This window comes from Nostoc sp. CCY0012 (assembly GCF_963920855.1).
Classification (GTDB): domain Bacteria; phylum Cyanobacteriota; class Cyanobacteriia; order Cyanobacteriales; family Nostocaceae; genus Cyanocohniella.
On sequence record NZ_CAWUDM010000047.1, the window covers coordinates 1 to 49,207 of the forward strand.

Sequence of the window (49,207 nt, forward strand, 5' to 3'; positions counted from 1 at the left end):
CGTGTTACTGTTTTTTCAACTTGAGACTCCAAAAAGTTTTCTGCACCACTAAGGCCAGTACCACTAAAATTGCTGAAACCAGAGAAATACACCAAGTTTTACAGCTGGCACTATTATTTGCCATCCGCGCTATAACCCCTTGCAAAATATTCAGATAACTCTGCACAGAGTTAGAATCAGGGGTTAGCTTGTGTGGTTGTGACTGCGGATTAGAGTTACTCACGGAAACTTTTCGCTACTGTTGCGGTATTTTTACACCCATTGTATATCGTTGACGCAATTCCCAAAAATCCCTAAGAGATGGAATGAAACAACCCTACCCTATTAGCCCTTATCCCCCTACCGTGTACACACAAATCATTTGATCCCCCTAAATCCCCCTTAAAAAGGGGGACTTTAAGAAATTTTCAAATCCCCCTTAAAAAGATGTGAATTTGATGAACCTCTCGCCAACAGTATCCTCTCCGAGGCGGGGCTACAGTGTACACACATCTCTGTGCTGCGTACTTCTCAAGGGGGACTTTGATTCTTTTCCCCCTTTTTCAAGGGGGGTTAGGGGGGATCGAAACGCTGCTAGGCAACTTGATAAGACTTGTGTGTACACCATAGGGGGCCACGAGTTTCCCAATCCCCAAATTTGCTACTTACAGATCACTAATTAAGGGAAGTAAACTAGAAAAAATCTAACGGCTCCTTTGGGTGCAAAACCGCTCTATGACTTTAAAAATAGATCGTGGATTGTTTAAATATGATTTCATAGATCATCACGCAATTCTGTGTGTTCCTGTTGACGCACAGGTGAAAGATGTACGTAAACGTTATCTGCAAATCGCCCGCCGCTTACACCCTGATAGCACGGCTATTACTTCAGCAGAAGAAAAACAGCTAGCTAACGAACTTTTATCAAAGTTGGTTAACCCAGCTTATGAAAAACTTTCAGCAGAACGTAGTCGCACAGAATACATCATAATTTTGTCCCAAATAGGTAAACGCTTGGTACAAGAATCTACTGCGGTGGAATGGAGTAGCGATGTGGCTAAACAGCTAGCTACTGCACCGGATATTGATCATTTCTATAAAAGTGCGATCGCTAAAATTGCAGCGACTCAATACGAATCGTTGCAGCAATCAATTTCTGTGATTGCTCAAATCAGCGAGTTGAATTTAGTTTACTTAATGCGGAGTGCTGGCAAAGTGTCCACTACGCCACCGTCATCGGCTAAACCTCCAAGTAGTTCAGGTACAGCAAGGACAAATACAGCACCACCTCCCCCACCTCCCCCAAAAGAAGATTCAGCAGTTGAACAGTATGTCCGCCGCGCTCAAAGTTTAATTGACAAAAACCAACTGGCTCAAGCCAAGGTTGAGTTACAGGATGCTTTGAAGCTAGAACCTAAGAATAGTCGTTGTCATAGTTTGATTGCTTTGGTGTATTTGAAGCAAAATTTACTGAAGCTGGCCAAAGTTCATTTTGATAATGCTCTAAAATTAGACCCCAAAGATGAAACAGCGTTGACATGGAAACCTAAAATAGAAAAGGCTTTGGGTCAACAATCCAGTGGCTCGAAAGTTACTTCACCTCCTCATGATGGAACTAAACAACCAGATAAGTCTGGAGGTGGGGGTTTGTTTGGTGGTTTGTTTGGTGGGAAGAAAAAATAATGGTGTATCAACCAGCAGCGGGAGCTAGGGATTTATTACCTTTAGACGTGGCTCAAAAACGCTGGATTGAAGACAGGTTACAGCAAGTGTTTCACCGTTGGGGATATCACAGGATTATCACCTCAACGTTGGAACGCATGGATACACTCATGGCGGGGGAAGCAATTCAACGCCAGATGGTAATTCAATTGCAAAATGGTGAAGATGAAGAGTTAGGCTTACGTCCAGAATTGACAGCTTCTATTGCTCGTGCAGTGGCTACGCGCATGGCAGATGTCAGTTATCCGCAACGGCTTTACTACAATGCTAATGTCTTCCGCCGCACCTGGGAAAACAGGCACAATCGCCAGCAAGAATTTTATCAAGCCGGGGTTGAGTTGTTAGGTGTAGGCGGATTGCTTTCTAATGCAGAAGTGCTACTGTTGGCGGCTAATTGTTTAGCAGCACTCGGTTTGCAAAATTGGCATTTAGTTTTAGGGGAAGCGGGAATCACGCGATCGCTCCTTGATGCCTTTCCGGTAAATCTCCAAGCTAAAGTTCGTAGTGCCATCGCCCATCTCGACCGCATTGCCATAGATACTTTACCCTTGAGTGATGAACTGTGCGATCGCGCCAGAATCATGATGGATTTGCGCGGTTCTAGTGCAGATGTCTTGCAAAAAGTTAGCAGCCTCGGTTTAGATGCAGAGCAACAAGAGGTAGTAAATAACCTGAAATCTCTGGTAGAGTTATTAGAATCAGAAGGGGATATCCCGTTAATTCTTGACCTCAGCTTAATCCAAACCATCGACTACTACACTGGTATCGTCTTTGAAGTCGTCAGCAATGCTAACTCGCAAGCACGGGTTTTAGGGCGTGGTGGTCGCTATGACAAGCTGCTGGGACTATATCATCCCCAAGGAGAAGATATCCCTGGAATTGGCTTTGTACTTAATATCGAAGATTTATACCAAGTTCTTTTATCTACTCAGCAATTGCCACAAGCAACCCCAGCTAGCAACTGGTTAGTAGTTGCAGAAGCACCACATGCTGAAGCTGCTGCCTTTGCCTACGCACAAAAACTGCGGGATTCAACAGACTTGGTAAGAGTAGAAATGGATTTAGGTGGCAGAGATGCAAAAGCCATTAGAAAATATGCAAGCGATCGCGGCATTGCCCAAATCGCTTGGATGAAATCTGATGGTTCACCCACAATTGAATCATTGGGTTAAGTAGGGACTGGGGACTGGGAATTAGGGAATAGGGATATAGACAATAGGTAAAATAGGTAAAATTTTGGTTATAGCCAGAAGTATATCCCCCCTGCTCCCTGCTCCCTGCTCCCCTGCCTCTTCTCCCTGCTAGGCTAGATATAGCTGATCCGAAAGATAGGGAATCGAGAAAATGCCACACACTATTGTTACTGATGTTTGTGAAGGTGTAGCTGACTGCGTAGATGCTTGTCCTGTAGCTTGCATTCATGAAGGCCCTGGTAAAAATGTCAAGGGAACCGATTGGTATTGGATTGACTTTGCTACTTGCATCGATTGTGGTATATGTATCCAAGTTTGTCCTGTAGCAGATGCGATCGTTCCAGAAGAACGACCTGATTTGCAAAAAACACCATAAAATTTGCTAGTCAACAGTCTCGAAGTTATTTTTAACTTGACTGTTGACCTCATAATTATTATTTAATGACTAATTACTAATGAATAATGACTATTTACTAGAAGTTGAAAATGTCCACGCTGGATATATTAAAGATGTAGATATTCTCCAAGGGGTAAATTTTTATGTAGCACCAGGGGAATTAGTCACAGTCATTGGCCCTAACGGTGCTGGTAAATCTACCTTAGCAAAAACTATTTTTGGGCTGTTGACTCCCCACACAGGCACAATTACTTTTAAAGGTGAAAATATTGCCGGGCTAAAGTCAAATCAAATTGTCAGAAAGGGAATGTGCTATGTACCGCAAATTTCTAATGTTTTCCCTTCTTTAAGTGTAGAAGAAAATCTAGAAATGGGGGCTTTTGTGCGTAATGTTGCCCTCAAACCCTTAAAAGATAGGATATTTACGATGTTTCCCCGATTAAGCGATCGCCGTCGTCAACGTGCTGGTACTCTATCAGGTGGGGAACGCCAAATGTTGGCAATGGGTAAGGCTTTGATGTTGGAACCTAGTTTACTGCTATTAGATGAACCTTCTGCGGCTTTATCTCCTATCTTAGTCACCCAAGTATTCGAGCAAATTAAACAAATTAACCAAACAGGTACAGCCATTGTCTTAGTAGAACAAAACGCTCGTAAAGCTTTAGAAATGGCTGATCGTGGTTATGTACTTGAGTCGGGACGAGATGCAATCTCTGGCCCTGGTCAAGAATTATTGCATGATCCGAAAGTGGGTGAATTATATTTAGGTGCTGGTAAAGCGCATTAAACTCTATTCCATTTCCCATCCACAGCAGAGTAAGCTAAGTTATGCAGTGTGCTTACCCAAAGGGAGATTGGGGGTATGAAAACTCTTGAAGAAATCAAGCAATGGCTTGTACAGCACAAGTCAGTGTTGCAGGAACATTATAAAGTCAGAGAGCTAGGTATTTTCGGCTCTTACATTCGGCAAGAGCAGACAGAAACCAGTGATGTAGATTTGCTGGTGGAATTTTCTGAGACACCAAGCTTGTTAAAGTTTGTTAATTTAGAGAACTATCTCAGTGACAATCTGGGAGTTAAGGTCGATTTAGTACATAAGGGCGGTTTAAAGCCTCGCATTGGAGAGCGAATTTTGGCAGAGGTGGTTTACCTTTGACCAAGCGACAACTAGAAGACTACTTACAAGATATTTTGGATGCCATTGCTGCCATAGAGCAATTTACAGCAGTTATTAAGTTTGAAGTTTTTTCTCAAAACTTAGAAAAAGTTTTCGCAGTTTCCAGGGCAATTGAAATTATAGGCGAAGCTGTGAAACGAATACCTGAGTCGGTGAGAAGTCAATATCCTGATATTCCTTGGAGAGATATTGCCGGAATGCGAGATAAACTGATTCACGATTATTTTAATACAGACGTAGAAATTCTCTGGAAGGCAGTTCAGGAGGATATTCCCAAGTTGAAAGTAATGATTTCAGATGTTTTGAGTGACATACAGTCAACATAGATTAAGCACAAAAGGGTTTGATTATCCCCTTTGTGCTATTTGCAGTATCCTGGGGCCAGATGATAGACACCTAGGTTTTTAATATTCTGGAACTGATGGATCTATTTCCTTACTCCAAGCATTAATTCCGCCTTTAACATTAGTCCCCTCAATACCTGCTTCTTTGAGGATACCCAAAGCTTTGGCAGAGCGTCCGCCCAGCTTACAATGGGCAATTAAGCGGTGACCATTGAGTATTTCTTTGACTTTGGCTACACCATCGCCATTTTCAATGTCTGGTAAGGGTATTAATACGGAACCAGGAATTTTGGCAATTTCGTATTCATGAGGATTACGGACATCCAACAGCACAAAATCCTTTGCACCGCTATCGAGTAATTCCTTTAATTCCTTGACGGTCATTTCTGACATTTCCATCTGCTGTTTTGCCTCCTCTGCCTTAGCTTGCGGAATCCCGCAGAATTGTTCGTAGTCTATCAGTTTTTCAATAACTGGGCGAATGGGATTAGGACGCAGCTTTAATTCCCGGAATTTCATTGCTAAGGCATCGTACAACAGTAATCGCCCACTTAAGGTATTACCTTGTCCCATGACAATTTTCACTGTTTCTGTCGCCTGGATCAATCCAATAATTCCTGGTAAAATTCCCAGTACGCCACCTTCTGCACAAGAAGGAACCATTCCTGGTGGTGGTGGTTCTGGGTACAAGTCACGATAGTTGGGCCCACCTTCGTAGTTAAAGACTGTGGCTTGTCCTTCAAAACGAAAAATGGAGCCGTAAACGTTAGGCTTATTTAGTAATACACAAGCATCGTTGACGAGATATCTGGTAGGGAAGTTATCAGTCCCATCCACGACGATATCGTAAGGCTTAATGATATCTAGGGCATTTTCCGAACTCAGGCGAGTTTCGTACAAATCAACCTGACAATAGGGATTAATTTCGTGAATGCGGTGTTTTGCTGATTCAATCTTGGGTTTACCTACCCAGGATGTACCGTGAATTACTTGGCGTTGGAGATTGGAAGTATCGACGACATCGAAGTCAACAATACCAATGCGGCCAATACCGGCGGCGGCTAAATATAAAAGTAATGGCGAACCGAGTCCACCAGTCCCGATACATAATACACTGGCCGATTTTAGGCGCTTTTGTCCTTCTAGTCCCACTTCTGGCAAAATCAGATGGCGGGAATAGCGTTCGTAATCGTCTTTAGTCAACTGGATTTCATCCAGATTGGGATTGAGCATAGCAGTTATGGTAGATCAGCGAAGAATATTGATCCTATCGAAAAACGATATCCGTAGTTGAATTAAATTATGTTTTCAATTGTCTCTGCTTGAAACTGGTGACTATCATCAAGACTCCAGCTTTGGAGTTGACTAGCTTTGCCGTTTTGAACGGAAACTATTATATACGAGTATTCTGGCCAAGCATAGAGGCGATCGCATTCTGAAGGTGTAGCGGAATTATCGGGGTGGGAGTGATAAATACCGATAATATTCAGTGAGCGATCGCGTGCTTGTTTTTGGGCTTGTAACATGATTTGGGGAGCAATTGCATATCGCCGTCTGGTACTATCTACTGTATGGTCACCTGGAAAATTAGCTGCTTGACTCTTCCAGGCGTTTTCTGTAGATATTACTTCTATGACAGTTTTACCCCCGCTAGCTAGATCACCAAGAATTAGTCCGCAGCATTCTTCGGGGTAGGTGCTTTCAGCATGGGTGCAGATAATTTGCAAGTGTTTGGGGAGGAGTCTGAGAACCACAGAATCTGGCTTAAAAATTGTGACTTTGCTTGTCAATATAAGATGCTAGCAATTCCTTCACTTCTACTACATCCCTAATCAGGCGATCGTAGTCAGCCGATTCCAGCATATGCAACTCATAGCAAAGCAGCAGGTAATATTCCACTTCAATGACTGCATCCCTGGCCATTTCCAAAAAATCTAGTTGGTCTTCGTAGTCATCGCGATCGCATCCCTGAGCTATTTTAATGGGAATGGCCGCACAAGCTAACCTAATTTGTTGTGTGAGTCCCAGTAATTCCTCTTCAGGAAAGTTTTTAGTAATTTCATAGACTGCAACTGTCAGTTCATGGGCTTTTTCCCACTCTGGGATTTCTCTAAAGTCTGTCATTTTAATATTGGTATCCTTGAAACTGAATCGGGTGACCAATGCCTACCTATATCATATGCCACTAATTCTGGTGCGGATATTTGAGCTAGCTTGTTCAAGTTGGTCGTGAGTTTATCTGAACACCAGTAATTTTAGTTCATTGGACATGGCAACTGTGCTAAAAATTTGAGCATTGCTGAAGTTACTGTATCTGATGACTCAATTAAAAAGCCATGACCACCACGGTCAATCACTACTAGTTCAGCTTTGGCAATACCTTGAGCGAGTTGCTGAGAAAACTTCACTGGGGTGAGAATGTCTTGTCTGCCAACTAAAATCAGGGTGGGACAGTGAATGTGTTGCAGCCGGTCTTTTGTATCACTGGCAAGGATAGCCCGACTATGATAATACAGTGTGTGCGGCGCTGGGGGAAATGGATAATTAACTGCCCACTCAATCAGTTGTTCCACCATAGCGGGAATAGCATAGAAGTCGTCGCTAAATATCCAGGGTAAGACAACTTTTTCATACAGTTGCAAATCTATACTCTGGGGTAGGTCGCCCCATGTCTCGATGACACTATTAAATCGTGCATCCCCCTTGGCTAAGGAAGATAGTAAAGTCAGGCTTTTGACTTTTTCGGGGTTGGCTATTACTAGTTCTTGAGCAATTTGACCACCCATTGAATGACCTACTGCGTTTACGCTGTCAATACCGATGTGATCCAGTAATGCAGCTACATCATTTGCCATCTGCTGAATACTATAAGGACTGTCGGGAGCAGAACTTCGCCCCATCCCGCGATTATCTAAACGAATTACTTGATATTGGGAAACGAGTGCAGGCATGATTAACGACCAATAGGAATGATCACATAAGAAGCCAGCAATTAATAGTAACGGCTCTCCTGTTCCTTTGATGTCGTAGAATAAATCAATTCCGTTAACCTGGACTTTGGGCATTTGTTTTCATATGAGTTAGCATTAATCGCCTTTTGAGGTCAAAACTTTGTGTTGGAAGGCTGAATAGTCAGGAGTAAAAGCCAATTTTTTGCTGCTTATTTGAGTTTAAAGTTTAAACTGTCCAATTCGCTGTAATCAAGTTTGGCACTTTGCTAAAGTCACTATTGTTGCGAGTCTTGCGCTCTTAATTCTTCAAATATAGCTACTGCTCCAGCATCGAATGGTAAGATTGGGGCTGCTGAAAACCCTCGAATGATTTCCATCAGCAGGGTATATCCTCGAACTGTATCACTAGGTGTTTGGGAGCGAGTGATAAAGGTATGAGCGCCAATTACTTGCTCATGAAAACTGATGATAGAAAAAGCAAAATCTGTAGGCTGATACTGAGAAATCCGAGCAGCTAATGTCAAAAACTCTGCTCCTGAGCGTCGTTGAAGAAAACTGATGTGGTCAGTGTCCAGTAGATATCTCACAGTTACTCACCATTTTCTTCTGTGAAGATATCAGCATGGCGCAGTGACCGTCCATATTCTAAAGCTTCCAAAAATGCTCGTTCATCAGAGATGGAGCCAATCACCTTCTCAAGCCAATTACTAGAGGTAGGCGCATCAATAACTCGGCGTTTAAGATCCGCAACTGTTTGTTCAAGAGTTGCTAAACGTTGTTCAACATTCGCTTCATCTAACATAATTTGCTCTCAAACTTTAATTTCAATGATAGGATAGTGCGTCTAAGTGATTAGTTAAGCCGTAATCCAAATCTTGATACATTAATAAATTCAAGAGATATAAATCAAATCTTTGTAAACCAATCCATATCAACGTCAATAGACTCAATCATTGTAATTTTGACACCAAGACCCAGTTCTTTCAAGCGTTGCACCAATTGCTCACCATCTATCAAATCAATTGGTGGCGCACCATCTCTTGTTGCTTCTTTGATTGCATCTCTAGTAAATGTACCTGTAGTGATAAGCAACCCTTTATCAGTGCGTCCTTGCATTGCTCCACGAAAATCTCGAATTTGTCCTGCTGTTACTGAACCCTGATAACGCTTGCATTGAAAGAGAACATGAAAGCTCAAAAACCCATTGATACGGGCAATACCAACCCCATCAATTCCACCATCGCCTGATTTGCCTGTAACCTGTACTTGAATAAAACCAGATTCACGTAATAGACGTTGTACTAAACGCTCAAAGGCAGAAGGTTCGAGCGATAGCAAAATTTTATGAAGCTGTTGATGCCATGCAAGTTCTTCTAGTGTTTCAATAGCAATAGTCTCAACTGTCTCATCTAAAGTATCTGAAGGAGTAGCTTTGTTTTTGTCAGCCTCTCGAACGGCTTTCACAATTTCCTTGGCATCCAAGTCATCAAGATTGATAGAAGTTGAAACTAAAGACCATATTCCACGTGATGAGTTTTGCAAAATTCCATACTTCTTCAAATAAGTACGAGTCCATGCAAGTCTGTACTCAACTTCAGTTTGTGATGTGCTTCCGTGAGAAATTTCCAGTATCTTGTCGGGCAAATTTAGAAGTTGCACTACTTTGTCATAAATTTCTTCAGTTGTACCAGAACCACCCAACATTTGCAGAGCTTGAATTGCGGGTAAGAGCATTAAATCAAATGTTGGAACTGTGGATGCGGTTCGCTTCATAATTGAAACTATTGAGTGTATTTATAAAAATATAGTTTTGTCAAATAATTGAATTTATTTTATTTAATTATGAATAACAATGCCTAAATTAGTGTGACATTTACTGCATGGAACCACCTCAGTAGTATCATTGATAAAAATATAGAAGGGCAGGCTTTGCGGCCTACCCTACAAGATTGATTTTATTTACTTGCAAAGTGTTGTATCAAGTGTGAATTGTATTTGCTGATTGGTTGAATAGCAATTCTCTTGATTTTTCTATATCTAATGTTTGGTCTTTGAAGGCTTCGGCTTTTTGGTAGGCGCGCATGGTGGCTGGACGCGCTTGAATTGTCTCAAACCAGCGCTTGAGATGGGGAAAGTCTTCTAGGTTTTGGCTTTGGCTTTCATAAGGTACTATCCACGGATAAGCAGCGATATCCGCGATGGAATAATCGCCTGCAACAAATTCTCTATCTGCTAGGCGTTTGTTGAGTACTGCATATAAGCGCCCTGTTTCTTTGACGTAGCGGTTAATGGCATAGTCAATTTTTTCGGGTGCATATTTGTTGAAGTGATGGTTTTGTCCTGCCATTGGCCCTAAACCTCCCATCTGCCAAAATAACCACTGGAGGACTTCTACTCGATCGCGCACATTTTGGGGAATTAATTTTCCGGTTTTTTCTGCTAAATACAGCAAGATGGCACCAGATTCAAATACGGAAATGGGCTGATCTCCGCTTGCCGGTTCATGGTCAACAATGGCTGGGATGCGATTGTTGGGAGAAATTTTGAGAAAGTCTGGCTGAAATTGTTCTCCAGCACCAATATTGACAGGAATAATAGTATATGGTAAGCCGACTTCTTCAAGAAATATGGTGATTTTATGACCGTTAGGAGTCGTCCAATAATAAAGCTCAATCATTGGTAATTTTCCTTTGTTTTGCGCTTTTTTGATGCAGGCGGATGTGCATTAAGCTTGATATGGTTGACCGATTTTGTCTACAGAGACTTTATGAGATAGTGGCAAGCGACCTGGATTTAAGCGTGGTTCGGCTGCATAACCTACAGGTACTAAAAGGGCGATCGCAATATCTGGATCGGCTGCACCAATTACTTGTTTAACTTGTTCTTCAATCCAACCATTCATAAAGCAGGTGGATAAACCTAAGCTTTCTGCGGCTAATACTAAATGAGTTGCAGCAATCACCGCATCTTTAATGGCATATTCCCGGCGTTTGTCTCCTAGCCCTTCTTGAAATTGGGGAATGGCATTTTTAAAGTAGTTTACCGTACCTTCATTCCAAGCTCCAGTGGCCATCGCCTGCTCGTAAATCGGTGTTAAGTCTTGTTCACCTGCATTGGGATCGGCGGCAAATACAAAGGTAACAGGCGCTTGAATAATTTGCTGTTGATTCCAAGCTGCTGCTGCTAGGGCAGCTTTTTGCGCTTCATCTTGAATGAGTATGATTTGCCAATCCTGGATGTTAAAACTACTAGGGGCCGCTATGGTCAAATCTACCAATTGCTTGAGTAATTCTGGGTCAATGGGGTCTGTTTTAAAAGTTTTGATAGAACGACGTTGAAGTATAGCTTGCGGTACATCTAAAGGGCGAACTTGGGTGGTAGGATTCACGCGATTCTCCTGATAATTTAGATTGAAAAACTACTTTCCATTATGGATGAGGGAGATGAGGGAGATGAGGGAGATGAAAAACAAAGATGTTGGTAATCACCGAAAATCTTTTCCCCCTCCACCCTGCTCCCCTGCTTGTTCACCCCCAACTCCCGACTCCCGACTCCCCATTCTTATACTTGTTGAATATGCTGACCTAAAGTTTTAGCCAAAGTGGTTTTTTGCACTGCACCCACGACTATATCAACCTGTCTCCCTTCCTTAAATACCATCAGTGTAGGAATGCTGCGAATGCCATAATGGCTGGCAACAGTGGGATTTTGATCTGTGTTTAATTTAACTACTTTTACCTGTCCTGCATATTCGCCTGCCAGTTCATCGACAACTGGAGTCACCATCCGGCAAGGGCCACACCACGGCGCCCAAAAGTCCACTAATACTGGGATTGTACTATCCAGTACTTCTTGTTTAAATGTGGCTTCTGTGACATTTGTAACGGATGACATATTTGCCCCCTTGTTTTTATTCTATTGTTCGGAAATATCGAACAAATAAAATATACGCCCTTTTACGAGATAATGCAAGTATGAGATTTTTGTATCACCCAGACCGAAAAGACATTTTTTTACCAGGAGTGCTGTATGCCTTGGGCGACCCAGTGCGGCTAGAAATTGTGAAGATTCTGGCAACCGAAGGGGAGCAGTGCTGTGCTGGGTTTGATTTTGCGATCGCTAAGTCAACGATGTCGAATCATTTTAAAATTTTACGCGAGTCAGGAGTGATCTTGACTCACAAAGAAGGTACACAACACATCAATAAATTGCGGCGTGAAGATTTAGAAATCTTATTTCCGGGGTTACTGGATGCGGTGTTGCGGTCGGCGCCACCATTGCTAGTGGATCATCGTTCCACAGTTAATAGTCGTTAGATACTTGAGAATTTTCGGGTTTTAGTTCTCTGCCATTGTTGATGTTGTTGTTTTCCTGCATTAATGGGAGTTTGATCGTAAAGGTAGAACCCTGTTCTTTCCCCAAGCTTTGGGCGGAAATTAGCCCACCGTGGAGTTCTACTAAATGGCGGACAATAGACAATCCTAACCCCAAGCCACCATGCGATCGCGTTGTCGTACTATCAGCCTGGCGAAAACGTTCAAACACTTTAGGTAAAAAATCTGAGGTAATACCTATGCCTGTATCAATAACTTGGATTTGGGCATAAGTAGTTTTAGAGAAACGCAGAGGGGCGGAGGTGGAAGATATCTGAACTTTTTCTTGAGGAAACAACTCTTGTGCTTCCCATGCTTCTGGTTCTATAGCTTGTAACCGGACTTCGACTTTGCCCCCTGCGGGAGTAAACTTAATAGCGTTAGTCAGTAAATTCCACACTACTTGCTGTAACCGGGCTGGATCACCACAAACCGCGCCGAGGGAAGTCTCCAGAGTAGTATTTAATTCGATTCCTTTGGTTTCTGCTAAGGGTCGCACAGCCTCCAAAGCCGCCTCAATGACAGAAATCAGATTGACAACGGATAAATGTAGTCTTAGCTGGCCACGAATAATCCGCGAAACATCTAAGATATCCTCAATCAGCTTCATTTGAGATGTGGCATTTCGTTCAATAGCATCTAGGGCCCGGGCTGTAGCTTTTTCGTCAAGTTTCTTGGAACGCAGGATTTTTGACCAGCCCAACATGGAAGTCAAGGGTGTGCGGAGTTCATGGGAAAGTACGGCTAAAAACTCGTCTTTCATGCGGTTGGTGGCTTCTGCTTCTTGTCTAGCCGTTTGTTCGCGAATTATTTGCGCGCGAACTTCTTCAGCCTGCTTACGTTCAGTAATATCTTCAAGAGTCCCTACATAACCGAGTAATTCACCTTGACTAGAAAGCATTGGTGACGATCGCACCTCAACCCAACGGATACTACCATCAGAATTTTGAAACCGAAAATCTGCCGAATATTCTTGACCTTGACAAATATAAGTAGACCAAGTAGAGATCGCTCGTTCTTTTTCTTGGGGATGTACACATTCTAGCCATCCTTGGTCACAATTATTTACCAAACTACAGTCACAAATTTCCTGATAACAAGGATTCGTATAAGTAAACCGCCCCTCAGTATCCGTTTCAAAAATGCCAATGGGTGAACAAGTACTCAGTGAACGAAACCGCTCTTCGCTTTGTTTGAGTTCAGTATTCATCGCGCTGAGTTGGAGTGCTTGTTCCCGGACTGCTTGTGTTTTTTTAAACAGTTCGACAAACACCGTCACCTTAGAAATCAATATATTGGTATTTAAGGGTTTTAGTAAATAATCAACGGCACCTGAAGCATAACCTTTAAACAGCATTTGGTCGCTAGTACTAAAGGCAGTCAGAAAAATAATTGGAATGTGACGCGATCGCCCCCTACTACGAATTAGGGTAGCAGTTTCAAAGCCATCAATACCTGGCATTTGTACATCCAGCAGAATTACCGCAAAGTCCTGATGCAATAGACACCTTAAAGCTTCTTCTCCAGAAGTGGCTTTCACTAGGTTTTCTCCTAGGTTTTCCAAAACTGCTTCTAGTGCCAGTAAATTTTCCAGCTTATCATCCACCAAGAGGATGTTTACTTTGGGTTCCGGCTGCATGAGTTTCTTTCACTAAATGCTTGATTACAATCGCTGACAACAGCAGATTGCTTGAATTATTATGACACGACTAGCCATTTATCTTGCCCAGCTACTAACACTCAGCATTGTTATGTAAGGGATTTGCTAATCCAAGCTACCCTTTCTCCCCCTGCTCCCCCTGCTCCCCTGGATGACAAAGACTAACCAGTAATTTGGCAATCTGCGTCAGAGGGACAATCCAATCTACTGATATGGCAGAAATTGCCGCTTCTGGCATAATGGCACTTTCAGCAGTACTTGGTTGTTGCACAATGGTAATTCCTCCCCGCGCTTTTACCTTTTTTAAACCTTGTGTGCCGTCATGATTGGCACCTGTTAAAATAACACCAATAGCTTGGTCAGCATAGATATCGGCTGCTGACTCAAATAGCACATCTATTGATGGTCTAGCGTAAGAAACAGGATCATCTGTAGAGAGAGCAAAATAACCTGGTTCAATGAGTACGTGATAGTCGGCTGGAGCTAGGTAGATTTTTCCTGGTAATATTTCATCTTTATCTTGGACTTCTTGAATCGGCAAACACGTATGTTCTTGCAATAATTCTTCCATCGTGCCGTCAGAGTTTTTATGCCGATGTTGGACAATGACAATTGGCACTAAGAAGTCTGCTGGTAAATTTGCCAGGACTGTTTTGAGTGCAGATAATCCCCCAAGGGAAGTGCCAATTACTACAACTTTAAAGGACACTAGTTAAGCCTCCGGTAAAGCTTTTCACCTTTGGCTATCTCATAATAATACTGCTCGTAAGGAGTAAATCTCAGCGATTCTTGCCGACCTAAACCTAAGATGCCAAAGTTGCAAAGACTGTTGTAAAACAGTTCGTGGACTTGTTTTTGCAGTATCTGATTAAAATATATTAAAACGTTTCGACAAAGAATGACATGAAATTCATTAAAAGAACTGTCAGTGGCTAAATTATGTTGAGCAAAGATGACATTTTCCCTCAGGGATGCTCGAAATATGGCATTATCATAAGCCGCGGTGTAGTATTCTGAAAAAGACCTTTTGCCACCTGCTTTCAGGTACAGTTGAGTATACTCTTGCATCATCCTCAAAGAAAAAATTCCACTTTTAGCATTTTGTAGTACCTTGCTGTTGGTGTCGGTAGCATATATTCGACAACGGTGGTAAAGTTTTTCTTCTTCTAACAAAATCGCCATTGAGTAGACTTCTTCTCCAGTTGAACATCCAGCGTGCCAGATGCGAATAAAAGGATAGGTGCGTAACAATGGAACTACTTGATTTCTAAAGGCGAGATAAAAACTGGGGTCACGAAACATTGATGTGACATTTACAGTCACACCCAACAAAAATCTCTCTAAACAGGTGCGATTGTGCAGTAATCGCTCTTGCAATGTCGAAATATTGCTTATACCTTCTACGTGCATAAAGCTTTTAATCCGACGTTTGAGGGAAGAAAGAGCATAATTACGAAAGTCGTAACCATAGTACTGATATACCCCCTCTAATAGCAACTTGATTTCGATGTCCTCCAAACTAGCTTTTGGCAGATTCATAATCATGAGGATAATCAAGTTAAAGTCAACACCACTAATTCAATCATTACAGATTTCAGCTAGGAAATTTCTGAATGTTTTTGCTGATGAATTTTGCTGTTGCCAAATATTTTGTGCCAATAAACACTATTAGCGATAACACAAAATATATTAAACAAATACGATCGCCTGGCTAATTTCCTCGTACTATCTATATAACCATACCCGCAGCAGTGAAAGTAATTGTTCGGTATCCACTGGCTTAGTAATGTAATCAGAAGCACCAGCATCAATACACTTTTCGCGATCGCCTGGCATGGCTTTGGCTGTTAAAGCAATAATTGGTAATGAGCGGAATTGCGGTTGCTTGCGGATGGCAATGGTTGTTTCATAACCATCCATTTCTGGCATCATGATATCCATTAACACAGCATGAATGTCGGGATGCGCTTGCAGCATTTCAATGCCATCTCTGCCATTTTCGGCAAATAGTACTTCCATGTGATAGCTTTCTAAAAAGCTGGTAATGGCAAAAATATTCCGCAAATCGTCATCTATAATCAGAGTTTTGCGGTTAGCTAGCACTGGATCTGTTTGTCGCAACTGTTCTAGCATCTGACGCTTGGGCTGGGGCAAGTTTGCCTGTACTCGATGTAAAAATAGAGCAGTTTCATCAAGTAAACGCTCAGGCGATCGCACATTCTTAATAATAATCGTCTCTGCCAATCGTCTGAGTTGGGTATCTTCTTGTCTGGTTAATTCTTTACCTGTGTAAACGATGATTGGCAGTTTCAATAAACTGGATTGTTGTTTGATTTGTTCAATTAGTTCTAAACCAGTCATATCCGGCAGACCTAAGTCTAGCACCATACAATCAAATCGCTGTGATTGCAGAATTTCTAGGGCTGCGGTTCCTGTATACACTGCCGTACTTTTGACATCGCCATTACCAATCAATTCAATAATACTTTGAGCTTGTACAGGATCATCTTCCACTACTAACAGAGTTTTGACTTTACGTTCAATAAAGCTTTTAATTTCAGTCAATGCTTGATTGAGCTTTTCTGGAGATATGGGCTTTTGCAGATGGGTAATTGCTCCTAGCTGTAATCTGCGTTGTTCTCGATCATCGACAGACAAGATGTGTACAGGGATGTGTCTGGTTTCCGGATCACGCTTGAGACGATCCAGCATTGTCCAACCGTCCATATCTGGCATATGAATATCCAGGGTAATGGCATCAGGTTTATATTGTTGGGCTAACGCCAGTCCTTCTTTACTCTGTAAAGCCACAATGACTTTAAAACCCTGTTCACGGGCTATTTCTAAGAAAATACGGGCAAATTTATCATCATCTTCGACAATGAGTAAAACGCGATCGCCTGGTTGAATTTGCTGGCGATCATCGGGAATTGACTCAATTGGAGTGGGAATTATTGTTGCTGCTGGATTTGCAACTGGGGAAAGAGGTGGGGAAGATATAACTTCTTTTTCCGTGATGGCTTTGGGAATTGCTGTTAGTTCATTAACTGTGTAAGTCTGGGGTAAATAAAGAGTAAAAATACTTCCCTGTCCTCCTTGACTAAATAACTCAATTCTGCCCCCCAATAGTTGCGCTAACTCACGGCTAATGGACAAGCCTAAACCAGTTCCCCCATACTTGCGGCTAGTGGTACCGTCTGCTTGCTGAAATGCTTCAAAAATAATCTTTTGTTTTTCTTCAGGAATACCAATTCCTGTGTCACTGACAGCAAATGCAATCATGGGACTACCATTTTTGCTAATCTCTTCAGTCACCCTAATTTGTAATTTGACGCTGCCTTTTTCAGTGAACTTAAAAGCATTAGCAAGCAGATTTTTCAATATTTGTTGCAAACGTTTAGAGTCGTTAGCAATGGCATTTGGTAATTTATCATCCAGTTCCACTGCAAAATTGAGTTCTTTATCTTGAGCAATTTGACGAAAAGTCCGATCTAATGATGCCTGCAAATCGACAAAGGTGACTTGCTCAATATCTACTGCTAGGGTTCCCGATTCAATTTTGGCTAAATCTAAGATGTCATTAATTAATTCTAATAAGTCTGTGCCGGCAGCATAAATTGTCTGGCTATACTCTACCTGCTTGTCTGTTAAATGACCTTCGGTATTATCTGCCAGTAATCTTGCTAAGATTAACAGGCTATTAAGTGGCGTTCGCAATTCATGGGACATATTCGCCAGAAATTCGGATTTATATTTGGAAGATAAAGCCAGTTGTTTGGCCTTTTCTTCCAAAGACTGTCTGGCTTGCTCAACCTCACGATTTTTACGCGCAACTTCCCGATTTTGCACCTCAAGTAATTCGGCTTTTTCTTCTAATTCTTCATTTAGTTGCTGCAATTCTTCATTAGACTGTTTCAATTCCTCTTGTTGCTGCTTCAAGAGAAATTGCGATTCTTCTAACTCTTGCGCCTGCTGTTCTAAGCGTTGATTGCTTTGCTTGAGTTCTTCTTGCTGGAGTTGTAGTTCTTCTGTTAAAGCTTGAGACTCGTTTAACAAATCTTGTGTTTGAGCGTTGGCCGCAATATTATTTAAAAATATCCCAATAATTTCACTTAATTGTTCTAAAAATTGCAATTGTAGATGACCAAATTGCTGCAAAGAAGCTAGTTCAATTACAGCCGTTACCTGATTTTCAAATAGTACAGGTAACACAATAATATTTAATGGTAATGCGGCACCCAAGCCGGAATTAATACGAATATAATCACTAGGTACATCAGTTAAGAGAATTTTTTGTTTTTCTAAAGCACATTGCCCTACCAATCCTTCACCTAAGCGGAATTGATTAGATAAATGTTTGCGCTCTTGATAAGCATAACTACTCAGCAACTTTAAAACAGGCTCTTGGTAAGCCTCATCCATTAAATATAAAACCCCTTGCTGGGCGCCAACCAATGGTGCCAAATTGGACAAAATCATCCGAGATACGCCTTCTATATCTCGCTGTCCTTGAAGCATCTGGGTAAATTCAGCTAAATTAGCATTAAACCAATTTTGCTCCTCATTTTTTTGTGTGATATTTTGCAGATTAGCGATCATCTGTTTGAAAGTACGCGACAATATACCAATTTCATCCAGGCGATCGCTCTTTGGTAAACTTACAGATAAATTCCCCGCAGCAATCTCTTCCGCTGCATCAGAAAATTGCTTCAGTGGCTGGGAAATATGCCTAGATAACCAGAATCCAATTAAAGCTATGACTAGAGCCACAAAGGGAATACTAAAAGTAATACTATTTACAGTCCTTTGAGCAGCCACCCCTGCTTGTTCAGAGCGCTGCTGTAGGCGCAAATTTTCCTCTGCTTCAATTTCCTGGATGATCTGCCGAATTGCATCCATCAGTTGCTTACCCTGATCTCCCTGGACAGCTTTTTGAGCCGCTTCCCATCCTTGAGTTTCTCGCAAATTGAGAACTGCTTGCATGACAGCGATTCGCTCATTAATCAGTGGCTGTAACCTATTTAGTCGGTTTTGTTGTCCAGGATTATCTGCTAGTAACCGTTTAAGTTCTTGAAACGTTTCATCTAGCACTTTGATGGCAGAATTATAAGGTTCTAGATAAAGCTCGTCTTCACTAATTAGATAACCCCGTTGTCCAGTTTCTGCCTGTATAACTTGAAGCTCCAATTCGTCCAACTGACTGAGTATTTTGTATGTATCTTTTTCTTGCTCCGACGTTTTAACGAGTTCATTGGTACTTTGAAAAGAGATTAGACCAATCGTTACTAAAATTGCCAAACTCATGGCAAAACCCGCCCCGATTTTAGTTCCAATCTTCAAACGATTTAACATTTATATTATTTTTCCGGCTATTACTAATAAATATTTTTTTTAATTAAAACTCAAATAAGGCGATATTTGAACGATAAAAATATCATCTTCTGTAAATACAAAACGCTGCTAAGTATTCATAATCCAGTTTTTCAAGCATGATGGCAGCTTTTCATTATATCAATAAATCTGACAAGCATTCTAACTCATTCCCCAATGTATTTAGAGGAATTTCCCCATCCCCCACCTTCCTCTCTTCTCAATTTCTACGGTGTACACACAAGTGCTATCGGCAAGGGTTTCAAACCTTTTAAACTCTTTAATAGGACTTACGGACTCACCGCGAAAATAAAGGCTTTGAGATTGCTAGAGCCTCCGGCACGCTACGCGGTAAGCGCAGCCATGCCCGTTAGGGCTTTACTCTACGGTCGCAATGACGTAATTACGTTATCTACGGTATACATTTTAGCCCTTCTGATGGATACAAAGCTAAACCTATAGGTCGATGAATATTTAGATATTAGAAGACATACTGGGACGAGTATGACTACAAAAATTACCTTTGTGGCAACACATTCGTAATGATGTATGTAAGGAGGAAAAATGGTATCTCGACAATATAAGCGGGCAATTGGTACATTTGCTAATCGAGAAAAAGCCGAAGCAGCCCTAAATGAACTGAGAAGCTCAGGTTTTGTGATGGATAACGTTTCCATCTTGGCTAAAGACACAGGTAGCTATGACCAAATTGCTGGAGCTAATGTCGCAGATCGCGGTGAAACTGAGGCTCAAGAAGGTGCTGGTATTGGTGCAACCACAGGTACTGTCTTTGGTGGTCTTGGTGGCTTACTTGTAGGTCTTGAAGCTTTAATTATTCCTGGGGTCGGGCCCTTTCTAGCTGGTGGTACTATAGCAACTACCTTAGCTGGTGCTGGGATTGGTGCCGCGGCCGGTGGTATTGTGGGAGCGCTGACGGGTTTGGGTATTCCCGAAGAAGAAGCCAGAGCTTATAGTGAACGGGTATCTAGAGGAGACTACTTGGTAATCTTAGATGGCCCTGCTAACGAAATTGAGAAAGCTGCGGCTATTTTAATCAGTCGGGGTATTCGTGAGTGGAGGGTACATGATATCTCTAATGAACGTGGTACTGCTACCGATGTAGCTCCTACTACTGCTCATCGTAATACAGAGACATACAAAGATACGACTACTACCGATCCTAATGTGAAAGTGGTTGATCAAAGAGATCGAATTAGATAGTAGATTTTAACTAGCGATCGCGCTTTTAGCAAAAAACCTTAGACCAGGTGTGTCCACGCTAGAATATAGCAACGTCTTAATATCTCGATTGGGGAAGCAATTAATATTTTCCCCACAGGGGCTAGATTTCCCGCAGATGTGAAAAAACGCCTCAACAATAAGATTCGACACTCCCACGGCTAAAAGCGCGTGGGATTCTTGTTTTATCCAGATAAAAGTTTAAGTAGTTCACTAGATACACAAAATCAATGAATCGAAAACATCTGCGACAGTCATCAAATTCAATTAAATCTTGGATTACTACAACTTTGGTGTTTTTAATTCTCACCTTGTTGTTGATAGTTACACCTGCACGCGCAGCAGCGCAAGCATCGGTGAGTATTGATGGTCTTCCGGTATTTCAAGTTGGTAGTTCTCAACAATTTACCGCCGAGGAACGGGCAGAATCAATTAATTTGCGGCTACGTCAAATTGTCTTATCTCAAGAACCAATCCAAGTTGAAATTGAGGAACGCAATCAATCCCCAACTATTGTGGTGAATGAGCAATATCTGTTGACTGTTACCCAAACAGATGTTTTAGATAATAACACTCCCGAAGAACAGGCAAAAATTTGGGTGGAAAGACTAGAAGAGGTGTTGTTACAAGCTCAAAAAGAGCGCAGTGCTGGGTTTATTCGCAACTCGTTACTCCTGAGTGCTGGCGTTTTAATCATAGCAATTGCCTTGCACCAATCCTTGGGATGGCTATGGAAACGCTTTCGACAGGCAGTTTTGCAGCGCTTCCCTATATCTTCTGAGGAGGAAGAAGTTGATTCTAGTTCCGCTACAGCTCTACATTTATTGTTTACTTTTACCCTACTAGCAGGGCGGATTTGGTTATGGGTAACTGTAGCTCTCTATATTACTAATTTATTCCCCACCACTAGAATCTGGAGCTATCAGATTACTGAGCAATTGATTCAAAGCTTGACATCTCCCATCCTGACTTTGGGACAAAGCGAATATTCAGTGATTTATTTGCTGGTGTTATTGGTTTTGCTACTGGGACTGATGATTGTAGCTGGTGCGGCCACCAATCTTTTAAGAACCAGAATTTTGCAATTGACTGGTATGGAGCGGGGCGCTCAAGAGGCGATCGCAATCATCACTAAATATACAATTATTATTATTGGTACTATTGTTTTACTACAAATCTGGGGACTAGATTTAAGTTCCCTGACAATTTTAGCTAGTGCTTTGGGTGTAGGGATTGGTTTTGGTTTTCAAGACATTGCCAAAAACTTTGGTAGTGGTTTGATTTTACTGTTTGAACGCCCCATTCAAGTCGGTGATTTTATCCAGGTGGGTGATATAGAAGGTTCAGTGGAACACATTGGTGGTCGTAGTACCATACTGCGAACGGTAGATCAAGTTTCCATTATTGTGCCAAATTCACGTTTCCTGGAAGATCAAGTGATTAATTGGAGCTATAAAAACCCAGTTTCTCGGCTAAGAATCCCTGTGACTGTGGCTTACGGTTCCGATATCAGTGCAGTCAAATCGGCGTTACAGGGAGCTGCTAAAGGACAAACGGGAGTTTTATCGGTTCCGCCACCAACGATATTCTTTACTGGTTTTGGTGAAAGTGCTTTGAATTTTGTCCTCCTGGTCTGGACTGCTCAACCAAGCCAACAATATTTGATTAAAAGTAATTTATATTTTCGCATTGAAGAACTTTTCCGACAATACAATATCAAAGTTCCTTTTCCTCAGAGAGATTTGCACGTCCGTTCGGGAAATTTACCTTTAGAGTTATCGCCGGAACTAGAAGCAACTTTACGACAAATATCTGATAATCTCCAGAATAATTATGGTGGTAACAATAACTCCAAGGGCAATTTTTGAACCCCGAATTCATAAATCATGAAAAATGTCAAGTTAATCAAGGTTTGGGACGCACTTCATACTAGCTACTGGTTTTTGCCAGGAATCTTGGCCATAAGTTCGATAATTCTAGCAGTGGTAACATTGACTCTTGACCACATCATTGATTTTAATGATTGGGATTGGTTGTACGCAGGTGGCCCCGAAGGATCAAGAGCAGTACTTTCGGCCATCGCCAGTTCAATGATTAGTGTTACGGCTACATCTTTTTCTATTACCATTGTGGCTATGCAACTAGCTTCTTCCACTTTTGGGCCCAGGCTGTTGCGTAATTTTATGAAAGATACAGGCAATCAAATTGTTCTGGGTGTATTTATTGGCACATTTATTTATTCCTTGCTGGTACTGCGTGCCATTTATAATGAAGACTTCGATTTGTTTGTGCCTCATCTTTCTGTCACCGTTGGTCTTGCTCTAGCGATTCTTAGTATTGGCGTACTTATTTACTTTATTCATCATGCATCAACAATTATTCAGGTATCACATGTACTGCAAAGTGTGAGTGACGATTTAGATAAAGCGATTGAGCGATTATTTCCTGAAAAAATTGGTGTTAATCCTCAAGTAAATCAACCATATAGAGAAGATGTTCCACCAGATTTTTCATTGCAGGCTTACCCCATTAAAAATAATAAAAATGGTTATTTGCAAGCAATTAATGATGAAAAATTGATGGAGATTGCCCGTCAATATGATCTTTTAGTACATGTTAAATTTCGACCGGGCAACTTTGTTGTTAAGGGTAGTGAATTAGTAATGGTTTGGCCTGGGGTACGAGTAAATAACAAGCTGAAGCAGCAACTACAACAGATATTTATTATAGGAAAAGAACGTACAGAACAGCAGGATATAGAGTTTCCTATACAACAGTTAGTGGAAATTGCTTTACGTGCTATTTCTCCGGGAATTAATGATCCTTTCACTGCTATTCGGTGTATTGACCGATTGAGTGCAGGACTATGTTATCTAGTACAAAGGCAGTTTCCCTCACCCTATCGCTACGATTATGATAACCAATTGAGGGTGATGGTTCCATCCTTAGATTTTGAGGGCATAGTCGATCAAGCCTTTAACCAAATTAGACAATATAGCAATTCTGACGCTGCTGTAACAATTCGTTTACTAGAAGCGATCGCCTTGGTTGCTACTCATACCAAAAATCCTCACCATCGGGAAGTGTTGCGGCGACATGCTGACATGATTGAACGTGGTAGCCATGAAGGTTTACCAGAATCACAAGACCGCAAGGATGTCTACAGAAAATACGATGATGTTATTCAATCCTTGGCAGCAAACTATGAAATGTAGAAAATGACTCAGCGATTTTATCTTTCTTAAGGTAGACAAAAAATAATCAAATAGATAGAAGAGAAGATTATTTTCCTTGTTTATAATAGGACAATGTTTATAACTACCTATAAAAATCAAAAATTTTTTTTGTTGCAGAACTGTCAAAATTTCCAACAAAAAAGACTTTCTCATGATTTAGGTAGTTTATATGTCTCTGGTTTATTTACTACATCTTCATAATTTGTTTAATGAGATGTAAATAAATTAACTATGAGCAAAATTGGTGTATCTAACTTGCAGATAAAAAGTAGGAAAAAAGAGGAGTGTTTTATGGTGAATAAACTGAATAAAAATCAATCTACAAGCTGGACAAATAAACTATGGAAATCTAAAGGTGCTGCTGTTCTCATTTTGGGAACACTGTTAGTTTCTGCTTGTGAGAATGTAGTACCTGAAGCAACTGCGCCTGAAGAACCAGGAAACGTGACCACTGAACAAGTATCAGACCGCACAGAAGAATTGATTGGACAAACCGTAACTGTCAGAAGTGAACCAGAGAATATGGTAAGTCCTACCACCTTTACCATTGGGGACGATAAATTGTTTGGTAGTGATAACGTCCTCGTTGTCAACGCTACAGGCGAACCTTTGACTATTCCTGAAGGTCAAAATATAGAAATTCAAGCCACAGGGACAGTTCGCAGATTTAACCTGGCAGAAATTAATCAAGAGTACAAATTAAATTTGCAGCCAAACGTATACAGTGAATACGAAAATCAACCTACTATCATTGCTCAGTCGTTGGCATTAGCACCTAAACCCGGTGATATCACTTCCGACCCTACCTTCTACTATGGCAAAACTTTAGCAGTGGCAGGTGAAGTGGCAGATGTGAAAAACCAAGCTTCATTTGCTTTAGATGATGACCAATTATTAGGGGGAGAAAATTTACTTGTACTGCATACGCAAGCACAGCCACAAACGAGTGTAAATGATGGAGAAGATGTTGTTGTCACTGGTGTACTACGTCCGTTTGTCGTCGCTGAACTAGAACGAGATTACGACTTGACCTGGGATTTAACTTTGCAGAGACAGTTAGAAGCTGAGTACAGCAATAAACCTGTGTTAGTTGCCACAGGCGTTTATCCATCGGCAGTTGACCAATAAAAAACAGTCGCCAATTTCCTCCAATTCCCATAATTAGGTTATGAATTTTTGGAAACAAGCATTATTAAACCTACGCTTAATCAAATTGCGACGGTTTCTTGGTTCATTTTTCTATTCTTTGCAACGTGACTTTTTAGAGCGCCAGTTTCAAAGTTCCGGGGAAGTGTTTGGGGAAATTGGCAATATTCTTGACACTGAAGCTACCTCAACAGGTGGAAAGTTTTACTTTCAGAATGTGCAGCTAGAAATTTGTTTTCTGACGGCAGATTTAGTTCGCATTGATTGGCAACCTGGGGTACTTCCTATTCCCTATGCGATCGCTCGTTGTGATTGGTCAGAAGTTGACGTACAATTTCAAGCAGTAGGCGATGATCGCTGGATGATTTCCAGTACAGCAATCAAGATAATTGTCAGTCTCAACGGTAGTTTAGAATTTCAAAACGCCCAAGGGGAAATTATCAGAGAAGAATTACCTCCCCAACAAAAAACCTCTGGTTGGTTACATCAAGCAAAATTACGAAATGAAGAACATATCTATGGGTTAGGCGAACGCGCAGGCCCTCTCAACCTCCGCACATCATCCCAAACCAGCAGTTACGTGATGTGGAACTACGACGCTGGCGGTAGATACGGCCCAGGAACAGACCCACTTTATCTTTGCATTCCCCTCTACTTGGGTTTACATAACTCTGGTAGTTATTTAATTTTTTACGAAAATACCTATCACGCTACATTTAGCCTTAATGGTTGCGCGGCGGCTGACTTTGCTGGAGGTGCGTTGCGTTATTATTTCAGTATAGGCTCACCAGCCCAATTAATAGACCGCTATACAGAATTAACGGGTCGCCCAGCCCTACCACCTCGATGGGTATTAGGGTATCATCAATCACGTTGGGGCTATGAAACCGAAACCGCAGTCAGAGAAGCCGCGGAAGGATTTATCACCCATGATTTACCTTTGAGTGCAATTCACTTGGATATTGACTGTCAAGATGGATTTCGCGCTTTTACCATTGACCCTGACCGTTTCCCTAAGTTAGCTGATTTTAACCGAGATTTGGTAGCCAGGGGAGTACATTTAATTGCGATCGTTAATCCAGGTGTCAAAGCTGACCGCAAGAGTGAATTGTTTAAAGAAGGAAAGGCGCAAGATATATTTTGTAAGCTCTCCAATGGCAAAATGATCATTGCCCCTGTGTGGCCGGGAATGTCCGCCTTTCCCGATTTCACTAACCCCCAAGCCCGTCACTGGTGGAGTCGGCAGTATGAATATCTCCTAGATTTAGGCTTTAGTGGCTTTTGGCATGATATGAATGAGCCGGGAATCTTTGTTTTATGGGGAGATCCCAGTTTACCACCACATTCCACCCAGCATTTTATGGAAGGTAGAGGTGGTAATCATTTAGAGGCACATAATGTTTATGGATTACTGCAAGCTCAGGCAGGTTATGAGGCATTAAGTCAGTATCAACCAGAACACCGTCCTTTTATAGTTTCACGTGCAGGTTGGGCAGGTTTGCAACGTTATGCCTGGACTTGGACAGGAGATATTGAGACTAGTTGGACAGGCTTACGCCAAACCATTCCCACAGTCATCAACTTGGGTCTATCAGGTATTCCTTACAGTGGCCCAGATATTGGCGGATTTAAAGGCGACCCCAGCGAGGAACTGTATTTACGCTGGTTCCAGATGTCATGTTTTTTACCATTTTTTCGCACTCATTCTGCCAACAATGTCAAGCCGCGCACTCCTTGGAGTTTTGGTGAACCAACTTTGAGTATTGTTCGAGAATTTTTACATCTGCGCTATCGGCTTTTACCTTACTTATATACCCTCGCTTGGGAAGCAACACAAACCGGACATCCCTTAGTGCGTCCACTTTTCTGGGCTGACAGCGAAAATCAGCAGCTTTGGGGTGTGGAAGATGCGTTTTTATTAGGTGATGCTCTTTTGGTTGCACCTATTGTTGAAGAAGGGGCTACTTCCCGGACAGTCCTTTTACCCCAAGGACATTGGTATGATTTCTGGGATGATAACTTGTGGGAAGGTGCCAAAGAAGTGAATTTGGCAGCACCAAGGGAAGAAATACCTGTATTAGTTAAGGCTGGAAGTATTTTACCAACTGAAGCCGATGGAAAATTAACTTTGCATATCTACCCACCCGTTAACTTAACTGGTGGAGGTCGAATTTATAGTGATGCTGGTGATGGGTATGGGCCGTGGCGTTTAGATGAATTTTATCTTGAAGGCGATCGCCATCATCTAGAAATTATCTGGCAGCAACAGGGAAATTATGTTTTTCCTTACAACACAGTGCGTCTCCAGGTTCATGGAGTGGAAGTTCAAAAAGCCTGGGTAGACGGTGAAGAATTTAATTATCAAGGAAATTATTTAGAAATTGAGCGATTTCAGCGAGTTTGCTTACAGGCAAAAATCACCTCAAATGAGACAACAATGAGCAAAATCTAATGCCAAATAGGGAATTAGCGGAATCAAATCTGCTTAATTAGTCGCAAGCTTTCACAAACTGGGTTTTGGCAGCGGCGAATTTTTAGGCGTAGTTGTACCACTCTCTTCAGGGTTCTAATGTGGCAATAACTGTCATACTCATGCCACTTCGCTGGACTACAATTATGACAGTCTTGTTGTACACACTCCCAAACTGTTTTTGATGCAGATTCCGGCTTGGGTCTTCTCCTGGCCATTTAGCACCCCTATTGAAATTTTCTGTTTTGTTAGCTTACCTGAAATTTTTGTTTTTCTAGCTAGTTTTGTCACATTAGCAATGAAAACATACATCAGTCGTTGGTCATTGGTCAATAGCACCAAAAACTGATACCAAAACTACGCATCCCACGACTGTAGATGAAAATGAGCTAATTACAATGCTTTTACATCTGTGTGATTAGTTAAAATTCTTAACTTTTATATATAGAAAATAAAAATCCACCTAAACATATAACTGCTTGGTGGATTTGTTTTTAGTTATTAGTGGATCCGAGCAGAGTCGAACTGCTGTCCAAATTGGGTATTTACCCCCCGCTCATTCACAGGTTTAGCCTTTCTGACCCTCAAGGCGGGAATCGTTCATTATCCCGAACGTAGGATGCTCTGATTAATTCTTAGCTAACAAGCCAATCAGAGAACACTTGTTAGAGCGTCCGTTGGGGGTTGGTCTTCAATCCTTAACGGAGTCGAACCGAAGACGCTCGAACCTATAAGAGGTTTTTATGCAACTGCTAAAGCAGGCTTACGAGCAAAGCTAACGATGTTATTCGCATTTACTTTTTTTTTGAGCCTTTGATTTGCGAGAGGAGACTCACTCTCGACCTGAATCACAGAGTAGCGTTCGCCAACCTGTCGAAACCGTTACGGACCCATGTCTTTATATTTCAATTATATTACTTGGTTGGGGAAATGTGTGGTGCGGCGATAAAATTTGAGTTCATGCCAGTGTTGCGGAAAAACACAGAGTGTCTGGATGGGAAGTTGGCAGTTACTTAAATAGTGGAATCATCCAGGCAGCAACAATGCTGATGAGGATAGCTGATTCTAATAACACCAGAGTACGCGAAGATTGAAACCAGTTCGACCAGGAACCTTGCCAGAGACTTGACCACCATTGAGAGATATGGGCAGACCAGAAAGTAGGACTATCTTTGTCACGAAATTGCCAATTGAGCATGGATAGCAGTAACGGAACTCCACCAACTTTGGCATTGATCAACAGGTGAAGGGCGATCGCCACCACCATAATCACCCATGCAATTAAGTGAGCATAATACCAGTCATGATTTAATTCCCCTTGTGGCAACCATGTTTCATCCATCATCTTGCCGCTAAATAACGCAAAAGTTAAAGCCAGGAGGACAAAGGTATTTGTCAAGCGGTTTAATGTATACCACCAAATGGGTTTACCAACCTGAACCAATTTAGTCAACGAATCAGGCTGAATCAGTCGCTTCTGACCCCTATGAAATGCATAGAGTACAAACGCAGGAAATATCAGTAAGGTCAATAATCCAAAAGTTCCATGTAATCCTTCAATTTCTCGATAGGAAGGTAATGGAATTCTTCCCCAGCGCCCATCATAGGTATCGTACGTCCAGAAAGCCGTTAGAATTGCAGCTACTAACAACAGACCAGTGAGTCCATGCAAAATGCGAAGGAGGAGTGGTTGATAGGGTCGAGTCAATTTCATGTAAGTAGGACGGCGTAAATAATTAAAGGTTTGTAGTGAGTTAGCGCGGTCTACAGCCCTTCTCCTAAAGGAGACGCTACGCGAACGGGCATCCTTCTCCCAAGGGGAGACGCCAAAGGCGAACGGCGGGGGGTTTCCCCCATGAGCGACTAACGTACAGCCTGCGGCATCGGTCGGCATCACCCGTAGGGTGAGGACTTTCGTCCTCAAATAAGGGCTTAAGCCCTTACTACGAAATGAATTTTAATTATTTTACATTGCTTAACATAGTTTGATTTTTTCTCGCCGACTTACTTACACCAAGAGTAGCAAATATACTTGTGGCATTAATCTAGACACAAAATAATTTATTGTCCGAAAAAATAGTTCTCTGGTTATTTCTTAATATATTGATTAAGCTAAAATTTAAATTTAATTATGAGAATAAAATGAAATAAAAATAAAAAGCTCTATGTTTAAACTTACACTATCATCATATTCATTACTTACTAAAAATAGCCAATTGCTAATTATCAAGACAACTAGCAACTAGCTATTTTTTTAAACTAAACAATTAACAATTCCCTAAGTTAGTGCTTCAGCACCGCCCACAACCTCTAGGAGTTCTTGGGTAATAGCGGCTTGTCTTGCTTTGTTATAAGACAAGGACAGAGATTTAATCAATTCACCAGCATTGTCGCTGGCATTGTTCATTGCTGTCATCCGCGCTGCTAGTTCACTGGCTGCTGATTCCTGTAGCGCTCGTAATAGTTGGTTACTGAGATACAAGGGCAACAGAGAATCCAGAATCTGCACTGGGTCTTGTTCAAAAATCATGTCACGGGGCAAAGGCCGGGCTGTACTGGTCACTTTTTGCCGTTCGACTTCAAATTGACCGCCACGAGTTGTGAGGCGGAAGATTTCGTCATCTGCGGCCTCTAGACCTTGAGGATCTAAAGGAAGCAGAGTTTGCACCACAGGGCGGGAGCTAACCAAGGAGACGAATCTGGTATAAATTAACTCAATGCGATCTACATTTTCTGAGAGGAACAAAGAAAGTAGTTGATCGGCAATTTCTGTAGCTTCTGCTGCTGTAGGAATTTGCTCTAAGCCAGTGTAGGTACCATCGATGGGTTGTTCCCGACGTTGGAAATACTGGATGGCTTTGCGCCCTACCAGTACATATTTGTAATTTACACCTTCGGCTTGGAGTTCCTTGGCGCGGTTTTCGGCACGACGGATCACATTAGCGTTGTAACCGCCACACAAACCGCGATCGCCTGAAATTACCAACAACCCTACTGTCTTAACTTCCCGTTTTTTCAGTAGTGGCAAATCTACATCTTCAAACCGCAGACGAGTTTGCAAGCCATACAGTACTTGTGCCAAGCGATCGGCAAAGGGACGAGTAGCAGTTACCTGTTCTTGGGCGCGACGTACCCTAGCAGCCGCTACCAGCCGCATGGCTTCTGTAATTTTTTTGGTGTTTTTGACCGACTGAATGCGATCGCGTATTGCTTTGAGATTGGCCATATTCTTAAGTTCTGAGTCCCTAGTCCATAGTCAAATGTCAACAGTCAATAGCCATTAAGTGTTTCCCAATGACTCATGACTATTGACCAATGACTAATTACGCTGTTGCTTGGAAGGTCTTTTTGTATTCTACAAGTGCTTCCTTCAAGGCTGTCTCTTCTTCGTCACCCAGTACTTTTTTGCTCTTTACGGAGTCAGTGTACTGAGGCTTACCTGTTTTTAAGTACTCTCTTAAACCTTTGGTAAAGGTGGTAACTTTATCTACAGGTACATCATCCATATAGCCATTGATACCAGCATATAGAATTGCTACTTGCTCGTATACTGCCAGGGGAGCATTTTGTGGCTGCTTGAGCAATTCGCGCAATCTTTGACCACGTGCCAATTGGTCTTGGGTAGCTTTATCCAAGTCAGAAGCAAATTGAGCAAAGGCTTGCAGGTCGTCAAACTGGGCTAGTTCCAATTTCACTTTACCGGCAACTTTTTTCATGGCCTTGGTTTGTGCTGCCGAACCCACACGGGATACAGAAATACCAGGGTTTACAGCCGGACGAATCCCAGCGTTAAACAAGTCAGATGACAAGAATATCTGACCATCGGTAATCGAAATTACGTTGGTGGGGATATATGCCGAAACGTCACCAGCTTGGGTTTCGATGATTGGTAGCGCAGTCATACTGCCTTTACCCAATTCATCACTGAGTTTAGCGGCTCTTTCCAACAAGCGGGAGTGGATGAAGAATACATCTCCAGGGTAAGCTTCCCGTCCGGGTGGCCGACGTAGCAATAGGGACATTTGGCGATAAGCTTGGGCTTGCTTGGAAAGGTCATCATAAACCACCAAGGTAGCTTTGCCTTTGTACATAAAGTACTCAGCGATGGTTGCCCCGGTGTAAGGAGCTAGGTACTGTAATGTAGCTGGTTCACTGGCACTAGCGGCAACGACTACGGTATAGTCCATTGCGCCTTTTTCTTGTAAGGTTTGGACCACGTTAGCCACAGTGGATGCTTTTTGGCCAATGGCAACGTAGACACAAATTACATCTTCACCTTTCTGGTTGATGATGGTGTCAATGGCGATCGCCGTTTTGCCTGTTTGACGGTCACCAATGATCAATTCCCGTTGTCCCCGACCAATGGGAATCATGGAGTCGATGGCTGTAATACCCGTTTGCATGGGTTCGTGTACAGACCGACGGGCAATGATACCAGGTGCTGGAGATTCAATCAAACGGCTATCGCTAGTTTTGATGTCTCCTTTACCGTCAATGGCCACACCCAAGGCATCGACAACCCGGCCAATTAGGGCTTCACCTACGGGAACCTGAGCAATTCTGCCGGTAGCAGTTACAGAGCTACCTTCTTGAATGTTCAGACCTTGACCCATCAACACCGCGCCCACGTTATCTTCTTCTAAGTTCTGGGCGATACCGATTGTGCCATCTTCAAATTCTAATAGTTCCCCAGCCATAGCCTTTTCTAGACCATAGATCCGGGCAATACCGTCACCCACTTGGAGGACGGTACCAACGTTAGCAACTTTGACTTCTTGGTCGTATTGCTCGATTTGCTGCTGAATAATGCTGCTGATTTCGTCAGGTCTAATTGAAATACTCATGTGTCTATCTTTTTTGCGTTCGAGACGGAAAAACAGGTTAGGGAGTGGGGAGTGGGTGAGACCAGCGCGGTCTTGGGGGTTTCCCCCATGAGCGACTGGCGTTCGCGTAGCGTGCCGGAGGCATCACCCGAAGGGGAGTAGGGAGTGGGGAAAATTTTTCTCGTTTCCCTTTTCCTTTAATTTTCTCATCTCCCATCAAGTTACCAGCACAGCCAGAAAACTTTAGAAGTAGCGTAATTACGAATTACTAGCTAAACGTAAAGAAAGGCGGCGTAACTGACCTCGTAAACTGGCATCAATTACCTGCGAGCCTACTTTAATGATCACACCACCAATTAACTCGCTGTCTATTTTAGTTTCTAACTCTACCTGGCGAGCATCAGTGATAGCGAGAACTTTTTCCACTACCGCTTGCTGTTGAGTTTCTGATAGAGGAACTGCTGAAGTCACTTCTGCTAATACGGTTTGATTCAGTTGCCGCAACAACGCCAAATACTGCTGGAGGATTGCTTCTAAGAAAACAATGCGTCGTTTGTCTACCAGCAACAACAAAAAGTTGCGGAGGTAGGGGTTAGCACTTTCACCAAGTATTTGTTTGATGGCAGCTTTTTTGCTCTCACCCTGAATAAAGGGATTGCCAATAAAGCTTTGTAGCTGCTGGTTCTCCGATAGCAGACTCCGCAAAGTCCGCGCATCTTCGCCGAACTCTTCTGTCAAGTTTTTTGATTGTGCGATGGACAACATTGCCTGTGCGTAAGGCTGGGCTATTTCAGCTGTTGCTACCTTACTTGTCATACTTCGCCTCCCAGTTGTGCGATGCTACGTTCAATCAAAATTTGTTGAGCATCGTCGGCTATGCCGCTTTTTAGTTCCGACTCGACTTTTTGCAATGCTTGAACAACTACCCTCTGTCGCAATTGAGCGATCGCTTTATCTAGTTCTGTACTCAAGTCAGCTGCTCCTGCTGCTTGCAAGCGCTCAATGTCTACAGTCGCTTGGGCTAAAATAGCTTCGCCGGCTGCTTGAGCGTTTTCTTGGGCTGCTGCTTTGATTCTTTCAGCTTCTGCTTGAGCTTGTGCTAGTTTTTGCTGCGCTTCTTTCAGTTGCTGTGCAGCTTGGGCGGCACGTTGTTCTGCATTCTTAATTGCTGTTTCAATATTTTCCCGGCGAGTTGTCAAGGTTTTACCCAGAACTTTCCGACCAAATACAAACAGCACAGTAATAATAATGGCCAGGTTAATGAGGTTAGTGTCAAAAATATCTGTATTTAGACCAAAACCACCATTCCCGGCTTCCTCCGCCAATTCACTTGCGACGGCGCTGGCTTCCGCCATCAACAGTAAAAAAGTCCCCATGATTTTTCATCCACAACTGCGCTGCCAAGGCCTAACATTACTGACGCCGCCAATTGTTACTTAGCAAAGGCGTCTTTACAATGTCACTTAATGATTCCAACTTACGTTTGAGTTAGCGCCGACTTGCTAAATCTGCTCCTAAAAGCTTTTCTAGTATTTGGCGACTCAGAGCATCCACTTGTTGCTCCAATGAAGCAAAAGCTTGTTGTTTTTGCTGCTCTATTTCACTAGAGGCTTGTTCTCTTTGAACTTGGGCTTCTTGTTGGGCGGCTGCTATTTTCTGAGCAGCTATTTTTTGCGCCTCGGCTTGAGCATCAGCAATAATTGTTTGAGCTTGCCGTCTAGCTCCTGCTAAATCTTGCTCGTATTGCTGCGCCAATTTCTCTGTTTTTGACAAGCGTTCTTGTGCTTCTAATTGATTGTTACGGATATATTCATTCCGTCCATCAATAGCATTGCCCAATGGCTTGTATAGTGTTGCATTCAACACTATGGCTAAAATTAAAAACTGAATTGCCATTAAGGGCAGGGTAGCATCTAGATCGAATAGCCCCCCTTCTTTGGCAACCTCTTCTACAGCTAATAAGGTGATCCAGTGTGTCATGGTTGCTAATTCTTAATCTACTTTGTTAGTCCTGAGTCCTGAGTTACGAGTTATGAGTTATGAGCTAAACTCTTAACTCCTAACTCTTAACTCCTAATTTTTTTACTCAGCACTCAGTACTGTTTATGCGAAGGGGTTAGCAAACAATAGCACTAGAGCAACTACTAGACCGTAGATGGTTAGCGCTTCCATGAATGCCAAGCTTAACAGCAATGTACCGCGAATTTTGCCTTCTGCTTCTGGCTGACGAGCAATACCTTCTACAGCTTGTCCTGCTGCATTACCTTGACCAATACCAGGGCCGATTGCAGCCAAACCAACAGCTAGAGCAGCAGCTAAAACGGAAGCAGCAGAAACCAATGGATCCATGATATTCTTTCCTTACTTTACTGAGTTGAATGGGTCTAGAAGTTGTTGTGTGTCAGTTGCCATTTGACCTTAATCATTGTTAAAAAACTCATGACTAAAGACTAATGACTGTTGGGGGTATTTAATGCCCCTCATGCTCCTCGCCATGATGATCTTCCATCGCTTCACCGATGTAAGCAGCGGCTAAGGTGGCAAAAATTAGTGCTTGGATGGCGCTGGTAAATAGTCCCAAAGCCATTACTGGCAAAGGTACAAATAAGGGTACTAGCAATACCAATACACCTACTACAAGTTCATCAGCCAAGATGTTGCCGAATAAACGGAAGCTTAGGGAAAGAGGCTTGGTGAAGTCTTCAATAATCTTGAAGGGCAACATGAACGACACTGGCTGGACGTAGTTGCCAAAGTACCCTAAACCTTTTTTGCTGAATCCAGCATAAAAATATGCTAGTGATGTCAGTAACGCTAAGGCAACAGTTGTATTGATGTCACTTGTAGGTGCTGTTAGTTCACCTTCTGGTAAATGAATCAGCTTGAAAGGAACCAGCGCCCCTGACCAATTTGACACAAAAATGAACAAAAACAAAGTGCCAACAAAAGGCACCCAAGGGCGATATTCTTTCTCGCCGATTTGGTTTTTTGCCAAATCCCGAATGAACTCCAGGGCATACTCCATCAGGTTCTGTATACCGCTGGGAATTCTTTTGATGTTACTGCTGGCGGCCACGGAAACTAGCACTAGTACACCAATAACAAACCAGGAGGTGAGAAACACCTGACCATGCAGCTTTAAGTTGCCTATTTGCCAGTACAGATGTTTACCCACTTCCAATTCGGCAAGTGGAAGAGAGTAGAAGTTCAGAAAATTCAGCATTTTCTTTCCATATCAATCGTTTCTCCAATATTACCTGGAGAAGAGGAGCAAATTTGCTGTGTGGATATTCCTCACGCAAAGCTTTTGTCAGCCTTTTCAGGTTGTCGGAGCTTTAGCTAGTCAGAGATAAAAGCCATCCTCACTACGTAGATGATGAGTGTGGCTTTGTAGGTAAGAAATCCCAAAAATATGGGCAATATTTGTAGTTGATTCCACCGCGATGCTAGCAAAATCAGCGCTACTAATAAGGCTAACCGAGTTTTGCTCAGGGCCTGTTTTTCTCTACCTAAACGCTCAACATCTTTTGCCAACAGCCTCAAGTAAAGCACACCTGCACACGCCCCTAATAGATAATTCAGGGCAATGTTTAGAGAATAAGCAATCCATACAGAGATAAAAATAATCCCTGTCAAGGCAAGTGTGATTACCAGCAACTCCTGATAGAGTTGATAAAACTCTTGCATGGAAGAGCTTACTGGTTCTGTGTCCTCAAAACCAGATTGAGTGTCTTGTTGTGTTGTGGGAGTGGGATCAGTCGAATTTTCTGACAAGCTCACGAGACTTGAAACCAGTACAGCTAACTTATGATGACTGCACATTCAGTCAGCTGAATCATATCATGATCAGGTAACAATACTTTAGAAAAAAACAATTAACTTCTTGTCATATTCAGCCTAACGGTAGAAGCCTGATGCTGTAATGGAAAAATAGAAATCAGAGGGCGATGGTGTCAGAGAAAGAGGCAGATAAATATCCAAAATTCCCGGTTGCACAATTCCAAATTTCTTCAAATTTCGCCGTTTTCTAGGCAATAGCGATTGTATAATCAGCGTCTTGGTGACTTGTTTAACCGGGTGTCAATATAATCAGCTGTTGTTTAAGCAGTGTCTTGACTTGTTCCAAGCTGATCTGCACTGTTGCTAAAATTTCTGCCACAGGGGAATTACCATCACACTTTTGTAAAAACTCCAACTCTGTATCTGACAAATTGATTATTTGGTATTCGTAATTAAAGATACATTGACTAGGAAATCCTTCAATACAAGGATTAAGTTCAGGAATTGCCTGCAATAAGAGTTTATCTTCTGACCAGTCAACCTTGATCTGCGGCAGACGACCGAGAAAAAATTCATAATGAGTAACTTCTGGATCTAGTAATTCTATCAGGCGGTAACGTTGGCGATCGCTCAATCCTTTTGCCCGTTCAATTAAATCTGGTGCTTTGGCTAAAAGTCTTTCTAACTGCCAAAACCCAGGATTAGAAAACCCGATAAACTCCAGTTCAGAAGCGTCAATTAATGCAAACAGCGTCTCAATGTTGTAGTCAATTTCCTGGGGATGAACGTACATATCGGCAAAACATTCATCCTTATGATTTTCTAATGACCAAAGTTCCTTTTCTCGCTTGACAATACGATTCTTTTCTGGTAAAGAAGAAAACAATTTGCGTCCTACTTGGACACCATCGCGGTAATCGCCCTTTTTGTCACCTTGGAGGAGAGCGATCGCCTTTTGCATGAGTTGAATTTCCCAGCGTCCAAGTTCACCATACACAAAAATGTGCATTAGTCCACCAGGAGCTAATTTTTTCGCTAAAGCTTGAATGCCACGTATGGGGTCAGGTAAATGATGTAACACACCCACACAGTTAATTAAATCAAACTCTCCTGGCAATTGTTCAACATCATACAAGCTCAGATGGTGAAACTCAACCCGGTTAGCTCCAGAACGCTGACAACGTTCTTTTGCTACTGCCAAAGCCCCAGCGCTGAGGTCAATTCCCACAACACTAGCTTGGGGGTTGAGGTGGACTAAGTATTCTGTACCTACTCCTGTGCCACAACCAGCGTCTAGAATGCGGATGTCTTGTTTTTTGGGTTTCAAGCCTGTGCAGAAGTTATGGGCGGCTAGCCAATTCCAGCGCCAGTTATAGCCGGGGGGTGGTGCATCTAACAGTGGTTCTGGGGGGAAGGGGTAGGTGTTGTAGAGATTGGCAACTGCTGTACTAACTGTTTGAGAATCTGACATGGTGAGGAAGCAAAATTATGGCAATTCTGAGTTTATCGAATGGTGGGTACTTGAGCGACAAGTTATAGAATTTTTAACGCAAGAGACACAGTATATTTTTTTGATTGTGAGGGTGGAATATTTAAAAAGATTAATTGCTTCAGTTCTTTTCTTTGCCCCCTCGACTCGTTTTTGGCTGGTATTGGTGCTGCACTTATGGGACTTTCTATTTGGCAAACAACAGTAATTATTGCCGGGATGAGTGGATTTTTGATTTATTTGGGTTTACAAGTGGGAATTTTTCTTGCAAGTAATCGGTTACTCAATCGCTTATCTTATTTACCTGGTTTGTTGTTGATTATATTGGGACTTTCTAAGTTTGTTTAGTTGTAAATAGAAATTAATATTTAAGGTATGCCGACAGATAGGGTTGCTGATTAAAGGGATAATTTTAATCTCACGCAAAGTCGCTAAGACGCAGAGAGGAGAAGCAAAAGAAAGTGTATGAATAAAGTCAAACAAATTGCTTCTTCTTAAAACCTATTGAATAGGAGAGGATTATTCGCTATCCGGTAAATTGATTCCTTGTTCACGTAACAATTGCCGCAACTTAGCAACTTCTAACTCAGCAGCGTCAGCGCGTTGTTTTTCTTGTTCTTCAGGTGTAGGCAACCAATTATTATCCCGATCAAACCAACGTAGCCATAATCTTTTTAACCCTTGATATTCTCCATCCCATAATCCTAAACCTAGTTCTGCTTCCTCTAACCACACACCTAACCCATTCACAGAGAGAGGTTGATAGCGGTTCATCATTAAACCAAAACAGTGCAACTCATTAGTATAACGATTGAAAACAAAATAATAAGGGATTCTCAAAATCTGCTCATACACTGACCATTTATTAGGTGGTTGGTTTACTTCTCTTAAACTCCTTCCTAAATCTTCTGCTTCTGTACCTGGTGATATTAATTCCACCACCACAAAAGGATTGATTCCTTCTTGCCAAGTCACATAACTTAACCGCAGTTCTGTTTCATTATAAAAACGTGATGCTCCCAACACTGCAAACCAATCGGGGCGCTTATACCATTGGGGATGATGAGGGTCATAGTATAAGTTTAAATCACTCGCTGTAAAAACTTGATTCTCGACATAACTATGGGGGCGAAAAGTGATGCGGAGTAATTCATGTTGTATAAGGTGAAATTCATCTGGCAAACCTGGTTCCTCCGGATTTTCGCTTGGCAAGTCATACATCGTTGGCAGTGTTTCTGTAGGAGGTAAAGGCGGATCTACTTGATACATTATATTTTTTAATTTCTAATGTAACTTACATTTGAAATATTCAGTTAAAGGTATTTAGAAATAAACATCTTAGTTTATCGGCGATTAATTATTCTTAACTGAATTGTAATTTCATCAACCTGATCAATCTGATAAACCTAACAATCTTGTTGTAAATGTGCCATGTAATTCTTTGCTGGTTGAACTCTAGATTATTTAAATAGTGTGTATTTTTTCAGTAAAAATACTAAGCCTTAAGCATCCATGTAGCAAATAGAATTTGATTCATATAGTTTGTATTATTTTTTACTTAAATAGGAGTATCGGATGGCGATCGGACTACCCGAATTTGCAGAAAATCCAGAAAATCGTTGCCCAGTAGTACTGTTGCTTGATACCTCTGGTTCTATGTTAGGCCAGCCTATTCAAGAATTAAATCGAGGATTAGCTGCTTTTAAGGAAGATGTTTTGAAAGATGCCCAAGCTTCTCTGAGCGTAGAAGTAGCTATTGTTACTTTTGGGGGAGTAGTGCAACCAATGCAAGATTTTGTGTCTATAGAGCAATTTATACCACCCAAACTAGTAGCAGATGGTTTAACGCCAATGGGGGAAGCGATAGAGTGTGCTTTAGATTTGTTGGAAAATCGGAAACAAACTTATAAAGATAACGGTATTCTTTATTATCGTCCTTGGGTATTTTTAATTACTGATGGTGCGCCGACAGATTATTGGGAAAGTGCAGCACAAAGAGTGAAAGACGCAGAAGAAAATCGGCGATTGTCATTTTTTACTGTTGCTGTCCAAGGTGCAGATATGAACAAACTCAGACAAATTGCTCCTCCGCAACGTCCACCCATGATGCTAACTGGATTAGATTTTCGTGGTTTATTTGTTTGGCTTTCTACTTCTATGAAACGAGTTTCTTGTGGCAAAGTAGGTGAGGCTGTGGCTTTACCTGCTGTGGGTTGGGGTCAAATTACTACCTAAATTTTGAGGTTTATTGTGAGTTGGAAAGCAATTGCTCGTTCTGAAGTAGGAACAAGTCATCAAAGTCAAGAAATACCTTGTCAAGACTATGGTTTTTATCGTATTTATGATGATGTAATTGTAGGTGCTGTTGCTGATGGTGCTGGTAGTGCTAAATATTCTGATGTTGGTTCTCAGTTAGCTGTAAAAACAGGACTCAAATATTTATCAAAAATTAGTGAATATCTTCACAAGCGTAAACGTTGCTGGCAAAGATTTTCTCAAAAACTTTCACAAACTGAAGCAGAAAAATTGTTTAGTAAAACCCATAAAAAAGTACTTGCAGAATTATGCAATAAAGCAACCACAGAAGATTATTCTATTCACGATTTAGCTTGCACACTCTTAGTTTTTGTGGCTACTCCAAACTGGTTAGCAGCTATGCAAATTGGCGATGGATTTATTGTAGTGCGTCCTCATGAAGATTCAGGATATCAACTGTTGTTTAAACCTGATAAGGGTGAGTTTGCTAATGAAACAACTTTTATTACTTCAGAGAATGCACTCAAAGAAATGCAAGTGGATGTTATCTCAGGAGAGCAAGAGTTTATTTGTGTTTCTACTGATGGATTGGAAAAAGTAGCTATCCGCTTACAAGAATGGAAAGCATTCCCACCTTTTTTTAAACCTTTTGAGGAATATTTACGAGAAACATCAAACCCAGAGGAAAACGATAAATATTTGATAGAATTACTCCAGTCGGAACGACTAAATGCGCGTACTGATGATGATAAAACTTTGCTTTTGTGTCTTTGGGAAAGAGAGTAAAACTCAATGACAATTCTCACCTGTGCTAATACTGGTAAATCTATTACTCTACTTGGTGAACCAATAGCTGATAGCGGTGAAGGTAAGATTTGGCGAACTAATAGCAATGGTTATTTAGCAAAAATATATAAAGAGCCAACTTTAGAACGTGTGCAGAAATTAGAAGTGATGATAGCACACCCACCTCAAGAGCCAAATTCTCATCTTCATCATATTTCTTTTGCTTGGCCGAAGTCGGTGTTGAAAAACTCTCAGGGTAATTTTGTCGGCTTTTTGATGCCAGAAATTAAAGACTCAAAAGAGTTGATTGAAGTATATAATCCACAACGCTATAAGAAACTAAAACTTAAAATTGATTGGCGTTTTCTGCACATAACAGCACAAAATATAGCCTCAATTGTTGCGGCGCTTCATGCTAATCGCTATGTATTGGGTGATATTAAGCCACAAAATATTCTTGTTAATAATCGAGCTTTACCTTCAATTATTGATACAGATTCTTTTCAAGTTCGTAATTCTAAAAACGGTTATATTTATTTTTGTCCGGTAGGTTCCCCCGACTACACACCACCAGAACTTATTGGTGAAGATTTTTCTCATCTTTATCAAACAGAAGTACACGATCGCTTTCGTTTAGCAGTCATTATCTATCAAATGTTGTTTGGTGGACAAAGCCCTTTTTCGGGACAGTGGACTGGTACAGGGGAAACGCCAGAAAGTAATGAACTAATTCGTCGTGGTTTATGGCTATATTCACCAAATAGTCTGTTGCAAGCTGTAGACAGGACAATTCCGCTTGAAATTGTTCATCCGGAAATACAGCGTTGTTTTCTTCGGTGTTTTAATGATGGTCATAACGATCCTCGTTTACGCCCATCTGCTCAAGAATGGTTACAGGCGTTAAAAGTTGCTTGTAATGATCTAAATTTGTGCGGGAGGGTAGATAGTCATTACTATAACCGAACTTATGGTACATGTTATTGGTGCGATCGCTCTACAAAATTTCGTGGGGTTGATATTTTTCCTGGAAATCAAACCTCCTACAAAGATCAAGATGCTGATACCTACAATAATAACGGTAATGTATGTTATCACTTAGGAAACATGCAAGGAGCGATAGCTTGTTACAATCAAGCTCTCAAGATTAGTCCTGACTATACTTATGCCTACCACAACCGTGGCCTTGCTCGTTATCACTTAGGAGACAAGCAAGGGGCGATAGATGATTACAATCAAGTCCTCAAGATTAGTCCCGACTATGCTTTAGCCTACAATAACCGTGGCCTTGCTCGTTATCACTTAGGGGACAAGCAAGGGGCGATAGATGATTACAATCAAGTCCTCAAGATTAGTCCCGACTATGCTTTAGCCTACAATAACCGTGGCCTTGCTCGTTATCACTTAGGGGACAAGCAAGGGGCGATAGATGATTATAACCAGGCTCTCAATATTGATCCCAACTGTACTTATGCTTACAGCAATCGCCAAGTTGCACTTTCTGCATTAGAAGTTAAACAAGAAGCAACAATTTCTGCAAAAACTCAAACTAGCGATCAAAGTACAAATAATACTTTACAACAAGATAGTACAGGTAACTTAGCCATTCATGTATTATCAGGATTAATTATGGCAGGTTTACGTTCTTTCATTAATAATGATTTTATTTTTATTATTCTACTTGTAACTGTAATTTTACTTGCATTAATATTTTTTATTGCATTTACTAATCGCAACCCTAAATAATTTACACATATTGCATGATATTGATATCAGACAAACATTTAATGATAAATGCACCTGAATGGACAATAATTATTCATAATCGAATTTTAAATAATCAATTTCATCTAATTCACGTCGATATTCTTCTATATATTTGAGCATTTCATCAAATTGCGGGTCATCTTTATATTTGCCAGCTATTTTTAACCAAGGATTCTCTGATATAGGTGCATCAATTTGTAAAGTCACAATTTTGGCTATTTCTAACCGATTTTTTAAACTTTGACTGAGTTGTTCTATGGCTTCTGATTCTGTATTACCTAAAGCTTGGCAGTCTGGTAAACCTAGTAATGTTGCTTTAATTGTGCCATCTGTTTGATTTTCAATTAGTACATCATAAGTTAACTTGGGTGTTATTTTGCTAGAGGAGGTTTTATCAGCTAAATTCATAATTTATATTCTTAAACTTCTTATATTGATTTTAACTTCATTCGTAGTGAGAAAATAAAGGCTTTGAGATTGCTTCCCTACGATATCTTCTCTGCGAGACGCTACGCGAACGATGGGCTTCGCCTACGCAATGAGCCGCAGTCTGCTGTTCCTCCAAGCAGTTATTTAGCTAGTAACACTATTGAAGCGATAGGCGTACAGCCTGCGGCATCCGGAGGCTCTAGCCATGCCCTCCGGGCTTATCGCCTGCCCAATTCTAGTCGGGCAACGCGATTATATTAAGAAAATATTAAATATTTGCATATCTGCAATAAAATATGCATTTATCCCTCAGCCGTGAGAGAGTTAATAGCGAAAATGGCGACCTAGAGATATATACTCATCCGGAGTAACAGATTTAGATTACAGGTTCTACATAGTTCTTAATAAATCACCAGGGAAAACGCAAAACGTTTTAATCTAAAGCTAACTGGGTTAATTTACTGGCAGTTTTGCAGGCGTTACTCTAAGCATGATTACACCGATGTGTCAAGCCTCAAAACAACCCAGACTTAACACATAAATAATTATGATGGGAGTTTTACAAATCAAATGAGTGTTAAGGCAAGTGGTGGCAGCTCGGTTGCGCGTCCGCAACTATATCAAACGCTAACTGTGTCTACAATTTCCCAAGCGGAACAACAAGACCGCTTTTTGGGAACTGGTGAACTAAGCGAACTGGCAAGCTATTTTGCCTCTGGTGCAAAACGTCTGGACATTGCTCAAACGCTGACGGAAAATTCGGAAATTATCGTCTCGCGCGCGGCTAACCGGATTTTTGTCGGTGGTTCGCCAATGGCTTTCTTAGAAAAGCCTCAAGTAGAAGAATTGGCTATGGCTACGGCTGGTGCTACTGCTGCTGGAGGTGTGACAGAAGGAATGAAACTAGGAACCGTAACCTACGTTGAAAGTCGTGGTGGGTTTCTAGAAAATCTTCGTTCCATCTTTAATACATCTCCTGGTGGCCCAACTCCGGCTGGTTTTAGACCAATCAACGTTGCTCGTTATGGCCCTAGCAATATGGCCAAGAGCTTACGGGATTTATCCTGGTTCTTGCGCTATGCGACTTACGCCATTGTCGCGGGTGACCCGAATATCATCGTGGTCAATACACGGGGTTTGCGGGAAATCATTGAAAATGCTTGCTCTGGTGAAGCGACATTGGTGGCTTTACAAGAAATTAAATCAGCGTCACTTTCCTATTTCCGCAAGGATGCTGAGGCCACAGATATTGTGTCTCAGTACATGGATATTCTGCTGAATGAATTTAAAGCCCCCACGCCTTCTAACAAACTGCGTCAACGTCCCTCCGGTGACCAACAAGGACTACAACTGCCACAAATTTACTCTGTAGCAGCAGAACGTCGTCCCAAGTTTGTCATGAAGACTGGTTTATCAGCCAGTGAAAAAACCGAGATTATCAAAGCAGCTTATCGGCAACTTTTTGAGCGCGATATTACCCGTGCTTATAGCTTGTCTATTTCTGACCTGGAATCTAAGGTAAAAAATGGCGATATCTCCATGAAGGAGTTTATCCGCCGTCTCGCTAAATCTCCTCTTTACCAAAAACAGTTTTACCAGCCTTTTATTAACAGCCGAGTTATCGAATTAGCTTTCCGTCACATTTTAGGACGGGGGCCAAGTAGCCGGGAAGAAGTACAAAAATACTTTGCGATTATTTCTAACGGCGGTCTACCAGCTTTAGTAGATGCTTTGGTGGATTCTGACGAATACAGCGATTACTTTGGCGAAGAAACAGTACCCTACATCCGGGGTCTGGGTCAAGAAGCCCAAGAATGTCGGAACTGGGGGCCGCAACAAGACCTGTTTAATTACAGTGCGCCTTTCCGCAAAGTACCTCAGTTTATCACCACCTTTGCTGCTTACGATCGCCCACTACCAGACCAACATCCCTACGGTTCCGGTAATGACCCCTTGGAAATTCAGTTTGGGGCGATTTTCCCGAAAGAAACTCGCAATCCCAGCAGCAGCCCAGCACCATTTGGTAAGGATACCCGCCGCATCTTGATTCACCAAGGGCCTGGGATTAATAACCAATTGAGTAATCCCCAAGCACGGGGTGAAGCTCCTGGTACTCTGGGACGCAAGGTGTTCAAACTAGACCAAATTCCTTCGACTCTCAGCAGAAAGGGTGGTCAAGGTGTCAGCGTCAAATTCTCTGAAAGCTCTACCCAAGCAGTAATTAGAGCAGCTTACCTGCAAGTTTTTGGTCGTGATGTTTACGAAGGTCAACGACTGAAGGTAGCAGAAATCAAGCTGGAAAACGGCGAAATTTCCATGCGGGAGTTTATCCGCATGTTGGCGAAGTCGGATTTATTCCGCAAGCTGTACTGGACATCACTGTATGTGTGTAAGTCCATCGAGTACATGCACCGCCGCTTGTTGGGTCGTCCTACTTACGGTCGTCAAGAAAACAACAAGTACTTTGATATCGCCTCCAAAAAAGGTTTCTATGCGGTGGTTGACGCCATCCTCGATACCGATGAGTACAGCCAAGCCTTTGGTGAAGATACCGTTCCTTACGAACGTTATTTGACCCCGGCTGGTGTATCGTTGCGGCAATTACGCGTTGGTAGTATTCGTGAAGATGTTGGTGCTGCGAAGGTTGAAAAACAAGAAACACCACGCTTTGTTGAATTGGGTACAGTTACCGAAAATCGTACAGAACCCGATATTCAATACCGAATTAACCAAGGCGTTACCAAGAAGCGCGAACAAACCAAAGTCTTCAAGTTGGTAGCGGATACCAGCAATAAAGTTGCTGTTCAAACTTTGATTAGCGCTGCTTATCGCCAAATTTTTGAGCGTGATGTTGCACCGTATATCATCAAGAACGAATTTACAACGTTAGAAAGTAAGCTCAGTAACGGCGAAATCAGCGTCAAGGAATTTATTGCAGGTTTGGGTTATTCCAATCTTTACCTGAAAGAATTCTACACACCTTATCCCAACACCAAAGTCATTGAGTTGGGAACCAAGCACTTCTTAGGACGTGCGCCTTTAGACCAGGCAGAAATCCGCAAGTATAACCAAATTTTGGCTACTCAAGGGATTCGGGCATTTATTAATGCGATGGTCGAAAGTGTTGAATATAGCCAATCATTCGGTGAAGATACGGTTCCTTATCGTCGCTTCCCGACTTTACCTGCGGCTAACTTCCCCAACACGCAAAAGCTTTACAACCAACTCACCAAGCAAAACAAAGATTTGGTTGTGCCTAGCTTTGAAACAGTGAAGCCCCGCATCGAGTCGGCGAAGACACCAATTTTAGCGAAGGCGATCGCAGATTTGGCAGCCCAAGCTAAGTCTATGGATAAGACCAAGCCGTTGTTCATTGAGTTGGGTCGTTCCTTCAATGATGGTCGTGGTCAATCGGTAGAAGTAGGTGTGGGTACAACCCGCCGTAAACCTGCACGTATTCACCGCATGACTGTAGGTGGTAGCCAAGCTGAAAAGCAACAGGTAATCAATGCCGCTTACTGTCAAGTATTGGATGTATTTAGTGGTCAGGTTCCTGAGGACTACCGCCGTTCTAACTTAGATAGCAAACTGCGGAATGGCGAAATTTCTGTCCGGGAGTTCGTGAGAGAACTAGCTAGTTCAGAAATCTATCGCAAGCGGTTCTATACGCCTTATCCCAACACCAAAGTGATTGAATTCCTATTCCGTCACATATTGGGACGCGCACCCGCTACACAAGGCGAAATCCGCCAGTATAACAAACTGTTAGCTGATAGTGGTTTAAGAGCCGCTGTAGAGGCAATGGTGGATAGTCCAGAGTATGCGCGCTTCTTTGGGGAAGACGTAGTACCTTACCCACGCTACCCATCTCTACCAGCTGGTAACTACCTCGGTAGTGTCCAAGCAGCTGCTGACTTAGTGAAACAATCTTGGTCTAGTTTGTCACCTTCTGTACTGACAGGACGACCAAGCGATCGCTAGAGACAAGGGAGTAGGGAGTGGGGAGTAGGGAGTAGGGGTTTATCTTCCTCATCTCTCCCTATCTCCTTCATTCCCCTTCTAAGCACTCCGCAACCTTTTGTAGTAACGCTTTCAGCCAGCAAGTGTCATTGCAAATCTGAAAAGTAATATTACAAAGTATTAAGAGCAGTCATAAATGCTCTACAGAATGCCGGAAAATATTTTGCGGAAGGTATGTTGCGCTCTCAAGATTGTTGAGTTGTGTTTACTCAAGCAAACTTGTAATGTTACAGCTATGGCAGTTGCTTAACTGTGGTATCTGACACAACGAGAAAACAGCAACTCTACCAACCAAATTTTAAAGTCGCACCAGTTTAATCAAATTCTGGTTTCATTAGTACTGGAGGAATCCATTAATGAGTATCGTCACGAAGTCCATCGTGAATGCTGATGCAGAAGCCCGCTATCTTAGCCCTGGCGAACTGGATCGGATCAAAAGCTTTGTTTCTGGTGGTGAACGTCGCCTCCGCATCGCTCAAGTTTTGACCGACAACCGCGAGCGCATTGTTAAGCAAGCTGGCGATCAATTGTTCCAAAAGCGCCCTGACGTTGTTTCTCCTGGTGGAAACGCTTACGGACAAGAAATGACCGCTACCTGTCTGCGTGACCTAGACTACTACCTCCGCCTTGTCACCTACGGAATTGTTTCCGGTGATGTTACCCCCATCGAAGAAATCGGCGTTGTGGGTGTTCGCGAAATGTACAAGTCCCTCGGCACACCTATCGATGCTGTGGCTGGTGGCGTTACCGCGATGAAGAATGTTGCTGCTACCCTGTTGTCTGCTGAAGACTCTGGTGAAGCTGGCGCTTACTTCGACTACCTAGTCGGTGCGATGCAGTAAGCTGAAGCTATTTTTACTTCTGCTGAAACACAAGTATTGCAATAAGGTTGGAAATAAGGAAATAACAACATGCAAGACGCAATTACCTCCGTCATTAATGCTTCAGATGTTCAAGGCAAATACCTTGACACCGCTGCACTAGAAAAGCTCAAAGGCTACTTCGTAACTGGTGAACTGCGCGTTCGTGCAGCTACCACCATCAGTGCTAACGCAGCTGCCATCGTCAAAGAAGCTGTAGCTAAGTCTCTGCTATACTCTGACATCACTCGTCCCGGTGGTAACATGTACACCACCCGTCGTTACGCTGCTTGTATCCGTGACTTGGATTACTACCTACGCTACGCTACCTACGCTATGCTAGCTGGCGATCCTTCCATCTTGGATGAGCGCGTATTGAATGGCTTGAAAGAAACCTACAACTCCTTGGGAGTTCCCGTAGGTGCTACTGTACAAGCTATCCAAGCTATCAAAGAAGTAACCGCTAGCCTAGTAGGCCCCGATGCTGGTAAAGAAATGGGTGTTTACTTAGACTATATCTCCTCTGGCTTGAGCTAAAAGCTGGTTTGTACCTAAGAGATTAGGTGCAGCTTTATAAGGTCTGGAAATCAATTGTGAGTGCTAGAACGTTTTATTGCTTATATGTTGAATGAGTGTTAGCGGTCTAGTATTGATGCTTGATTTCCAGGCTTGGAGTGATTAATTTAAACATTTGCATAAAATACACACTCCCATTTTTGTTTGAAATAAAAAAGCTTTCACAATCACAGTAGGAGAAGAAGAATATGTCGCGATTGTTTAAAATTACTGCTTGTGTACCAAGTCAAACCCGGATTCGTACCCAAAGAGAGCTACAAAACACTTACTTTACTAAGTTAGTTCCTTACGAAAATTGGTTCCGCGAACAGCAACGCATTCAAAAAATGGGCGGAAAAATCGTTAAGGTAGAATTAGCAACTGGTAAGCAAGGTACTAATGCTGGTTTGCTGTAATTAATTGTTATTTAACAAAAATCATTCTAGGGAGTTGCTAAGGGGTCAAAGTAGACCTCTTTTTTGTTGAATATAAAACTAATTTGTAATGTCGTATGAGTAGGACGAAGTAAATAATTAAAGATTTGTAGTGAGGACTTTAGTCCTCAAATAAGGGCTGTACTGCTTCGCAGAACCAGTAGGGTAGCTCTGACTACGAAATGAATTTTAATTATTTTACATTGCTTAACATAGTTTGATTTTTTCTCGCCGACTTACTTATATAAATGCAAGCGATCGCCTAAAACGCACACTGCGCGATCGCTCGTCATTTTACACCGGAATAAGAGCGATCGCACTCCTAGTTAAATCATATCAAAGCGATCGCACCTCTTTTACCCAATTATTGGACGAGAGGCTAATTAAGCGTTTGGTGCTGATGTTGGCGGATTTTGACATGGAAACAATGAATACACTGAATAATTGCAACTTGAATTTTACTGTTGTGACTTCAGAGCATCGCGTAAATCTGCTAAATTTTCTCTACAAGTAATAGTATTCGGGTGATTCACTCCTAACTGTCGCTCCAGAATCTCTAAAGCTTGGAGAAGTAGGGGTTCGGATTGCTCGTACTTTCCTTGGGATTTGTAAAGTCCAGCCAGGTTGTTGAGGCTAATAGCGACATGAGGATGATTGTCTCCCAGCAGGCGTTTATGCAGTGCTAAAGCTTGGAGATACAGCTTAACGGGTGACAAGAAGGCTAAACAGCTTGTTTAATAAGGGATAGAGCCTG

Annotated in this window: 49 protein-coding genes and 1 other RNA gene; 21 read left to right on the forward strand and 29 right to left on the reverse strand. The window is 42.0% G+C overall.

Annotated elements, in window-relative coordinates:
* Window positions 1–4: 4 nt before the first annotated feature.
* Window positions 5–223, reverse strand: coding sequence for a hypothetical protein (locus ACM0OS_RS15145; protein WP_414544018.1), 219 nt, complete (start codon window positions 221–223; stop codon window positions 5–7).
* A 491-nt stretch (window positions 224–714) separates the two neighbouring features.
* Here ACM0OS_RS15145 and ACM0OS_RS15150 point away from each other — a divergent pair, with 491 nt between their 5' ends.
* From ACM0OS_RS15150 to ACM0OS_RS15175, 6 genes are all read left to right on the forward strand, one after another.
* Complete coding sequence (locus ACM0OS_RS15150) at window positions 715–1,662, forward strand: J domain-containing protein (RefSeq protein ID WP_414544019.1); 948 nt, start codon at window positions 715–717, stop codon at window positions 1,660–1,662.
* A complete protein-coding gene (locus ACM0OS_RS15155) occupies window positions 1,662–2,873 on the forward strand; it encodes an ATP phosphoribosyltransferase regulatory subunit (protein ID WP_414544020.1) in 1,212 nt (403 codons plus the stop codon). Before ACM0OS_RS15150 ends, ACM0OS_RS15155 begins: the two co-directional genes overlap by 1 nt.
* Before the next feature lie 172 nt (window positions 2,874–3,045).
* On the forward strand, window positions 3,046–3,270 hold the full coding sequence (locus tag ACM0OS_RS15160; RefSeq protein ID WP_066380485.1) for an indolepyruvate ferredoxin oxidoreductase subunit alpha: 225 nt from the start codon (window positions 3,046–3,048) through the stop codon (window positions 3,268–3,270).
* A 79-nt stretch (window positions 3,271–3,349) separates the two neighbouring features.
* A complete protein-coding gene (locus ACM0OS_RS15165; protein WP_414544021.1) occupies window positions 3,350–4,078 on the forward strand; it encodes an ABC transporter ATP-binding protein in 729 nt (242 codons plus the stop codon).
* 75 nt (window positions 4,079–4,153) lie between these two features.
* Complete coding sequence (locus tag ACM0OS_RS15170) at window positions 4,154–4,447, forward strand: nucleotidyltransferase family protein (RefSeq protein ID WP_414544022.1); 294 nt, start codon at window positions 4,154–4,156, stop codon at window positions 4,445–4,447.
* Window positions 4,444–4,794: a DUF86 domain-containing protein gene (locus ACM0OS_RS15175; RefSeq protein WP_414544023.1), complete on the forward strand. Its 351-nt coding sequence runs from the start codon at window positions 4,444–4,446 to the stop codon at window positions 4,792–4,794. The genes ACM0OS_RS15170 and ACM0OS_RS15175 overlap by 4 nt, the downstream gene beginning before the upstream one ends.
* 78 nt (window positions 4,795–4,872) lie before the next feature.
* On the opposite strand, the gene moeB is transcribed toward ACM0OS_RS15175, so the two are convergent.
* From moeB to trxA, 10 genes are all read right to left on the reverse strand, one after another.
* Window positions 4,873–6,045, reverse strand: a complete 1,173-nt coding sequence (gene moeB / locus ACM0OS_RS15180; protein WP_414544024.1) for a molybdopterin-synthase adenylyltransferase MoeB — start codon at window positions 6,043–6,045, stop codon at window positions 4,873–4,875.
* 62 nt (window positions 6,046–6,107) lie between these two features.
* On the reverse strand, window positions 6,108–6,602 hold the full coding sequence (locus ACM0OS_RS15185) for a Mov34/MPN/PAD-1 family protein (RefSeq protein WP_414544025.1): 495 nt from the start codon (window positions 6,600–6,602) through the stop codon (window positions 6,108–6,110).
* Complete coding sequence (locus tag ACM0OS_RS15190) at window positions 6,577–6,936, reverse strand: four helix bundle protein (protein ID WP_414544026.1); 360 nt, start codon at window positions 6,934–6,936, stop codon at window positions 6,577–6,579. Before ACM0OS_RS15190 ends, ACM0OS_RS15185 begins: the two co-directional genes overlap by 26 nt.
* Window positions 6,937–7,067: 131 nt before the next feature.
* Window positions 7,068–7,877 carry an alpha/beta fold hydrolase gene (locus ACM0OS_RS15195; protein WP_414544027.1) on the reverse strand — a complete coding sequence of 270 codons (810 nt, stop codon included), beginning with the start codon at window positions 7,875–7,877 and terminating at the stop codon, window positions 7,068–7,070.
* A 161-nt stretch (window positions 7,878–8,038) separates the two neighbouring features.
* Window positions 8,039–8,287: a hypothetical protein gene (locus ACM0OS_RS15200; RefSeq protein WP_414544028.1), complete on the reverse strand. Its 249-nt coding sequence runs from the start codon at window positions 8,285–8,287 to the stop codon at window positions 8,039–8,041.
* 65 nt (window positions 8,288–8,352) lie between these two features.
* On the reverse strand, window positions 8,353–8,565 hold the full coding sequence (locus ACM0OS_RS15205; RefSeq protein WP_414544029.1) for a transferase hexapeptide repeat containing protein: 213 nt from the start codon (window positions 8,563–8,565) through the stop codon (window positions 8,353–8,355).
* A gap of 104 nt (window positions 8,566–8,669) precedes the next feature.
* Complete coding sequence (locus ACM0OS_RS15210) at window positions 8,670–9,536, reverse strand: restriction endonuclease (protein ID WP_414544030.1); 867 nt, start codon at window positions 9,534–9,536, stop codon at window positions 8,670–8,672.
* Window positions 9,537–9,741: 205 nt separating this feature from the next.
* Window positions 9,742–10,440 (reverse strand): glutathione binding-like protein, encoded by a 699-nt coding sequence (locus ACM0OS_RS15215; protein ID WP_414544031.1) that lies wholly within the window; start codon window positions 10,438–10,440, stop codon window positions 9,742–9,744.
* Between the two features lie 48 nt (window positions 10,441–10,488).
* The gene (locus tag ACM0OS_RS15220) at window positions 10,489–11,151 is read right to left on the reverse strand and encodes a nitroreductase family protein (RefSeq protein WP_414544032.1); all 663 of its coding nucleotides are present in this window, start codon (window positions 11,149–11,151) and stop codon (window positions 10,489–10,491) included.
* A gap of 173 nt (window positions 11,152–11,324) precedes the next feature.
* Complete coding sequence (gene trxA, locus ACM0OS_RS15225; protein WP_414544033.1) at window positions 11,325–11,657, reverse strand: thioredoxin; 333 nt, start codon at window positions 11,655–11,657, stop codon at window positions 11,325–11,327.
* Between the two features lie 80 nt (window positions 11,658–11,737).
* Here trxA and ACM0OS_RS15230 point away from each other — a divergent pair, with 80 nt between their 5' ends.
* The gene (locus ACM0OS_RS15230; RefSeq protein WP_414544034.1) at window positions 11,738–12,079 is read left to right on the forward strand and encodes an ArsR/SmtB family transcription factor; all 342 of its coding nucleotides are present in this window, start codon (window positions 11,738–11,740) and stop codon (window positions 12,077–12,079) included.
* On the opposite strand, the gene ACM0OS_RS15235 is transcribed toward ACM0OS_RS15230, so the two are convergent.
* From ACM0OS_RS15235 to ACM0OS_RS15250, 4 genes are all read right to left on the reverse strand, one after another.
* On the reverse strand, window positions 12,066–13,775 hold the full coding sequence (locus tag ACM0OS_RS15235) for an ATP-binding protein (RefSeq protein WP_414544035.1): 1,710 nt from the start codon (window positions 13,773–13,775) through the stop codon (window positions 12,066–12,068). The genes ACM0OS_RS15230 and ACM0OS_RS15235 overlap by 14 nt on opposite strands.
* A 136-nt stretch (window positions 13,776–13,911) precedes the next feature.
* Window positions 13,912–14,505: a chemotaxis protein CheB gene (locus ACM0OS_RS15240; RefSeq protein WP_414544036.1), complete on the reverse strand. Its 594-nt coding sequence runs from the start codon at window positions 14,503–14,505 to the stop codon at window positions 13,912–13,914.
* A complete protein-coding gene (locus ACM0OS_RS15245; protein ID WP_414544037.1) occupies window positions 14,505–15,335 on the reverse strand; it encodes a CheR family methyltransferase in 831 nt (276 codons plus the stop codon). The genes ACM0OS_RS15240 and ACM0OS_RS15245 overlap by 1 nt, the downstream gene beginning before the upstream one ends.
* A gap of 186 nt (window positions 15,336–15,521) precedes the next feature.
* A complete protein-coding gene (locus ACM0OS_RS15250; protein WP_414544038.1) occupies window positions 15,522–19,148 on the reverse strand; it encodes a response regulator in 3,627 nt (1,208 codons plus the stop codon).
* A 582-nt stretch (window positions 19,149–19,730) separates the two neighbouring features.
* Between ACM0OS_RS15250 and ACM0OS_RS15255 the strand changes: the two genes are divergently transcribed.
* From ACM0OS_RS15255 to ACM0OS_RS15275, 5 genes are all read left to right on the forward strand, one after another.
* A complete protein-coding gene (locus ACM0OS_RS15255) occupies window positions 19,731–20,387 on the forward strand; it encodes a general stress protein (protein WP_414544039.1) in 657 nt (218 codons plus the stop codon).
* Between the two features lie 248 nt (window positions 20,388–20,635).
* Entirely contained in the window at window positions 20,636–22,273 is a 1,638-nt protein-coding gene (locus tag ACM0OS_RS15260; RefSeq protein ID WP_414544040.1) for a mechanosensitive ion channel family protein, read from the forward strand.
* Window positions 22,274–22,291: 18 nt separating this feature from the next.
* Window positions 22,292–23,620: a DUF2254 domain-containing protein gene (locus tag ACM0OS_RS15265; protein WP_414544041.1), complete on the forward strand. Its 1,329-nt coding sequence runs from the start codon at window positions 22,292–22,294 to the stop codon at window positions 23,618–23,620.
* A 312-nt stretch (window positions 23,621–23,932) separates the two neighbouring features.
* Window positions 23,933–24,769, forward strand: coding sequence for a hypothetical protein (locus tag ACM0OS_RS15270; protein ID WP_414544042.1), 837 nt, complete (start codon window positions 23,933–23,935; stop codon window positions 24,767–24,769).
* 40 nt (window positions 24,770–24,809) lie between these two features.
* Window positions 24,810–27,239, forward strand: a complete 2,430-nt coding sequence (locus ACM0OS_RS15275) for a TIM-barrel domain-containing protein (RefSeq protein WP_414544043.1) — start codon at window positions 24,810–24,812, stop codon at window positions 27,237–27,239.
* Between the two features lie 520 nt (window positions 27,240–27,759).
* On the opposite strand, the gene ssrA is transcribed toward ACM0OS_RS15275, so the two are convergent.
* From ssrA to ACM0OS_RS15330, 11 genes are all read right to left on the reverse strand, one after another.
* Window positions 27,760–28,149, reverse strand: a transfer-messenger RNA (tmRNA) gene (gene ssrA, locus ACM0OS_RS15280).
* A 117-nt stretch (window positions 28,150–28,266) separates the two neighbouring features.
* A complete protein-coding gene (locus tag ACM0OS_RS15285) occupies window positions 28,267–29,181 on the reverse strand; it encodes a cytochrome b/b6 domain-containing protein (RefSeq protein WP_414544044.1) in 915 nt (304 codons plus the stop codon).
* Between the two features lie 354 nt (window positions 29,182–29,535).
* The gene (locus tag ACM0OS_RS15290) at window positions 29,536–30,483 is read right to left on the reverse strand and encodes a F0F1 ATP synthase subunit gamma (RefSeq protein ID WP_414544045.1); all 948 of its coding nucleotides are present in this window, start codon (window positions 30,481–30,483) and stop codon (window positions 29,536–29,538) included.
* Between the two features lie 97 nt (window positions 30,484–30,580).
* Window positions 30,581–32,101, reverse strand: coding sequence for a F0F1 ATP synthase subunit alpha (gene atpA / locus ACM0OS_RS15295; protein ID WP_414544046.1), 1,521 nt, complete (start codon window positions 32,099–32,101; stop codon window positions 30,581–30,583).
* Window positions 32,102–32,338: 237 nt separating this feature from the next.
* Window positions 32,339–32,896 (reverse strand): ATP synthase F1 subunit delta, encoded by a 558-nt coding sequence (atpH, locus tag ACM0OS_RS15300; RefSeq protein WP_414544047.1) that lies wholly within the window; start codon window positions 32,894–32,896, stop codon window positions 32,339–32,341.
* A complete protein-coding gene (locus tag ACM0OS_RS15305; RefSeq protein WP_414544048.1) occupies window positions 32,893–33,456 on the reverse strand; it encodes a F0F1 ATP synthase subunit B in 564 nt (187 codons plus the stop codon). The genes atpH and ACM0OS_RS15305 overlap by 4 nt, the downstream gene beginning before the upstream one ends.
* Window positions 33,457–33,568: 112 nt before the next feature.
* Complete coding sequence (locus ACM0OS_RS15310) at window positions 33,569–34,060, reverse strand: F0F1 ATP synthase subunit B' (protein ID WP_414544049.1); 492 nt, start codon at window positions 34,058–34,060, stop codon at window positions 33,569–33,571.
* A gap of 123 nt (window positions 34,061–34,183) precedes the next feature.
* A complete protein-coding gene (gene atpE / locus ACM0OS_RS15315) occupies window positions 34,184–34,429 on the reverse strand; it encodes an ATP synthase F0 subunit C (protein WP_010994186.1) in 246 nt (81 codons plus the stop codon).
* A 121-nt stretch (window positions 34,430–34,550) separates the two neighbouring features.
* Complete coding sequence (atpB, locus tag ACM0OS_RS15320) at window positions 34,551–35,303, reverse strand: F0F1 ATP synthase subunit A (RefSeq protein WP_414544050.1); 753 nt, start codon at window positions 35,301–35,303, stop codon at window positions 34,551–34,553.
* 116 nt (window positions 35,304–35,419) lie between these two features.
* Window positions 35,420–35,860 (reverse strand): ATP synthase subunit I, encoded by a 441-nt coding sequence (locus ACM0OS_RS15325; RefSeq protein ID WP_414544051.1) that lies wholly within the window; start codon window positions 35,858–35,860, stop codon window positions 35,420–35,422.
* A 289-nt stretch (window positions 35,861–36,149) separates the two neighbouring features.
* Window positions 36,150–37,331, reverse strand: a complete 1,182-nt coding sequence (locus ACM0OS_RS15330) for a class I SAM-dependent methyltransferase (protein WP_414544052.1) — start codon at window positions 37,329–37,331, stop codon at window positions 36,150–36,152.
* Window positions 37,332–37,460: 129 nt separating this feature from the next.
* On the opposite strand from ACM0OS_RS15330, the gene ACM0OS_RS15335 reads away from it, so the two are divergent.
* Window positions 37,461–37,697 carry a manganese efflux pump gene (locus ACM0OS_RS15335; RefSeq protein WP_414544064.1) on the forward strand — a complete coding sequence of 79 codons (237 nt, stop codon included), beginning with the start codon at window positions 37,461–37,463 and terminating at the stop codon, window positions 37,695–37,697.
* A gap of 171 nt (window positions 37,698–37,868) precedes the next feature.
* Here the strand turns inward: ACM0OS_RS15335 and ACM0OS_RS15340 are convergent, their stop codons facing one another.
* On the reverse strand, window positions 37,869–38,618 hold the full coding sequence (locus ACM0OS_RS15340) for a Uma2 family endonuclease (RefSeq protein ID WP_414544053.1): 750 nt from the start codon (window positions 38,616–38,618) through the stop codon (window positions 37,869–37,871).
* Window positions 38,619–38,924: 306 nt separating this feature from the next.
* Between ACM0OS_RS15340 and ACM0OS_RS15345 the strand changes: the two genes are divergently transcribed.
* The 3 genes from ACM0OS_RS15345 to ACM0OS_RS15355 are packed head-to-tail and all read left to right on the forward strand — an operon-like array spanning window position 38,925 to window position 42,134.
* Entirely contained in the window at window positions 38,925–39,584 is a 660-nt protein-coding gene (locus tag ACM0OS_RS15345; protein ID WP_414544054.1) for a vWA domain-containing protein, read from the forward strand.
* A gap of 15 nt (window positions 39,585–39,599) precedes the next feature.
* On the forward strand, window positions 39,600–40,391 hold the full coding sequence (locus ACM0OS_RS15350; protein ID WP_414544055.1) for a PP2C family serine/threonine-protein phosphatase: 792 nt from the start codon (window positions 39,600–39,602) through the stop codon (window positions 40,389–40,391).
* A 6-nt stretch (window positions 40,392–40,397) separates the two neighbouring features.
* A complete protein-coding gene (locus ACM0OS_RS15355) occupies window positions 40,398–42,134 on the forward strand; it encodes a tetratricopeptide repeat protein (RefSeq protein ID WP_414544056.1) in 1,737 nt (578 codons plus the stop codon).
* Window positions 42,135–42,203: 69 nt separating this feature from the next.
* On the opposite strand, the gene ACM0OS_RS15360 is transcribed toward ACM0OS_RS15355, so the two are convergent.
* Window positions 42,204–42,563 (reverse strand): hypothetical protein, encoded by a 360-nt coding sequence (locus ACM0OS_RS15360; protein ID WP_414544057.1) that lies wholly within the window; start codon window positions 42,561–42,563, stop codon window positions 42,204–42,206.
* A gap of 591 nt (window positions 42,564–43,154) precedes the next feature.
* Between ACM0OS_RS15360 and ACM0OS_RS15365 the strand changes: the two genes are divergently transcribed.
* The 5 genes from ACM0OS_RS15365 to ACM0OS_RS15385 all read left to right on the forward strand — a co-directional run bounded on the left by ACM0OS_RS15365 (window position 43,155) and on the right by ACM0OS_RS15385 (window position 48,967).
* Window positions 43,155–46,565, forward strand: coding sequence for a phycobilisome rod-core linker polypeptide (locus ACM0OS_RS15365; protein WP_414544058.1), 3,411 nt, complete (start codon window positions 43,155–43,157; stop codon window positions 46,563–46,565).
* A gap of 395 nt (window positions 46,566–46,960) precedes the next feature.
* Entirely contained in the window at window positions 46,961–47,446 is a 486-nt protein-coding gene (apcA, locus tag ACM0OS_RS15370; RefSeq protein WP_414544059.1) for an allophycocyanin subunit alpha, read from the forward strand.
* Between the two features lie 69 nt (window positions 47,447–47,515).
* Window positions 47,516–48,001, forward strand: a complete 486-nt coding sequence (gene apcB, locus ACM0OS_RS15375) for an allophycocyanin subunit beta (RefSeq protein ID WP_414544060.1) — start codon at window positions 47,516–47,518, stop codon at window positions 47,999–48,001.
* A gap of 227 nt (window positions 48,002–48,228) precedes the next feature.
* Complete coding sequence (locus ACM0OS_RS15380; protein ID WP_414544061.1) at window positions 48,229–48,435, forward strand: phycobilisome linker polypeptide; 207 nt, start codon at window positions 48,229–48,231, stop codon at window positions 48,433–48,435.
* A 235-nt stretch (window positions 48,436–48,670) separates the two neighbouring features.
* Complete coding sequence (locus tag ACM0OS_RS15385) at window positions 48,671–48,967, forward strand: hypothetical protein (RefSeq protein ID WP_414544062.1); 297 nt, start codon at window positions 48,671–48,673, stop codon at window positions 48,965–48,967.
* On the opposite strand, the gene ACM0OS_RS15390 is transcribed toward ACM0OS_RS15385, so the two are convergent.
* Window positions 48,912–49,169, reverse strand: coding sequence for a tetratricopeptide repeat protein (locus ACM0OS_RS15390; RefSeq protein WP_414544063.1), 258 nt, complete (start codon window positions 49,167–49,169; stop codon window positions 48,912–48,914). The genes ACM0OS_RS15385 and ACM0OS_RS15390 overlap by 56 nt on opposite strands.
* Between the last annotated feature and the right edge of the window lie 38 nt (window positions 49,170–49,207).

What these genes read in the sequence shown, in the direction of transcription:
- ACM0OS_RS15150 (WP_414544019.1), top strand. Translation starts at nt 715, where the DNA reads ATGACTTTAAAAATAGATCGTGGATTGTTTAAATATGATTTCATAGAT.
- ACM0OS_RS15155 (WP_414544020.1), top strand. Translation starts at nt 1,662, where the DNA reads ATGGTGTATCAACCAGCAGCGGGAGCTAGGGATTTATTACCTTTAGAC.
- ACM0OS_RS15160 (WP_066380485.1), top strand. Translation starts at nt 3,046, where the DNA reads ATGCCACACACTATTGTTACTGATGTTTGTGAAGGTGTAGCTGACTGC.
- ACM0OS_RS15165 (WP_414544021.1), top strand. Translation starts at nt 3,350, where the DNA reads ATGAATAATGACTATTTACTAGAAGTTGAAAATGTCCACGCTGGATAT.
- ACM0OS_RS15170 (WP_414544022.1), top strand. Translation starts at nt 4,154, where the DNA reads ATGAAAACTCTTGAAGAAATCAAGCAATGGCTTGTACAGCACAAGTCA.
- moeB (WP_414544024.1), bottom strand. Translation starts at nt 6,045, where the DNA reads ATGCTCAATCCCAATCTGGATGAAATCCAGTTGACTAAAGACGATTAC.
- ACM0OS_RS15190 (WP_414544026.1), bottom strand. Translation starts at nt 6,936, where the DNA reads ATGACAGACTTTAGAGAAATCCCAGAGTGGGAAAAAGCCCATGAACTG.
- ACM0OS_RS15195 (WP_414544027.1), bottom strand. Translation starts at nt 7,877, where the DNA reads ATGCCCAAAGTCCAGGTTAACGGAATTGATTTATTCTACGACATCAAA.
- ACM0OS_RS15205 (WP_414544029.1), bottom strand. Translation starts at nt 8,565, where the DNA reads ATGTTAGATGAAGCGAATGTTGAACAACGTTTAGCAACTCTTGAACAA.
- ACM0OS_RS15210 (WP_414544030.1), bottom strand. Translation starts at nt 9,536, where the DNA reads ATGAAGCGAACCGCATCCACAGTTCCAACATTTGATTTAATGCTCTTA.
- ACM0OS_RS15215 (WP_414544031.1), bottom strand. Translation starts at nt 10,440, where the DNA reads ATGATTGAGCTTTATTATTGGACGACTCCTAACGGTCATAAAATCACC.
- trxA (WP_414544033.1), bottom strand. Translation starts at nt 11,657, where the DNA reads ATGTCATCCGTTACAAATGTCACAGAAGCCACATTTAAACAAGAAGTA.
- ACM0OS_RS15230 (WP_414544034.1), top strand. Translation starts at nt 11,738, where the DNA reads ATGAGATTTTTGTATCACCCAGACCGAAAAGACATTTTTTTACCAGGA.
- ACM0OS_RS15235 (WP_414544035.1), bottom strand. Translation starts at nt 13,775, where the DNA reads ATGCAGCCGGAACCCAAAGTAAACATCCTCTTGGTGGATGATAAGCTG.
- ACM0OS_RS15245 (WP_414544037.1), bottom strand. Translation starts at nt 15,335, where the DNA reads ATGAATCTGCCAAAAGCTAGTTTGGAGGACATCGAAATCAAGTTGCTA.
- ACM0OS_RS15250 (WP_414544038.1), bottom strand. Translation starts at nt 19,148, where the DNA reads ATGTTAAATCGTTTGAAGATTGGAACTAAAATCGGGGCGGGTTTTGCC.
- ACM0OS_RS15255 (WP_414544039.1), top strand. Translation starts at nt 19,731, where the DNA reads ATGGTATCTCGACAATATAAGCGGGCAATTGGTACATTTGCTAATCGA.
- ACM0OS_RS15260 (WP_414544040.1), top strand. Translation starts at nt 20,636, where the DNA reads ATGAATCGAAAACATCTGCGACAGTCATCAAATTCAATTAAATCTTGG.
- ACM0OS_RS15265 (WP_414544041.1), top strand. Translation starts at nt 22,292, where the DNA reads ATGAAAAATGTCAAGTTAATCAAGGTTTGGGACGCACTTCATACTAGC.
- ACM0OS_RS15270 (WP_414544042.1), top strand. Translation starts at nt 23,933, where the DNA reads ATGGTGAATAAACTGAATAAAAATCAATCTACAAGCTGGACAAATAAA.
- ACM0OS_RS15275 (WP_414544043.1), top strand. Translation starts at nt 24,810, where the DNA reads ATGAATTTTTGGAAACAAGCATTATTAAACCTACGCTTAATCAAATTG.
- ACM0OS_RS15290 (WP_414544045.1), bottom strand. Translation starts at nt 30,483, where the DNA reads ATGGCCAATCTCAAAGCAATACGCGATCGCATTCAGTCGGTCAAAAAC.
- atpA (WP_414544046.1), bottom strand. Translation starts at nt 32,101, where the DNA reads ATGAGTATTTCAATTAGACCTGACGAAATCAGCAGCATTATTCAGCAG.
- atpH (WP_414544047.1), bottom strand. Translation starts at nt 32,896, where the DNA reads ATGACAAGTAAGGTAGCAACAGCTGAAATAGCCCAGCCTTACGCACAG.
- ACM0OS_RS15305 (WP_414544048.1), bottom strand. Translation starts at nt 33,456, where the DNA reads ATGGGGACTTTTTTACTGTTGATGGCGGAAGCCAGCGCCGTCGCAAGT.
- ACM0OS_RS15310 (WP_414544049.1), bottom strand. Translation starts at nt 34,060, where the DNA reads ATGACACACTGGATCACCTTATTAGCTGTAGAAGAGGTTGCCAAAGAA.
- atpE (WP_010994186.1), bottom strand. Translation starts at nt 34,429, where the DNA reads ATGGATCCATTGGTTTCTGCTGCTTCCGTTTTAGCTGCTGCTCTAGCT.
- atpB (WP_414544050.1), bottom strand. Translation starts at nt 35,303, where the DNA reads ATGCTGAATTTTCTGAACTTCTACTCTCTTCCACTTGCCGAATTGGAA.
- ACM0OS_RS15330 (WP_414544052.1), bottom strand. Translation starts at nt 37,331, where the DNA reads ATGTCAGATTCTCAAACAGTTAGTACAGCAGTTGCCAATCTCTACAAC.
- ACM0OS_RS15340 (WP_414544053.1), bottom strand. Translation starts at nt 38,618, where the DNA reads ATGTATCAAGTAGATCCGCCTTTACCTCCTACAGAAACACTGCCAACG.
- ACM0OS_RS15345 (WP_414544054.1), top strand. Translation starts at nt 38,925, where the DNA reads ATGGCGATCGGACTACCCGAATTTGCAGAAAATCCAGAAAATCGTTGC.
- ACM0OS_RS15355 (WP_414544056.1), top strand. Translation starts at nt 40,398, where the DNA reads ATGACAATTCTCACCTGTGCTAATACTGGTAAATCTATTACTCTACTT.
- ACM0OS_RS15360 (WP_414544057.1), bottom strand. Translation starts at nt 42,563, where the DNA reads ATGAATTTAGCTGATAAAACCTCCTCTAGCAAAATAACACCCAAGTTA.
- ACM0OS_RS15365 (WP_414544058.1), top strand. Translation starts at nt 43,155, where the DNA reads ATGAGTGTTAAGGCAAGTGGTGGCAGCTCGGTTGCGCGTCCGCAACTA.
- apcA (WP_414544059.1), top strand. Translation starts at nt 46,961, where the DNA reads ATGAGTATCGTCACGAAGTCCATCGTGAATGCTGATGCAGAAGCCCGC.
- apcB (WP_414544060.1), top strand. Translation starts at nt 47,516, where the DNA reads ATGCAAGACGCAATTACCTCCGTCATTAATGCTTCAGATGTTCAAGGC.
- ACM0OS_RS15380 (WP_414544061.1), top strand. Translation starts at nt 48,229, where the DNA reads ATGTCGCGATTGTTTAAAATTACTGCTTGTGTACCAAGTCAAACCCGG.